This window comes from Hymenobacter lapidiphilus (genome assembly GCF_013377885.1).
Classification (GTDB): Bacteria; Bacteroidota; Bacteroidia; order Cytophagales; family Hymenobacteraceae; genus Hymenobacter; species Hymenobacter lapidiphilus.
In genome coordinates this window covers 1-57671 of record NZ_JABKAU010000021.1, presented here as the reverse complement: position 1 = coordinate 57671, position 57671 = coordinate 1, and the positions used below count along the sequence as shown (strand labels likewise).

Here is a 57671-nt window from a genome sequence, read left to right as displayed (position 1 = left end):
CCATTTCTGGCTTTGGTGATGGTAGCCGCCTTGCCCCCCACGTTGCGGACGGCTGCGGCCATGCCGCTGTGGGCCTGGGTGGGGCTGGTGGTGCTCATTGATGTGGCCCACGTGTACAGCACGCTGTTTCGCACCTACTTCGACAAGGCGCGGCGGCAGCGGTTTGGCACTTTGCTTTGGGCCGTGCCGCTGGGCTGCTACGTGGTGGGGGTGGGACTGCACGCGCTGGGCGGCAGCCTGTGGTTCTGGCGGGTGCTGGCCTACACAGCGGTATTCCACTTCGTCCGGCAGCAATACGGGTTCCTGCGGCTCTACAGCCGTTTCGAGCCCGAAGCCCCCGGCCGCCACCTCGATGCCATCCTGGTTTACGCTGCCACGCTCTACCCCTTACTTTGGTGGCATTTGTCGCCCCCACGCAATTTCAATTGGTTCGTCGAGGGTGATTTTGTGCAGCACGACTGGCCCGCCGGCCGGCTGCTGTTGGGGGTGCTGTACCTTGGATTACTAGCGACTTACCTGCTGAAAGAGGCGCGGCAATGGCACCGCACCAAGCAACTCAACTGGCCCCGCAACCTGTTGCTGCTGGGCACGGCGGCCTCCTGGTACGTGGGCATCGTGGTGTTCAACGCCGATTTGGTGTTCACGCTACTCAACGTAGTGGCCCACGGCATTCCCTATCTGGCTTTGGTCTGGATCAGTAGCCAGACGTCAGCTTCCAAGCCAGCTTCCAAACCAGCCGCCCAACAGCCCAACTGGTGGCAGGGCCGCTACGGCGTGCTGCTGTTTTTGGGCAGCCTGATTGCGTTTGCCCTGCTGGAAGAAGGCCTCTGGGACGGGTTGGTATGGCGGGAGCACGCGGCCGTATTCGGCTGGTTCCAGCAGCTGCCCGCCCTGGCCGACTCTGCTGCCTTGACGCTGCTGGTGCCGCTACTGGCGCTGCCCCAGGCCACCCATTATGTGCTCGACGGCTTTATCTGGCGGCGCAACTCTTAGGAAGCTGACAGATTTAAGCCAATAGCTTTCTACCAGATGAAGCAGTGAACTAAGCAAAAAACGCCCGCTTCCAAAGGAAACGGGCGTTTCTGTTGAGGCACGTGAACCGACCCCTACGCTGCCCGAGCCAGCGGGGCCACCACTTCAATATCCAGAATTTCGACCACGAACCCCTGTTCGGGTGCATAGCTTTTGCGGTACGACACCAGCAGCGTCCGGCCCTTTGCCGACTCGGCGGTGGTAGTGCATATTTCACCGTAGGCCTGCTCTTTTTCGAGGAAAGGACGCAATTGTTCGATGGCAGGCAGAAACTCGGCGGGTAGTAAGCCCTGCCGCTCCTGTAGCTGCACGGCACTTACGGGGTACATAAAACGGGTGGGAAGCAACAACATAAAATCGGGGAAAAGATGGCAGAATAGTAACCCCGAAAAAACACCCCTATCCGCTGGATAATTCCCTGAGCTACACTATTCCTAAGCTCAGTTCAACTATTGATTTTCAATCCAATGGAAGCCCGATTTACAGCCTCCGAATTACAAACCAGCGCTTCTGCTCCCCTCCAGGAAACGACCACAAAACTGCTGATTTAGACAACGAGCTCAGCCAATACGGCCGTCGAGCCGCCAGTGTCGTCGTCGGTTACCAGCAGCAGCTCGAAGTGGCCGCGAGCTACCTGGCGGCGCACGGCTACGCTTTCCACCTTGCCCAAGTAAGGCCGGCCATCGGGCCACATCAGGCGGGCCAGCGCCGCAGCGCCCGCTTTGGGAGGCAGCACGCCCACAAACGAGCCCAGCACAGCCCCGTCGAGCACGGCGTCGGCCGTGTCTTCTACCGATGCCGTTACAAACAGCCGGCCCGCAAACCAGGCAGCACCCGAAAAACCGGCCGGCTTCCCGTCAATGGTTGGAAGCTGAAAACGTTGCACCCGCACCGGGGGCGGCGAAGGCTGCCGGCGGTACAGAAAAGCCAGCGTGGCAGCCAGCGGCAGCCGAAACAACAGGTTACCGCCAACGGCTGCCCCCACTGTGCGCTGCAACAGCAACAGCTCGGTGGTGGTAGCGGCGGCAGCTTCCAGGTTGAGCGTGGCACCGGCCGGCAGATGCGGCCGCAATGCCGCGTACAGACCCGCCATACTTAACGGGTACACGCTGCCGGGCAAGTTTTCGGGGCCAGTCAGCGGCACCCAGTAGCCCTGCTCGCGGGCCGGTGTGGCACCCGAGCCCAGGGCCAGCAGCCCGGTTTCACCGTCGGCAGCACAAATAATGGTCAGGCACTCCAGGTCGGGTTTGAGGTGCTTGGGAATGCGTCCCTGGCTGAAATGGGCCGTTTCGAACAGGGCCGTAGCCTTGTCTGTGGCCAGTGTGGCCGCATCGAGCCGGTAAAGCCAGGGCGAGTCGTCGCCGATAACGTACAGCGCGTTGCCTACCAGCTCGGCCCCCGAAGCGGAGGGCAGGTTGGGCAGAGCAATTTCGCGATGAACGATGGCGTGCATATCAGTAGTGGAACAGCGGAGCCGCCGCGCCGGGCGGCCCAGGATGCCTACTTCACAATGGTGAACTCGACGCGGCGGTTGAGCTTACGGGTGTTCTCCTGGGCGTTGGAGGCCCGCGGACGGCTGCCGCCCAAACCTATCGTGCTGATGCGCCGCTCGGCTACACCCCGGCTCACGAGGTAGCGCTTTACCTCGTTCACGCGGTCTTCCGACAGCTTTACGTTGAGGTCGGCGCTGCCCTGGTTGTCGGTGTGGCCTTCGAGACGGATGTTCACCATGGGGTTGTCTTCGAGGGTGCGGGCCAAGCGGTTGAGCTCGGTGTAGGAGGCCGGCAGCAGCGTAAACTTGCCCTGGGCAAAAATGAGCGTCGGCAGCTCCAGGCTGGAGCCCACGGCAGCCGGTACCAGCGTCAGTTCGATACTGCGCGAACCAGTCATGGTAATAGTGTCGGTGGCGGTGAGGTAGCCTACGCGGGTAGCCTGAATGCGGTAACGACCGGGCGGCAGCGTCATCTGGAAAGCGCCCAGCGCTACATCGGTACGGGCGGTGGCATTGAATAGCAAATCGTTGCCCAGGCGGTTTACCTGCACCTGGGTAGCCAGAGCCTTATTGGTTTTGGCATCGAGCGTGCGGCCCGTGAGCAGCGTGCGGGGCGTGGCGGGGGTGGGCGTAACCACGGCTACCGGCGGGGCCACCACTGTATCGGGAGCGGCCGGCTTGGTACCCGTAGCGGTGCGGAATAGGTCGGCGGGGCCATTTACCGAGGCAGTGGAGGAGAAAAACGCCTGCTTCTCATCCGCCGACAGGCTCAGGTAGGCATTGAAGCCGGGCCCGTTGATGGGAAAGCCCAGGTTGCGCGGCTCAGTCCAGCTGGTCCAGGAATCATCGAGGCGGGTGCTCACAAAAATATCGGAGCCACCGTAGCCGGCATGGCCGTAAGAGCTGAAGTACAGCGTCTTGCCATCACTGGAAAGCCAGGGAGCAAAGTCGAAACCCGGCGAGTTGATGACGGCTCCCAGGTTGAGCGGCTGGGTCCAGAGGCCGCTGGGCGTGGGCCGGCTCACGTACAGGTCGTTGGCACCTTCCGAGTCGCTGCGCTCCAGGCTCAGCAGCAAAATCTGCTGATCGGGGCTCATAAAGAAGCCGGTTGCCGGGCCGGCCGAGTAGTAGTTGGCCACTTCCACTTCCTGCGGCCGGTTTTTCTTGGCCGATACGCTGCGCGGCACCTTGCTCAGGCCTGCATCCTGAAACGAGCCGTCGCGCCCGTAGCTGCCGCGCACTATCAGGGCCTTGCCTTCTTCTACCACGCTCATCACACCGTTGTGCTGGCTGGTATTGAGCACATCGAAGCGGGTAGCCGGGGCCCAGGTACGGCCATTGTTGGCCGAAGTACTCACCCAAATGTCGCCCGATTCGGTAACGCCCTCGGTGTTGCCAGCAAAGCGGGTGCGGCTGAAGTACAGGGTATTGCCATCGGGTGCTACCACGGGCTGCAGCTCGTTGCCGGTGGGCGTGTTCAGGCTCAGCAACGGCTCGGGTACGCCAAAGCCGGGCAGCGAGGGGTCCAGGTTCAGGCGCAGCTTAAACAGCTTCCACTGTTGCGAGGCGCGGTTCTGGGGTTTCTGGCCCACCATGGGCGTGCCATTAAACTTGTCGGCCGCCGCCAGTGCAGCGCACTTGTCGTTGCCCCGGCTGACGAGCATAAAGCTGCCCAGCGGCCCCGAAGGAACCAGTTTCCACTGCTGGTAAAAGCTGCCGTCCCAGGGGCGCTGGCTAAGGGGCGCGTTTTCTTCGGGGCCGGTGAGGGTGAGGCATTGGCCGGTGTGGCGCACAACAATCCGGAAGAACTCGCTGCCCGCCGAAGCCGGCACGAAGCGCCACTGCTGGCTATCGGTGTGCGTGAACTCCCACTGCACCGCGGCGGCCCCAGCTTCGGCCGAGGCATTGGCAATATCGAGCGAGCGGCCGCTGCTACGCGCCACTACCCCGTACCAGGCCGAAGCATCGGGCAGTAACGGGCCGCCCGGCTGGGCCTGGGCGCTGGCTGACAGCAGAAAAAACAAGGAAAGAAACCAGGTGGTCCGGCAAAGCAAAAGCTGAATCATGCACACAAAACGATGAACGAGCCGGCAAGTTACCCCATTTGCCGGGCTGCCTGCCTGTGCCCCCAACACCAGGGCACCGCGCCTCCCAACGGAAGCACGGTGCCGGTTTACCTGGCTCAACCACTCAAGGCGGAGTTAGCGTATGGCTAGTTATTGTGCATATACTTAAAGCGCACGAACCGCTCGTTCTCGTAAATGGCCGCGAAGTGCCCGCTGGGAGTGGAGTTTTCGGTTTTACGCGGAGCAGATTTACGGTTTGTGGCAGCAGCAGCAGCAGCAGCATGAGCCCCGGCACTCATTGCTGGTACGTGGCAAATGAAGGAGAGGATTTTTGATGACATGGCAGCAGGAAGTTTGATATGAGTAGAAGCGTAGCAGAGAGGTGTTCTCGTTAGCCAGGGTGCCGCCGCCTGCAGAAAACGGCTTTGAAGTAGCGCCCAACAACATGACGATATTTTTATTCAATTGAATGATACCAAGGTACATTTTTTATTGATAAAATCTAAAACATCCTGCCATTAGAGTAAAAAATACGTGCTAGCACGTAGGCATCGTTCTACATCATCTACCAAATAACTAACCCTATGACTGTTAGGCCGCAGCCCCGCTGGGGTGGCATGCAGGTACTTGCCGGGCACAATACACCGAAGACACCCGCCCCGCAACCGGACATCTCCTTTGAAAGGTGTCTGGTTGCGGGGCGGGTGTTTGGGCTGGCGGCTCAGTAGCTGCTACGCAAGCAGGTTGTGGCGGATGGCGTATTGAATCAGGCCTACCACCGATTTGGAGTTGGTTTTCGCCAGCAGGTTACGACGGTGGGTTTCCACTGTCCGTTCGCTGATAAACAGGGCTTCGGCTATTTCCAGATTGGAGTGCTCGCGGGCCACAAGCTGCAGAATTTCCCGCTCGCGGGGGGTGATGGCAGGCGGACGGGCGGCCTCCAGGCCGGCAGCAATCTGCTGGCACTGGAGCAGTGTGTCGGCCACATCCTGGCTGAAGTAGGTGCCGCCCGCCGCTACCTGCCGGATGGCAGTGCTCAGTTCGGTGCGGCTGGCCGTTTTAAGCACATAGCCCGCCCCGCCGGCCTCCAGCACTTCGGCTACCGTGGTATGGTCATGAAACATGCTTAGGGCCAGCACCCGCGCATTGGGCCAGCCTGCCCGAATGGCGCGGGCCAGCTCAATACCGCTCATACCGGGCATGCTCAGGTCGAGCAGGACCACGCGTACATGCGGGTGGACTTCGAGCAGCTCCAGCGCCTGCTCCCCCCCATTAGCCTGGGCTACTACCTGCAAATCGGCTTCAGGCAGCAGCATTTGCCGGATGCCCTCTACTATCATCGGGTGATCATCGACCAATAGTAAGCTGATAACGGTTTCAGATACAGAAGAAACAGACATATACAGGACTTGTGTAAAAGCAGACCACAGGTGCATAGCGCGAACTGCAGGACCGCGAAGCAAAGCTCCGGCTTGGCACATCAATATCTACAACCACCTGCGCTCCAGGACACATATATCAAGCTAGCGCTTCGGTTGGTGCGCGCTACACTCCATGTTTACATGCTACAATATAAAGCGGCTAAACTCCAGGCCCGGGGCTGCCATAACTGGCTTGGGTTATAAGAAAGATACATAAATCCGGGCAGGCGCACATTGGGCCCGGCCGCTCCTGGCAACACGACCGGGGCATTGGCAGTAAACCAGGGTACTACTCCTGCTTTATCTTTTCTCACCCGATTCTCACATACTTCCCCATGCGCAAAGGCACTCAAGTAAGCTGGAAATACGGCACCGGTACGGCCACCGGCAAAATCGAGGAGACCTACAAGGAATCCGTTAGCCGTAAAATTAAGGGTTCCGAAATCACCCGAAACGGCACACCCGAAAACCCCGCCTACCTCATTGTGCAGGATAACGGCGACAAAGTGCTCAAGCTGAAAAGCGAAGTGACGGCGGCCCCTTAACGCCGTTGGCAGCACCCAATGCAAAAGCCCCATCAGAAAATTCTGACGGGGCTTTTGCGTTGGGTTGAAACTGCTGAGCAGGCTCCTAGAGGTTGTCTTTGTCGGGCTTGATGAAGGCTTCCTCGTCTATTTCGGTGGGCACTACCACCACGCCCTTCTGGAGCATGGAGTTGCGTTTGCCATAGAGGAAGTATACAATGAAGCCCAGTACCATCCAAATGGCCGCTACTTCCAGCGTGGCTACATCGAGACCAATAATGAGGGCCGAGCATACAAGCGCACCCATAATGGGTACCAGCGGGAAGCTTGCCGACGAGAGTGGAGCCCGGAACGGACGCGGCTGGTCGGGGTCCGACTTGCGCATAATCCATACGCCTAGGCTTACCAGCACAAAGGCCAGCAGCGTACCGAACGAGGTAAGGTCGCCGGCCAGGTTGCCGGGTACGAAGGCCGCAAACAGACCCACGAATACCATCAGGATGAGGTTGGATTTGTAGGGCGTGTTGAAGCGCGGGTGCAGTTCGGAGAAAGCCCTGGGCATCAGCCCGTCTTTGGCCATCGAGAAGAAAACCCGGCTCTGCCCCATCAGCATTACCAGCATTACCGACGTGAAACCCAGCAGGATACCTACCGTTACGGCGGTAGCCAGCCAGCCGTAGCCGGTCATGTGCGCGCTAATGGCGTAGCTTACTGAAGCCTCGCCGCCTACCGCCGGATCGGCGAATTCGCGCCAGTTGGCCACACCCGTCAGCACGTGACCGAACAGGATATAGAGGACGGTGCAAAGGGCCAGCGAACCGAGAATACCGATAGGCATGTCGCGCTTGGGGTTACGGGCTTCCTGCGCAGCCGTGCTTACGGCGTCGAAACCAATGAAGGCAAAGAACACGATGCCCGCGCCACCCAGAATACCGCCCCAGCCGTGCTTGTTCCAGCCTTCGTAGGTGCGTACCACCTCACCGGCAGCATTTTTCACTACGGCATCGGCCGGAATCAGGTAAGGCGTGTGGTTGGCCGGGTCGATGAACTGCCAGCCCACCCCGATGAACACGATAACGATGAGCACTTTCAGCACCACAATAACGGCGTTGAACATGGCCGACTCCTGCGTGCCTTTCACCAGCAACAGGCTCAGGGCCACGATGATGAGCAGTGCCGGCAGGTTGATAACGCCCTGCTGGGCCACACCGTCAATCACAGCGCGCTCCAGGGGAGAATGGCATAGGGCATACGGTATTCCCGTCCCAAACGTCTCCAGCAGCTTGTTCAGATACTCGCTCCAGGCGATGGATACGGTAGCCGCCCCCAGGGCGTACTCCATGATGAGTGCCCAGCCGATAATCCAGGCTACCAGTTCGCCCATAGTGGTGTAGGCGTAGGTGTAGGCCGAACCGGCAATCGGAATCATGGCGGCAAACTCGGCGTAGCACAAACCGGCGAATACGCAACCGAAGGCAGCCAGAATGAAAGCCAGCGTTACGCCCGGACCGGAAGCCTGCGCAGCAGCGGCGGCAGTGCGCACAAACAGGCCCGCTCCGATGATAGCGCCCACGCCCAGGGCTACCAGGTTGCCCGCGCCCAGCGTCCGTTGCAGGGTACCGTGCCCAGTGGAGTTGGCCTCACCCAGGAGCACAGCCAGCGGTTTTTTGGCGAAAACATTTGCCATAGAGGAAAATGAAAATTTAGAGAAGTGAAAAGATGAGTTATCAGGTAAGCGAAGTGAACTGCCGCCTCTTAAAGAGGCCCAATATAGGGCGATAATCCGGTTTTGAAGGCCCTGTTTATCGGCGCGGGCAAAAAACCAACCCCATTAAACCTACCGGCCGCACAGGGGTCTATCAGCCGCAAACCAAGTCCACAGACTCCTCCATCATGAAAAAGTTGCTCATTCTACTGGCCGCTGCGGCTCTGACTGTCGGCACTACTAACGCCCAGACTGCCAACCCCTCCCAACGCTCGGCCAACGGCCGTCCGGAGCCGGCCACGCCCGAACAGCTGGCCGACCGCCTCACCAAACAACTTACTCTTTCGGCCGACCAGCGCACCCAAATTGTAAGCCTGGAACAAGCTCGCCGCGCAGAAATGCAAACGATGCGTGGCCAGATGCAACCTGGCGGCGACCGAACCGCCATGCGCCAGACCATGCAAACCGCCCGCGACAAGTACGACGCCCAGCTCAAGGGCATCCTCACGGCCGACCAGTACACCCAGTACAGCCAGCAGCGTGAGGAGCGCGCCGACAACCGGGGCAGCCGGAAAATGAAGATGAAGACCAAAAGCTAGGATTCCTGCTTGTAGCCTTGCACCACGGAAGCCCCGAACCACCCGGTTCGGGGCTTTTTTGCGGGCCGGAGCCGGCACTATAGTAGCAAGCTTCGGCGCCGGAGCAACCAACTTTTAAAGCGCGGAGCAGTTGGGTTACGTATATTTGGAAGTATGCCCCTTTACAATCGCCTGGTAATGGCCCGGGCACCTTTCACCACATCCAACACCCCATGAGTCCTCTGCCCAGTAGTACCGGCTCGGTACAAATTCAGCAGTTTTACGATAAAGGCCTGGCCCACGCGAGCTACGCCATCCGCAGCGAAGGCCAGATTGCCCTCATTGACCCCGCCCGCGACCCGCAGCCCTACTACGATTTCGCCGATGAGCACGAGGCCCGCATTGTGGCTATCATCGAAACCCACCCCCACGCCGATTTCGTTAGCTCGCACCTCGAAATAGCGCAGGAAACCGGTGCCCCCATTTACATCAGCCGGCTGGCCCAGGCCAGCTACCCGCACCAGACGTTCGACGACGGCCAGCGCATTGCAGTGGGCACCGTCGAGCTGCACGCGCTCAACACGCCCGGCCACTCGCCCGACTCTATTAGCGTGCTGCTGATGGACGAGCTGGCCCAGACCCGGGCCGTTTTCACCGGCGACACGCTGTTTGTGGGCGACGTAGGCCGGCCCGATTTGCGCGAGTCCGACGCCGTAGGTGGGCATAGCCGCGAGTCGTTGGCGGCCCAGCTCTACCACAGCACCCGCCAGAAGCTGATGACGCTGCCCGCCTCTACCAAGGTATACCCAGCCCACGGCCCCGGTTCGCTGTGTGGCAAAACCACCAGCCCCGACCTCGACTCCACCATCGGCAAGGAAACCAAAACCAACTACGCCCTGCAACCCATGAGCGAGGAGGACTTTGTGAAGACCCTGCTCGAAGACCAGCCGTTTATGCCCAAGTATTTCGGGCACAATGTGCTGCTGAATAAACTGGGAGCCCAGCCCTTCGAAGACAGCATCCGGACGGTGCCGCGCCTGCGCGACGAAACCGAGATGCTGCCCGACGTACTGGTAGTAGACACCCGGCCGGCCGATGAATTCCGGGCCGGCCACCTGCCCGGGGCCATCAATTTGATGGATGGGGGCAAGTTTGAAACCTGGCTGGGCTCGATTGTGGGCCCCGATGAGCCGTTCTATCTGCTGGCCGACTCGCAAATTGCCCTCGATACCATCATCCGCAAGGCGGCCAAAATCGGCTACGAAACCAATATTAAAGGCGCCTTGCTCGCCCCCCGCGAACAGCCCGCCACCAACCCCACCACCGACGTGGAACACGTGCGCCAGCACCCCGACAACTACACCATCGTCGACATCCGCAACCGCACCGAGGCAAAAGAACGGCTGTTCGACAACGCCCTGAATATTCCGCTGCCCGAGCTGCGCGAGCGAACCGCCGAAATTCCGACCGACAAGCCCGTACTGGTACACTGTGCCGGCGGCTACCGCTCGGCGGCCGGTGCCAGCATCGTGCAGGCCGCCTTGCCAGGCGTTGCGGTGTTTGATTTGGGTGAATCCGTTACCTCATTTCAAGTATAGCATGTTAGATAGCGCCAGATGCCGGCCATGAATAATATAGATGCTCACGCTGCTTGGAGATTAATAATCACAGCACTTGGGAATAATAGCAAAGAATTTCATACAGAGCCCATCATTAATAAGCCATATAAATGGTTTACGGCTACTGCCTCGTCTGATTTCGTTTACATCAGTGGTGCATTGAAGAACAGCCCTTCGAGTGAAATATCAGTGAACAGAAAACTTAGTTTCAAGGTATTCGAGAGAGTTCTTCCACTATATCTTAGAAGAATGAAGGGTGAGAAAGTGAGTAAAGAGGCTACTAGCATCACTCGCAACCAAGTTTATTACTACTCACTAATTAAGAATCTGGTAGATACACAGTAGTAGTTTCTCGCTGAGAAGCGCGAATGTTCTGCTTAGGCACACGACTAAACACCTTAGTCCACACAAAACTCTCTGCGCGCCTCTACAAAAAGTCCATTAAAAAACCCATGCGCGTATTGCATACCGCCGACTGGCATCTGGGCCAGCGGTTTATTCAGGGTCACGAGCGGACCGAGGAACACCGCCATTTTCTTGATTGGCTCATTGCCACTATTCAGGAGGAAAAGGTGGAGGTGCTCATCGTGGCCGGCGACGTGTTCGATACTGGCTCGCCCTCCAACCAGGCCCTGGAGCTGTACTACGATTTCCTGCTGAAGCTGCGCAACACGGGCTGCCGCGACGTGGTGGTGGTGGGCGGTAACCACGACTCGCCCGCCACCCTGAACGCGCCGGCCCGGCTGCTGCGCCACCTGCGGGTGCATGTGGTGGGCTGCGTACCCGAGTGCTTCGAGGATCAGGTGCTGGTGCTTGATGATGCCGCCGGCAAACCGGGACTGGTGGTGTGCGCCGTGCCCTTTCTGCGCGACCGGGATGTGCGCCTCTCGGTGCCCGGCGAGTCGGCCGAGGAGCGCGAAACCCGCATCAGGCAGGGCCTGGCCGACCATTACGCCCGCGTGGCCGAGGTGGAGCAGGTGTGGCAGCTGAAGGCGCTGGGGCTGCCCGTGCTGGCTACCGGCCACCTCTACGCCGCCGGCGCTGCCCCCTCCGATTCGGAACGCACTATTCATGTGGGCAATCTGGGCCAGGTAACCGCCGACCATTTCCCGGCCGTTTTCGACTACGTGGCGCTGGGCCACCTGCACCGGCCCCAACGGGTGGGCGGGCAGGAGCACATCCGCTACTCGGGGTCTCCTATTGCCTTGTCGTTTTCCGAAGTCGACCACGCCAAAGAAGTATTGCTGGTGGAGTTTGCGGCCGGTAAAGTAGCCAGCCTGAACAGCCGGCCGGTGCCGGGCGCACGGCGGCTGGTGCGCATGCATGGCACGCTGCAGGAAGTTACTGCGGCCCTCACGGCCTACGACAACGCCGGCTACGCGCTGCCGGCCTGGGCCGATGTGCAGGTGCATTCGGAGCTGAGCCAGCTGGAAGTAGCCGAAACGCTGCTGAAGGTAGTTGACGCCCTCGACCGGCAACAGCTCGTGGTGCTGGCCCGGCGGCACCTGCGCCTGATTGCCCTGCGGCCGCTGGGGGCCAACGAGGAAGCCGAAGCCAGCCTCACCCGCAGCCTCCACGATTTTACGGCCCGCGAGGTATTCGAGCAACGTCTGGAAGCCGAGCCGGCAGAGGTCCGCGCCGAACTGCTACGCACTTTCGATGAGCTGCTGGAAAGCCTGTAAAAGGCCGCTTCGTGGCCAACGGCTGTGGTGAGTCTCGTATCTTTGGCCGAGAGAGCCGGGGCACGTTTGCCGTGCCACAGTTCGCTACCCTGGGCCCGCGGCAGCTTTTAGCCTCCGGCCTGTGCACCCCTACCCTGCTGGCTTCTATGGCTGTATCCCAAATCGTTCGTCCGCTGGTGCGGCCCTTTGCCGAGTTTTTCCGTCGCGAGGCAGCGGGCGGCATCATGCTGATGGCCAGCGCTGTACTGGCCCTGGTACTAGCCAATGTCAACTGGGGTCCGGCGCACTTTTTCCCCCAGCTCTGGGACAAGCACCTCAACCTCACCGTTAACGGCCTGGGCCTGAACCTGAGTTTGCTGCACTGGATCAACGACGGGCTGATGAGTATTTTCTTTCTCATCGTGGGCCTGGAAATCAAGCGGGAGTTATTGGAGGGCGAGCTTTCGGACCGGCGGCAGGCCACGCTGCCCATTGCGGCGGCCTTTGGCGGCATGGTGGTGCCGGCGCTGGTGTACTTTTTCATCAACCGGGGCGAGCCCTCTGCCAACGCCTGGGGCATTCCGATGGCCACCGACATTGCCTTTGCGCTGGCCGTGCTGCAGCTGCTGGGGCCGCGCGTACCCTTGGGCCTCAAGGTATTCCTCACCGCGCTGGCTATTGTTGATGACCTGGGGGCCGTGCTGGTAATTGCCGGTTACTACACCACCAACCTGCACCTTAACTCCCTGTACCTGGCCCTGGCCGTGTGGGCGCTGCTGATGAACCTGAACCTGCTGGGCGTGCGCAGCCTGGTGGTGTATATGCCACTGGGGGCGCTGCTGTGGTTTTTCATGCACGAGTCGGGGGTGCACGCCACGCTGGCTGGCGTAATGCTGGCCTTCACTATTCCGTCGCGCATCGGCATGGCCAAGCCCGAGCTGCTGCTCATGCTCAATAGCCGCCTGAGCATGCTCCAGGACGAGGTACACGGCCTGGGAGCCAACCCGCGCATCATCAGCGAAGAGCTGGAGTACCTTTCCGATTCTATCAGCTCGCCGGCCCAAAAGCTGGAGCAGCGCCTACACTCGGTGGTGGCCTTCGTCATCATCCCCCTCTTCGCCTTCGCCAACACCAGCCTCGAAATCGAAGCATCGGTGTTCCGCGACCTGCTTACGCCGCTGGGGATGGGCATCATTCTGGGCCTCACAGTAGGCAAGCCGCTGGGCATCGGGGCTCTCAGCTGGCTGAGTATCCGCTTGGGCTGGGCCTCGCTGCCGGCCGGCGTTACGTGGCGGCACATCTGGGGTGCCGGCCTGTTGGGCGGCATCGGCTTCACTATGTCGTTGTTTATCACGCTTTTGGCCCTGGGCGAGCACTCGGCCGGTGAGCCGGTAGCCAAGCTGGCCATCCTCACCGCCTCGCTCATATCCGGTACCCTGGGCTTCCTGCTGCTGCGCACCATGCCATTGCCGAAGGTGGAGGTTGTCAGTGGGCGGTAGCTGCCCCCTGGGCCCGCAGCACGACGTAGGGGCGGGGCTTGGCCCCGCCCGCCGTTGAACGATTCACCCCGGACCGTTCAGCGGCGGGCGGGGACAAGCCCCGCCCCTACACCATTTCGGCAAACCACTTCGCAACCTGGAGTAAGCAGTTAGTCTACCGTTTCCAGGATGGCGGCATCATCTGCTCCACAGCCGCTGTCGGTTGAGGGCATCAACTCCATAAAGCCGAATTGGCCGATAGTGTCAAAATACACTGCCTCCGGCCCGTAACCGTCCCATCCTTTGCTGACGGCCAGAACTTCCTGCAGTTCCGGCGCCAGTTCACCAGCCGGAAAGAGCAGGCTGGCTTCTGTCATATCTGCAGCCGTTAGGGCTGATTGGAAGTCGAGCCGGTAGGCTTCACCACCGTCATTGTCGATGAAGGTGGCCTCGCGCAGCTACGCCAGTAATTCCCAATTATTGAGCTGCACTTCCAAGCTACCAAGAGCAGGAATGAGTAGCGCATTTCACACAACTCAGTGGTCGTAGCTCACCACCCGCGTTACCTGCCAGCGGCCGTCTTTCAGCCGCCAAACCATCATATTCTTGAAGGTTCCGCAGTCGTCTTTGCCGTTTTCAACGTGGCAGAAACGGTGCTCGTAGGTTTCCACGGCCCCGTAATCCTTGATGGGAAACACTTCCAGGGTGCCGGGCACGAGCTGCCGGTTCAGGCCGGTGGTTTTGTTCTGCTCGAACATGCGGCGGAAGGCATCCATTGTCTGCCGGAAATCGGACACGCCGCCTTTGTCGTGGAAGAACTCCAGGTCGTCGGCAAAGTAGGTTTGTAGCTTATCCGCGTCGTGTTGGTTGAAGGCCACGAACATAGCGCTGTCCAGCCGGGCAATGGTACGGTAGAGTTCTGGCGAAACGGGCGCTTTGGACGCTGGCGACACCGGGACCAGGGGCTTTACCGTGGTGCAGGCGCTGCTCCCGGCCAGGGCCACCAGTGCCAGCAAGGCACAAATGCGGCCGGGGGAGTTGCTTTTGCTTCGTGGGTGAGAGTTGCTTTGCATGAACCAAAGAAAGGGATTCGGCACTATTCGCCCGTGCTCAGGCCTTTTCCTGTTCCGCGAAAATGAGGGCCGCGCATCAGCCACTCTGCAGGTCGCTTGGGCTATGGCGCGGGCCGTGCCCGGCCGAACAGCTTATCTTTGCAGTCCCCGCTCCTGCCCCATTTATTCCGCATGAAAATCCTCCGCGTCCGCTTCCTCAACCTCAACTCTTTGCGCGGCGAACATTTCGTGGATTTCAGCATCGCGCCGCTGGCTGATGCGGGCCTGTTTGCCATTACCGGAGCCACCGGGGCAGGCAAAACTACCATCCTCGACGCCATTACGCTGGCCCTTTACGGCCAGGTACCCCGCCACGAAACCACGGGGCCCGAGCACGTAATGAGCCACGGTACGGGCGAGAGCTGGGCCGAGGTAGAGTTTGAGGTGAACGGGCAGCAGTACCGCAGCAAGTGGGGCCAGTACCGCGCCCGCAAGCGCGCCGGGGCCAACCTGCAGGATCCCAGAATGGAACTCAGTGAGCGGAAGCAGGCCGAAGACGGCACCGAAACCTGGGAGTTCCTGGAAACCTACAAGGCCAAGGTACCGCGCCGGGTGGCCGAGCTGAGCGGGCTCGAATACAAGCAGTTTCTGCGCTCGGTGCTGCTGGCCCAGGGCGACTTTACGCGGTTTCTGAAGGCCCCTGCTGGCGAGCGGGCCCAGCTGCTGGAAAAAATCACCGATACCAAGAAGTACTCCGACATTTCGCGGGCGGCTTTCGAGCGGGCCAAGCACGAAACCCAGCAGGTGGAACAGCTGCGTCAGGGCCTGAACGGGGTGGCGCTGCTCTCGCCCGAGGAAGCCGCTTTTCTGGAAGAAGAAGCCCAAAGCCTGACCCGCCAGCTGACCGAGGCCACTGCCCGCCAGGAGCAGCTGCGCGAAACCCAGCGCTGGCACCAACGCCTGCACGATTTGCAGCAGAAGCAGCTTGGAGTCGAACAGCGCCGTCGGCAGCTGGCCGCGCAGGCCGAAACCCTGGCTCCGCAGTGCCAGCGGCTGGCGCTACACCTGCAGGCGCTCCCCTTTGCCCCCGAGCTGGCGCTGCTGCGCCAGGATGCCGGGCAGCTGGCCCGCCTGCAAACTGAAACCGAACGCCTGCGCCAGCAGCTGCCCCAACTGCAGGAGCGCCGCGCCGCTGCCGAAACTGCCCACATCACTGCCCACGAGGCACTCGAAAGTGCCACCGCCACCCGTGAGGCCCAGGCCCCGGTGCTGCTGGCCGCCGAAAAGCTCGACCTGACTATCGTCCAGCAAGTCCGCGAGCTGGACGGCCGCCGCCAGGAATACGAACAGCGCAACGAAGCCTGCAAACGCCTGAACACCGAGTTAGCCGCCATCAGCGCCCGCAGCCAGCAGGCCCGCGAGCAGCTCGAAACAACCACGGCCTGGCTTCGCGAACATGGCCGCCGGGCTGAGATGCTGGACGCTTTTGCCACTTTTACGGGCTTGGTGCAGGACTGGGACCGGCTGCGCACCGAGGATGGCCAGCTAAACCTGCGCGTAACCACGCTGGCCAGCCGCCTGCACACGGCCGGGCAGCAGGAGCAGCAGGCCACCACTGCCGCCCGCCTCGCCCGCCAGCACCTCGAAGCCGCCGAGCAGCAAATTCAGGTTGCTGCCACCACCCGCGACGAGCGCCTGCGCCTGCTGCACCACCACATACAGACCCTGCGCCGGGAGCTGGCCGAAAAAGAAACCCACCGCGAAACCCAGCGCCAACTCGCCCAGGCCCAGCAGCTTATTCTCAGCCACGAGGAGGCCCGGCGGCAGCTGGAGCCCCACGCGCCCTGCCCGCTGTGCGGCGCTTTGGAGCACCCGTACGCAGCCGGCGTGCTCGGCCTTACCGATGCCGGCCTGGCGCAGGAGCAGGCCAAAGTGGAAAGCCTGACCCAGGAGGCCCACGCCCTCAACACCCGCATCAACCGCCTCAACACCTTCCTCAACCTACTCGAAAATGCCGGCGGCGACGCCAGCCGCGTAGCCCCCGACGCCCCGTTGCAGTTCGTGACGCCGGCCCGCGAGGAAGCCATACCCGCCGAAAGCCGGGCGCTGGTGCAACAGCTTCAGGACCTGAACAAGCAGCGGGCCGAAGCCGAAATGCAATTGGCCAGTGCCTTGGCCGGGCAGCTGGCCGCCCAGAATGCCCAGGTAGGCAGCCAGCAGGATTTGCACGAAACCCAGCAGCAGCTCCGGGACGTGCAGGAGCAGCTGCCCAGCGTGAAAAACCAGTTGGAAAGCCTGCTAACCAACTTTGGCCTGACCTTTACGGGGGAAAACGGAGCCGCCATGATCACGCAGCTCCGGGCCCTGGAGGCCGAGTTCAAGGCCCGCCAGGCCGAATTCAATAAAGCCAGCGAGCAGGTCAAAGCAGATCAGGTGCGCATCGACTACCTGATGGTTGAAAAGCAAAAAGCCCAGGTCTGGCTGCAGGAGAACAAGCAGGGTTTAGTGGATCAGAACCGTGCCATTGAGCAGCAGCGAGCCGAGCGGCTGGCCCTGTTGCCCGAGTCCGACGTGGCTGGAGTGCGGCAGACGCTAGAGCAGGCCGTGAAGTCGACCAGCCAGCGCCGCGAGCAGGCCGATGAGCAGTTCCGCCGGCACGATACGGCCCTTACGGTGGCCGCCGACCAGCTCCGCCAGCGCGAGCAGGACGCCGCGGCCCAGCAACTGGCCCACGACCAGCGCCACACAAGCCTCGCGGCGGCCCTGGCCGCAGCCGGCCTTGCCCCCGACCCCGCCGCGCTGTCGCCCCTGCTGCTACCCCAACCGGAGGCCGCCAGCCTGCAAACGCAGTTGCAGCAGCATGAGCAAGACGCAGCCCTGGCCGAGCGGGTGTTGCTGGATGCCACCACCGAGCTGGAGCAGCAGGTGGCCCGCGCCCGCACCACCGACGCCCCCGAGCATACCGCTCAGCAGCTGGCGGGTGCCAACGAGCAGCTGGCCATGCTTAACCAGCAGCTGGGGCAGCGCCAGGAGCGTCTCAGTGCCCACCGCGCCGGCCAGCAGCGCCACGCCGAGCTGGCCACGGCCCTCGAAAACCAGCAGCAGCAGGCCCTGCGCTGGCGGCACCTGGCCGAACTCATTGGCTCGGCCGACGGCAAGAAGTTCAGCGAATTTGCCCAGGGCCTCACGCTGGCCCGCCTCGTCGATCTGGCCAACCGCCACCTACACCGCTTCACCGACCGTTACCGCATCCTACGCCACGCCGAGCAGCACCTCGACCTGCTCATTCAGGACGAGTATCAGGCCGGGGCCGTACGCTCGATGAACTCGCTTTCGGGCGGTGAGAGCTTTCTGGTGAGCCTAGCGCTGGCCCTGGGCCTGTCGGAACTGGCCGGCCGCCGCACTCAAATCGACACGCTCTTCATCGACGAGGGCTTCGGCACACTCGACCCCGACACGCTCGATGTGGCCCTTTCGGCCCTCGAAATGCTGCAGGGCACCGGCAAAACCATCGGCATTATCTCGCACGTCGAAGCATTAAAGGAGCGCGTCAGCACCCAGATCAACGTGCGCAAAGGTACCGGCGGCATCAGCTCATTGCAGGTACTGGGGTTTGGAGAGTGAGAGGTAAGAAATGAGAGGTGAAGAGTGAGAACTGAGAAAAGGCACGTCATTCTGAGCGAAGCCGAAGAATCTCTATTGCTTCGTTGCAACCAACAGAATTACCATTGCGGTAGAGATTCTTCAACTGCGCTTTCGGCTTCGCTCGGAATGACGTGCCTTTTCTCAGTTCTCCATCTCCTCCTCTACCCCCGCCGCCTTCACTTCCGCCCAGCTCCAGTATTTTTTCGGCTCAATGCCTGCATATGCGGCACCGAAAAACGCTACCACTTCCCGTTCCAGCTCGGCGGGCACGATGGAGGAAGCAAAAATCGGACGCTGGTCGGGGTCGGCGTAGCGTTGCGCTTTGCTGAGGACGCGGCCACTCAGGCGCAGCAGCGGGCCGGTGTCGGTGATGCCGTCGTGGGTCCAGCGGCGGGTGGTGGTTTCCAGGTCGTTCAGGCGGTCGGCCAGGGCACCGAGGGGCAGGCGGGGTAGCGTGGGGCGGCTTTCCAGGTCAATCCAAGTGGTGTATTTGTACTCCAGCTCGTAGCGTTGGCCGTCGTAGAGGCTCAGCACCATATCAGTGCCGATGCTAGGACCGAACAGGGCATAGTAGGGCAATGGCTCGGGCGTCTGTACCACCGTCAGGCCGATGGCGGGGTAGCGGCGCACGGTGGTGACGGGGCCCTGCAACACGGCTACGGCTTGCTTTACGAGCGCAAACGCGGGCTCCCAGGCAGCGCGGCCGGCTTCGGGGTTTTCCAGCAGTTCGGCGAGGCGAGGCAGAAACCAGGCAAATTTTTCGGCCGAAGCTTCATCTTCGCGGCGGCGGCGGGCAGGAGCCCCAAAAGGCTCGTAGAAGCGGGCTTTTTCTTCGGCATTCAACCAGCTTACCAGTTGCAGCGCATGGTCGGCGAGTGGGTGCTGCCAGTCGATTTCGCGGAAGTCGCCGAGCGTGGCCACGAGGCGCAGCAGGGGTTCGTGGCGCAAGGCCAACTCGGGGTTCAGCAGCGCCCACACGCCCACAAATCCGTCAATATCGAAGTGATTAGCTGTTACGGCGCGAGCCTGCAAACCGGGCGTATCGGGGGCATGCAGGGCCCGCAGCGCCGAGCCGGCGCTGGTATCACCGCGCAGGGCAACGGGCGTGGCCGCCCCGCGCCAGTGCGCCAGCGTAAGCGCGGCACCCAGGCCCGTGCTGTCTACCACAATGGTTGGCTGGTGGCGCAATGCCTGAAAGGGAACGAAGTATCTGGACAATGAAAAGGGAAGCGAGAGGGAGGAAGTGAGAAAGCGCGTCATTCTCCATCTGGGGTAAGCGAAGCCGCAGGTGAAGTAAAAGCATCTCTAGCACAATACTAACGATGCGTAGCAGTTGTTCGGCTTCGTTGTGGACGATGAAAAAAGCCGTTCCCCCTTGCGTTTCATCGCCGCCCCGCACGCCGGTTACTGATACGTTCTACCCGGCTGCGGCGAATCCAGTGCAGGTATTTCTGCAGTTCCTCGGCCGTGCGCAGCTGTTCGATGCTGGCGTAGTGGCGGGCCAGGGCTTTGTTGTCGAGTAGCAGATGGATGGTACTGTGGCAGGGCTGGCAGAGGTCGGCGGTGGGGCCGTGGCGCCCTCCCTCCTCGCGGGGCACCAGATGGTGGCGCGACGTGCGCTGCACATCCCGCTCGCACAGCGCGCACCGGTGGCCACCCGACTCTTCGGCAGTTGTAGTGAAATCAATGGACATAAACGGACCTAACAGGTAGAATGGCCTGATGGGAAATAACACGCGACCGGTTGCCGGGTTTCGCAGGCTTTTCGGCGGTGTTTGGCGGTGCAGTCAGCTCCGCAAACAGGCTGACTGGCCAGTGCTTTAGACCCAGAAACCAAGCGGGCTTTCGACAGCTCCGGACTCGTTCCTTGCTTTCACTACTCGTCATTCAGATAATAATACAACCATGATAATTTAAATGCCATAATCTTGTAAAAATGATCTGGAGAGTATTTATATTTGGTTACTTCTTGTCTATATTCCCAAATATTACCCGGCTACCTAAGCACTGCCGGGAAGCAGGAACCACCTTCTCGTTGAATCTCTTTTTCACTTTTTTGCCGCCGTCTATGCGTCTTTCTACTCTTGATTTTATTTTGCGCCGACTGGTGCCCGCTGCTGCGCTGCTGTTGGTGCTGGCGGTTTTCTCCCCTTCGCAGGCGCGGGCCCAAACCTGGCTCGTATCCACCGAAACGTTTGCCAAGCTGGGCGTAGTAGATAAGTTCGGACAGCTGGGTGCCTACTCAGCTAAGTTCGTGGTAACCAGCCAGCGCACCGGCAAGGCGTTCATTCTGGTGAAGGAAATTGAGCGGGGCCAGAACGGGGTTGATGTGCTCTTCCCTTCGCTGGCTACTGAGGCCGACTACTTCAAGGCCTCTTCTGGTGAAGCTGGCACGGCCGCGCCCGGTGCCTACACCTGGGAGTGCCAGGTAAACGGCAAAAAAGTGGTGGGCGGCAGTTTCAGCTTCTCCGAAGTAGCCAACGACGTGAACCTGATAACCAAGCAATAAGCGGCAGACCAGTTTTTGTCTTTCCTCCTACCTAAAGCCCGGTGCTACAGCACCGGGCTTTTTGCATTCTGCCTGTTTGGCTCCGCTACTTTTGCCGGGCGGCTGCGTACCTATACCCACCGCTCGTTTTGGAGCCTGCCACCTTTCTACTACTCTCGTTATGCCTAAAAAGTCGTTTTCCGAACTCCTCAACAGCCCCGGCATGCCTGTCCTGGTTGATTTCTATGCCGATTGGTGCGGCCCCTGCAAAACGATGGCCCCCATTCTGGAGCAGGTAGCCAACCAGCATCAGGGTAAGCTCAAGGTTATTAAAATCGACGTTGACAAAAACCAGGCAGTGGCCCAGCAGTTTCGGGTCCAGAGTATTCCTACCCTGATTTTGTTTCATCAGGGGCAGCCGGTCTGGCGGCAGGCAGGCGTAGTGCCCGCGGCCCAGATAAGCCAAGCCATTCAAGGGGCCATCAAGTAGGCCCGAATGCGCAGCAAGTCAATCAGCACGCTGTAGGGGCGGGGCTTGTCCCCGCCCGCCGTTGAACGATTCCCGATGAAAGAGTACAATTAATGCGGCGCGAACGGCGGGCGGGGGCAAGCCCCGCTCCTACATCGTCCTGTATAGACCCACTTCGCAACTTGGATTATATACGTGCCATATCTGCCCGGAAAGGGCCGGCAACATTCGGCATGCTGCCGGGTTTGCAGAACGCGGGTGTACCTTTGCACGCTTAATGCACGGTTGGTTTCGATGATTTTACGCTTCGCTTTCGGGCTTTTTCTGCTGGCTTTCACACTATTGCCCGCCGCATCTTTTGCCCAGGCCCTCTACACCCTCAGTGGGTTGGTGAAAGCAGCCGGTAACGGCGAAATATTGCCCGGTGCCACTGTAGCAGTGCCCGCGCTGGGCCTCGGTGCCACTGCCGACGAAAAAGGGGCCTACCAGCTCACGCTGCCCGCTGGCCGCTACCAGCTGGTAGTATCGTTTATCGGCTATCAAAGCCTGAGCCGCGACTTAAACCTGACCCGCGACCAGCGCCAGAGCTTCCAGCTGACGGCGGCCGGCAACGAGTTGGGCGAAGTGGTAGTAGAGGGCAGCGGCACGCTGGAGCAGAAGCTGCAAACCACCCAGATGAGCATGGAGCGCCTCACGGCCAAGGAGGCTAAGCTGCTGCCCGCTTTGTTTGGCGAGGTCGATATTCTCAAAACCCTACAGCTCAAGCCCGGTGTGCAGAACGGCGGCGAAGGTACTACCGGTCTGTTTGTGCGCGGCGGCGCGGCCGACCAGAACCTGGTGCTGCTCGACGATGCGCTGGTATACAATCCCAGTCACCTGTTCGGGCTGTTTTCGGTGTTCAATTCGGATGCCGTGCAGTCGGTGGACTTGTACAAGGGCGGGTTTCCGGCCCAGTACGGCGGCCGTCTTTCGTCGGTGGTCGATGTGAAGATGCGCCCCGGCAACGCCGAGAAAATCGGCGTGAGTGGCGGCCTCGGCCTCATCTCGTCGCGCCTGGCGTTGGAAGGGCCGATCAAGAAAGGCAAGGGCGCGTTTCTGGTGGCCGGCCGCCGCACGTATTTCGACGTGTTCACGCGCCAGATCAACCGCCTCAACGCCGACGACCCCGAGTTTGACCCGATTCCGGACTACTACTTCTACGATTTCAACGCCAAGGCCAATTACAAGCTCGGCCCCAAAGATGAGCTGTTCCTGACCGGCTATTACGGCAACGACGTGTTTGGCTTCAACTCCCAGAACGGCTTCAACTTCGACTTCAACTGGGGCAACCGGGTGGCCTCGCTGCGCTGGAACCACGTGTACAACTCGCGGCTGTTTCTGAACACCACCGTTTCGTACACCGGCTATAAATACGAAATCACCAACCGCCTCGACCAGTTCAGCTTCAGCCTGGCCTCCGACATCCAGGATTTCACGCTGCGCTCCGACCTCGACTACCGGCCCAACGACCAGCACGAATTCCGCTTCGGGGCCACGCTCACCAACCACCGCTTTGGCACCGGTCGCCTGCAGGCCAGCTCCGAAGACGGGCGCATCAATTTCGGCTCCGATACCCGCTACAGCGGCCAAGAAGGGGCCGTGTACGCTTCCGACGTGTACAAACCCAACGATAAGTGGCAGTTCGAGTACGGCCTGCGGGCCTCGGGCTTCCAGTCGGAAGGTGCGGGCAACCGCTACGGGGGTCTGGAGCCCCGGGCCGCGGCCCGCTACGCCCTCAAATCCAACGTTTCGGTGAAGGCCAGTTACGCCCTGATGTACCAGTACGTGCATCTGGTAACCAACTCTGGAGCCTCGCTGCCCACCGATATCTGGTACCCCTCGCGCGAATCGGTGCTGCCGCAGCGCAGCCAGCAGGTGGCCGCCGGCGTGAGCTGGCTGCTCGGCGACGGCCGCTACCTGCTCACCAACGAGGTGTACTACAAGTGGGCCCAACGCCAGATTGACTTCAAGGACGGAGCCCAGCTGTTCGTGAATCCCGACCTCGACGGCGAGTTCCTGTTTGGCAAGGGCTGGGCCTACGGCAACGAACTGTACCTGGAGAAAAAGCAAGGTCGCCTCACGGGCTGGATTGGCTATACGCTGGCTTGGACCAACCGGCAGTTTCCGGCCCAGCGGGGCACGGCGGGCATCAACAACGGCAACTCGTTTTTCCCGATTTACGACCGTCGCCACAACCTGTCGGTGGTGGGTATCTACAATTTGTCGGAGCGCCTGAAGCTTACCAGCTCGTTCGTATTCAGCTCGGGCCAGCCTACCACGCTGCCGCAGGCACGTTTCCTGTTCCAAGATGTGTTTGGCGAGAATACCGGGCCGGTGCCGGTTTACCCGCAACGCAACACCACCCGGCTGGCTCCGGTCAACCGCCTCGATATTGGCGTGGTGTGGCAAATGAAGCCCACCCGCTGGATTCCGGCCGCCGACCTGACCTTCAGCATCTACAACGCCTACAACCGTCGCAACCCGTTCTTCGTCTTCTTCGAGCAGCTCGAAGACCCCGAGACCGAGGCAATTACCGGCTTCCGGGCCCGGCAAGTGTCGTTGTTTCCAGTGATTCCGTCGGTTACCTACAACTTTAAATTCTGAGCACGGATGAGGCATACTGATAAGGTTTCGCGCATGTTGTGCTCGGCGCGGGCCGGGCTGCTGGCCACGGGCCTTACGCTGGCCGGGCTGGCGGGCGGGCTGGCCGGCTGCGGGCTGCAGAAGGATATTGACGTAGTGCTGCCGGTGCTGCCGGCCCAGCTGGTAGTGGAGGCCTACCTGGAAAACGGGCAGGTGCCGCGTCTCACCGTCACCGAGTCGGTGCCCTACCTGAGTGCCCCCACCCCCACCGTTCCCACCGAAGTAGCCGTTACACTGACGCTGCCCGACGGCAGCCGCGAAAACCTGCGCTTCGCCCCGGGCCTCGACCGGCGCACGGGCAAAGCCTACACCCACATCGGCACCCGTCCGCTAAGCCCCCAGCCGGGCCAGCGGTTTCAGCTCGAAGTAACCGACAACAAGGGCCGGCGCGTAACGGGTACGGCCACCATGCCCGGCCGCATCCCCATCGATACGGTGGAGTGGCAGTTCAACGACCGGGAGCCCGAATTCCGCGAGGCCCTGATTCTGACCCGTTTCCGCGACCCGGCCACCCCGCTCAACTTCTACCGGCTGATGATCCATAAGGACAGCATCAACGACAACCCCGAGAGCGAGTTTGTCGTGCAGGACCGCCTCAACAATGGCGAAGAATTCACGCTCGGCACCAGCTACCGCTTCCGCCCCAACGATACGGTGGTCGTTACCCTTTTCCACCTAGACCAAGCCTACAACAACTTTCTGGAGTCGGTGGAAGATGCGCGAAACGCTAATGGCAACCCCTTCTCGCAACCGGCCGGCATCCGCAGTACCGTGGAAGGTGGGTTAGGCGTATTCACGGTGCTCAGCTACGACCGACGCACCGTAATTGTGCGCTGATAACGTAAAAACGGCTCCCGACTCTGTAGAGTCGGGAGCCGGTGACAGCGGCGTAGCGGCTGAGTGTAGCGTCTTCGTCCAGCAGTAGCACGCTTCCGCTTTCCTTCCTCATAAAGCGCCCCCGCACGAGTTCAGTGGTACTCCTGTGTGGGTAATGGTGTTGGTTATGGGGTTGATGCAGCAGTGCTATACAGCCGGCTGGCACTCGCGGCATACACCCGCCAGCAAGTAGTCGCGGCTGACGACCTGGAACTGGGCGGGCAGCGTAACGGCCGGAATGGCGACCTGGTTGAGACAGTAGATATGCTGGCAGATGGTGCATTTGAAATGCACATGGTTATCGAAGTGGGCCTTGGCGCTGCACTCAATCGAGCAGGCGGCGTAGCGAACAACGTCGGTGGAATCGATGACCCGATGAATCAGCCCACTTTCTTCGAACGATTTGAGGGTGCGGTAGAGTGTGATGCGGTCGGTACCGGCAGGCAACTGCTGCTCTATCTCACTACCCGACAGTGCGAAGGCGGCATCAGCCAGCACCTGCAATACGCTTCGGCGTACGGGTGTCTGGCGCAAGCCGTGTTGGCTCAGGGTTCGAACAAGTCGGTCGGCGGCGGTAGGCATGGGGATGGAAGGATAAATACCTGGCTGCAGGCCGGAGCGAGCATGCCGGGCGAATAACTACAAAAGTAACAAAGTTGCAGCTGGGCCCAATAGGCCGGCTCGAAACCCGATCAGTGGGCAAAGTCCGATATTCGGTATTATATTTGGCCCAACAAGCTACACTGTTGCACGTGCAAACTCTTCGTTCCCGACTGGCCCTGTTGCTGCTGATCTGCTTTACGCGGGTTCTGCTGCCGGAGGCGTGGGTACTGAACCTGCACGCACACGAGCACACCACCGAGGAGCCCAGCTTGGCTCCCGGGGAGCTACACGGCAAAACTGTGCTCAGTGCCGAGCACAAGCACTGCATCGTCGACAACTTCTGTCACGTGCCATTCCAAGCAAGCGCGCCAGTTGAGTTGCCGCTTGTATTTGCCGCTTACCAAGTGCCGGCTTCCGCGGCCGTACTGCCCGCCTGGCAGGATGCCCGCACCCCGGCCGCCGACTCGCGCGGCCCGCCCCACCGGATATAGTTCAGCGGCCTGTTGGTGGCGCTATGGTACCTGCTCCGGATAATTTTCCGATGAGCAGCGGGCACAGGCAAACAACTGTTTCCCAACTGTAAGCACGCTTGCTTCTATCCGAAGCCCTGCTTCCCCCGACGGCCGGTTTTATATTCCCCGGCTTCCCTTCCCTATTTCATGCGTATCCGAATTCCGGGCAGCCCGGAGTTGCCCCGGCTGTGGCTGAGCCTACTGCTCGTGCTGGGCATGGCGGGCACACGGCCGCCAGCCCAGGCCCAGGTGCCGGCGCTTGCCGAAGCCTGTGCGCTGTCGTTGAGCGGCCGCGTGGCCGACCATGAGTCGCGGGCCGACCTGCCGGGCGCAACAGTGGTGCTGCTCGAAACCCAGCAGGCTACCCAGACCGATAACGCGGGCAACTTTCATTTCCACCTCTGCCCCGGCCTCTACCATGTACGGGTAACGTTTGTGGGCTACGAACCCGAAACGACCGAACTACGCGTGGACCGGGCCGTAGTCCGCGACTTCCGGCTGCACCCCAATGCAGTTATGTTGCGCGGGGCCAATATCCGCGGCGAGCGGGTAACAGCCCCCGTGAGCCAGCCTACGGCCACGCTCAGTGGGCAGGAGTTGCAACAAACCCGCGGGGAAACGCTGGGCGAGGCACTGCAGAATATTGCGGGTGTAACGGCCATCCAGACGGGTCCGAGCATTTTCAAGCCGATGATTCATGGGCTGCACTCCAACCGCCTCACCATCCTCAACAATGGGGTGCGGCAGGAAGGCCAGCAATGGGGCCAGGACCACGGCCCCGAAATCGACCCGTTCAGTGCCTCCCGCCTGACGGTGGTGAAGGGCGCGGCCAGCGTCAGGTATGGGTCCGACGCCATTGGGGGCGTAGTGCTGGTGGAACCCAAGCCCCTGCGCGACTCGGCAGGCACCGGTGCCGAACTACACTTGGTGGGTATAACCAACAACGGCATGGGTGCTGCTTCGGGAATGCTGGAAGGCAACCTGCACCAGCTGCCGGCCCTCAGCTGGCGGGTGCAGGGTACGGCCAGGCGGGCCGGTACCATGCGGGCGCCCGGCTACTACCTGCGCAACTCGGGGTTCTCAGAATACAGCTTTTCGGCCGCCGCCGGCTGGCGCAAAGACAGCTACGGGCTCGACGTATTTTACAGTCAGTTTCACACCCAACTCGGGATTCTGCCGGCCGCCGAGGTGGGCAACCCCTCCGACTTGGTGCGGGCCATTGCCCGGGCCCGACCCCTGGAAACCGGGGGTTTCAGCTATGCCATAAACCGGGCCTACCAACAGGTGCGCCACGATTTGGGCCGGCTCACGGGCTTCATACGCACCGGTTCGGCGGGCCGGCTGTCGGCTACCCTGGGCCAGCAGATTGACTACCGCGACGAGTACGACCGTAACCGCCCCCGCAACAACAACCTGGCTGCCCGCAACCTGCCCGAACTCAGCTACACCAACCGCACCAGCACCGCCGAGTTGCTCTGGGAGCACCGGCCCTGGCGCAATTTTACGGGTAGCGTGGGCCTGGCCGGCACCTACCAGGCCAACCGCTACACGCCCGGCAGCCGGCAGTTCATCCCCTTTTACACCAGCACAAGTGGAGGAGCTTTCTGGATTGAACGCTGGCAGAAAGACAAGTGGCTGCTGGAAGCCGGGGCCCGCCTCGACCGGCGCGACTTACAGGTACGGCGCGGCGACCGGGATGCCAACGGCGTGTTTTTCGTGGACCGCAGCCGGTTTCAGTACACCACCCCGGCCGCCTCGCTGGGAGCCACCTTCGACCCAACCGCTCACCTGACCCTCAACCTGGCTACCGGCCTCACGCGCCGCGCCCCGGCCGCCAACGAGCGGTTCAGCGACGGCGTGCACAATGCCCAGTACGAGTTGGGCTACGACCTGGTGCCCGGCAACGGTGCGCTGGTACCCGAAACGGCTCTGAACGTAGGCCTGACGGCCACCTGGCACAACAATCCGCGCCTGAACGGCGAAATCACACTCTACCAGACGCGCATCACCGACTTCATCTACCAGGTGCCCATTTTACCGCCCGTAGTTACCATTCGGGGCGCGCTCATCAGCCGGCAGTACCAACAAACCGATGCCACGCTGCGCGGCGCTGATATAACGGGCAGCTACCAACTGGCCCCGCGCTGGCTGCTGACGGCCAAGGGCTCGGTGGTGCGCGCCCGCGACACCCGCGCCGATGAATGGCAGATTTTGATGCCTGCCGACCGGGCCGAAATAGCGGTGCGCCATGATTTTGCCGACCAGCCGGGCGGGAGCCTGAGCCAGCGTTACGTGCAGTTGGGCGGCAGCGCGGTAGCCCGCCAGACCCGCGTACCGGACAACTATGCCGCCCGCGACTACAAGGCCCCACCCGCCGGCTACGCGCTGCTGGGCCTGCAGGCCGGTACCACGCTGCACTGGGGCCGCCTGCCGCTCGAAGTAAGCGTGGCCGGCTCCAACTTGCTCAACCACCGCTACCGCGACTACCTCAACCGCTACCGCTACTTCGCCGACGAGATGGGCCGCAACGTGACGCTACGCGTGCGTGTGCCGCTGGCTTTCTGAGTTGTTGGCCGACAGCCCGGTAGCACAAGCTTTCGACCTTGTTTTTTTCTCCAAAAACTCCTTTTCAAAACTTCACCCTTTATTCCTTTTTACCATGAAAAACCTGTTGCACACCCCCGCCCGCCTATTGATGCTCTCGATGCTGGCCACCGCGCCGTTGTTCAGCGCCTGCTCGGATAATGACGACCCCACGCCCGACGAGGATAACGAGCAGATTACCACCGTTACCTACACGCTGACCCCCTTGAGCGGCGGGGCACCGGTAACCGTGAGCTACCGCGACTTGGATGGCGACGGGGGCTCCGCACCTGTTATCGGCAGCCTGAACCTGGCACCCAACACTACTTACACCGGCGTCGTTACGTTGCTCGACGAAACCAAAAACCCAGCCACCGACATCTCGGCCGAAGTGCGGGCCGAAGCCGATGAGCACCTACTGGTGTTTGAGCCGGCCCCGGCCAACTTGGTGACCGTAACGCGCACCGACAAGGACCAGAATAACCTAGAGGTAGGCCTGCAAACCCGCCTTATAACGACGGGTAGCGCCTCGGGCACGCTCAAAGTCACGCTCCGTCATCAGCCCGGTGCCAAAAACGGCACCTTCGCCCCCGGCAGCACCGATGTGGAAGTGGTGTTTCCGACCACAGTGCGCTAAGCTTCGCAGTGATTAGGCGGCCGGCTGCAACCGGCCACCTTACTTTTTTCTCCCGGTTTGGTTGTGGAGATACGCAGGAAGGCACCCGTCATTGGCGGGTGTTTTCTTTTTTGCGCCGGATTGCCGTCAGATTGCCACCTTTGCCCTGCTGCCCGGCTCCTCAACATAACCCACTGCACCTTAGCCATGCGTAACCCTACCGTAGCCGCCATACTTGGTCTGATGACCCTGCCCTTGGTGGCGTCGCAGTGCGAAGAAGACTTACCGCAGCCAGTCATAACGGTGGCCGCCTTCACCCAAGCCGGCACTTGGTATCTAAGTGAGTATAAAACCGCCGGCCAGATAACCAGGGCCGACTCCATCAAAGACCGGTTTGCGTTGCGCTTCGCCCCCGACAGCAGCTACCGCCGCATTCTGCTCAGCAACAGCTCTGAAACGGCCGGCACCTGGAAACTCACCGGCTCCCATAACCGTCGGCTCCACCTTACCGACCCCACAGGCGACCAGCAGGATTTCTACGTGGAAGCCATCAATGCAGAATCTTTGTTCCTCTACCGCGACCGGGGCGGCCCAGCGGGGTCTTTTATGTTTAAAACCGTGCGATAGAGTGACACTCCACCCGCTGGCGCTCCCCGCCACGCTCCACTTAACCTGAAAGCCCCTAACTTCCGTGCCGATATCAGGGGCTTTCAGGGTAAGTAAGCCATGCCCGGAGCCGACAACCGCCCTTACAGCTTCCCCAGCACAGCCTTAATCAGGGCCGTGAGCCGGGGCTCGGCGGTGGCAGCGGTAGCCAGGATGTCGGCGATGTTGACCTTTTTGAGCTTGCCGGGGGCGCACAGATCGGTGATGACCGACACGGCCAGCACCGGCAGGCCCATCTGGACGGCGGCAATTACCTCGGGCACCGTGCTCATGCCCACGGCATCGGCCCCGATGGTGCGCAGGTAACGGTATTCGGCGGGCGTTTCGAGCATGGGGCCGGGCAGGCTGGCGTACACGCCGCGGCGCATATACTGGCTCAGGCCCAGGTCGCGGGCCGCCTCCTCGGCGAGGCTCAACAGGCGCAGGTCGTAGGGCTCCAGCATATCGGGGAAGCGCGGGCCCAGCTCGTCGAGGTTTTGGCCTACGAGCGGGTTGGTAGGCTGCAAGTTGATGTGGTCTTCGAGCAGCATCAGGTCGGCGTAGTCGTAGTCGGGGTTGATGCCGCCGCTGGCGTTGCTAACGAACAGGTTGCGGATGCCCAGCAGCTTCATCACGCGCACCGGAAACACCACCTGCTGCATGCTGTAGCCTTCGTAGAAGTGGAACCGCCCGTGCATGACGAGTACCTTTTTGCCCGCCAGCGTGCCCGCCAGCAGCTCGCCGGCATGGCTTTCCACCGTCGAAACCGGGAAGTGCGGAATATCGGCGTAGCTGAAGCGGTGCGCCACCTCAATTTCGTTGGCCAGCGCGCCCAGCCCGGTGCCGAGGATGATGCCCGCCTCGGGGCGGAAGTCCTGCAGGGTTTTCTGGAGGTAAGCGGTGGCTTCGTGGAGTTGCTGCATGCTGATTTTTGATAAAACGTCATTCAGAGCGAAGCGAAGAATCTCGCTTGCTGACACTGCAAAGTAAGGGCACCCCCTTGTTACTATTGCAATGTCAGCAAGCGAGATTCTTCGCTTCGCTCTGAATGACGTTCATCTACACGCCAAAAACCAACCTTACCGCACGTTCAGCTCGAAGGGCAGGCGGGCCTGGGCGCCACGCATCTCCGAGAGCTGCTTGTACTGCACGTACATGGGGTAGAACGGGCCCATTTCTTCCTTCACGGCCCGCAGACGGGCCTCGGCGCCGAACGAGCTGAACAGCTCCTCGGCGAAGGTTTTCTGGCGGGGCAGCTGCTGAATGCGGTACTCGCCCTCCTTCAGCTTGGCCCGGCGGGCGGCAATGCGCAACGCATCGTCCATCGAGCCCAGCACATCTACCAGGCCACGGGCCTTGGCATCGGTACCCGACCATACCCGGCCCGAAGCGAACCGGCGCAGGCGCTCGACGGGCATGTTGCGGCCGGCCGCGGCTTTGGTGGTGAAGTCGGCGTAGATGCGGTTGATTTCCTGCTGAAACTGCTGCTGCTCGTAGGGCGTGAGGGCGCGCGTTACGGTGGGAAAGTCGGAGAATTCGCCGGTGGTTACGCGGTCAGTCGTGATGCCGATTTTGTCGCTCAGGAAAGGGCCCAGGTTGGGCAGCACGCCAAACACGCCAATCGAGCCGGTGATGGTGGTGGGGTGAGCCACAATGGTGTCGCAGCCCATGGCAATGAAGTAGCCGCCCGAAGCCGCCACATCCGACATGCTGGCAATAACGGGCTTGGCTTTCTTGGTCAGCATCACTTCGCGGTAGATGATGTCGGAAGCCAGCGATGAGCCGCCGGGCGAGTTGATGCGCAGCACCACGGCCTTCACGTTGTCATCGAGGCGGGCCTTGCGAATGGCTTCGGCAAAGCGGGTGCTGCCGATGCTGTTGTTACCGCCTTTGCCGGTTACAATGTCGCCCTCGGCGTACACCACGGCAATGCGGTTGCTACTGCTGTTGGTGTCGTCCTCGTTGTTTTTGGCGTAGTCGCCCAGGGCCAGCAGGCTCAGCTTGGCATCTTTTTTCAGGCCCAGCTTGCCCTTCATGTAGTCGGTGGCCTGGTCGTAGTAGCCCAGGTCGGTTACCAGCTTCAGGCGCTTGGCGTCGTCGGCGTTGTGCACTAGCATCGAGTCCGAAATCACCTTCAGGCGGGCCGGAGCAATGCTGCGGCTGGCGGCCACATCGGCCAGCATGGCGTTGTTGAGCGAGTTGAGGAAGGTCGAAGTCTGCAGCCGCGCCGAGTCGGACATGCTGGTGCGGAAGTAAGGCTCGACGGCGCTCTTGTAGGTACCCACCCGGAAAATCTGCACCTCCACGCCCAGCTTATCGAACAAGCCTTTGAAGTAGGTTGGCTCCGAGCTCAGGCCGTTGAATTCGAGCGTGCCCTGGGGGTTGAGGTAGAGCTTATCGGCCACCGAGGCCAAGTAGTAGCTCTTCTCCGACTGCGCATCGGCGTAGCTCACGATGAATTTGCCGCCTTTCTTGAACTCCAGCAGTTCGTGGCGGATTTCCTCCAGCGAGGCCATGCCGCCCTGCACCAACTCCAGATTCAGGAAAATGCCCTTAATGTCGTCGTCCTTGGTAGCGCGGCGGATGGCGGTTTTCAGTTCGTGCAGCCCCAGCGTGCTGGTCTGCCCGCCCGAGAAACTGGCCAACGGATTATCGAAGCCCCGCTCGCCAATCGGCTTGTCCAGCTTGAGCTCCAGCACCGAGTTTTTGGCCACGGTAATGGTTTTGTCCGACGAGGCCAGCCCGGCAATCAGCGCCAGCAGCAGCAGCGAGCTGACGATGCTCAGAATGACAACGCCGGTGATGGTGGCGAGCACGTATTTAAAGAACTGTCGCATGGAGATAAGCTAGGCAAGTGAGGTCTGATAACAAATGTAAGCGCTTTGCTGCCCCGCCGCCGGCTATTCAACCAACAGCCTGTTTTGCGGCCGGAACGACGTAGGGGCGGGGCTTGCCCCCGCCCGCTGTTGGAACCATTCCAACAGTTTTGTTCAATGGCGTTAACGGCGGGCGGGGGCAAGCCCCGCCCCTACATCGTTCCGGCCTGCTGTTTACCGATAACCGTTCAATGGCGGGCGGGGGCAAGCCCCGCCCCTACATGCCGTACTTCTGGCCCCACAGCTCCCGCAGCCGCTCGCGGGCTTTGGTTTCGGCGGGGTTGTCGGCGGGCTGGTAGAAGGTGGTGCCGCTCAAGGGCTCGGGCAGGAACTCCTGGTAGGCGAAGTGGCCGGGGTAATCGTGCGAGTACTGGTACTGGCTGCCGTAATCGAGTTCCTTCATGAGCTTGGTGGGGGCGTTGCGCAGCGGAAGCGGCACGGGCAGCACGCCCTGCTGGCGCACCAGCGCCCGCGCCGCCCGTATGGCCTTGTAGCTGGCGTTGCTCTTGGGCGAAGTGGCGAGGTACACCACCGTCTGGCCCAGAATAATATCCGACTCGGGCATGCCGATAATCGTAACGGCCTGGAAGCAGCTCTGGGCCAGAATCAGGGCGTTGGGATTGGCCAGGCCCACGTCTTCGGAGGCTAGAATGAGCAGCCGACGGGCAATGAACTTCACGTCCTCACCGCCTTCGAGCATCACGGCCAGATAGTAAAGGGCCGCATTGGGGTCGGAGCCACGGATGCTTTTGATGAAGGCCGAAATGACGTCGTAGTGCATCTCGCCACCCTTGTCGTAGCGGGCCAGGCGCTGCTGGGCCAGCTGCTGCACGCTCTCATCGGTGAGCACGATTTCGCCGGTTTTGGGGTCGGGCCGGGTGGCTTCCACCACAATATCGAGCAGGTTGAGCAGCTTGCGGGCATCGCCACCCGAGATGGTGAGTAGGGCGCCGTAGTCCTGCACGCGCACTTTTTTCAGCCTGAGCACTTCGTCTTCGGCCAGGGCTTTATTTACGAGGCCAGTAAGTACGTCTTTGCCCAGCGGCTCCAGCACGTACACCTGCGAGCGGCTCAGCACGGCCGGAATCACTTCAAACGAGGGGTTTTCGGTGGTGGCCCCGATGAGCGTAACGATGCCCTGCTCCACGGCCCCAAGCAGCGCATCCTGCTGGCTTTTGCTGAAACGGTGAATTTCATCAATGAACAGAATGGTACCTGGCTGCCGGCGGGCCCGCTCAATTACCTCGCGCACGTCTTTCACGCCCGCATTCACGGCGCTCAGCGAAGCGAAGGGCTTGCCCAGCTCGGCGGCCAGCAGGTTGGCCAGCGTGGTTTTGCCCACGCCCGGCGGCCCCCACAAAATCAGCGAAGGCAGCCGTCCGGCGTTCAGGTAGCGCCGCAACACGCCTTCCGGGCCGATGAGGTGCTGCTGGCCAGCGTACTCGGCCAGCGTGCGGGGCCGCATGCGCTCGGCCAGCGGGGCGTTGGCAGCCGGTTGGGCCGGTTGGCTTGATTTAGGCGCGGGGTCGGAATCGAAAAGAGAGCCGGTGGACATTTTTTTGAGATTTAAGCTGCAAGCTACAAGCTTCGGGCGGGAGGCTGTAGAGACGCCATAGTTTGCGTCTCGTCGTTGCACGGCTCGGGTCAGGAAGCTAAGCAAACAACATCAGCAACGACGAGACGCAAACTATTGCGTCTCTACAACCGTCCATTATCCTATGCAAAAGCGTTCATCGGGCCTGCAGCTTGTAGCTTGCGACCTGAAGCTCAAAAGAAATGAAAACCTCCGTTAAGGTCCACGCGGCCCTGTTTGTGGTGTCCCTGATTTACGCGGCCAACTACAGTATTTCCAAAGACGTGATGCCGCGCTACATGGGTCCGTTTGGGCTGGTGCTGCTGCGCATTGTGGGGGCGTTGCTGTTTTTCACCATCGCGCACCGCCTGGCCGCGCCCCACGACCGAATAATCGGCCGCGCCGATAACCTGCGGGCCATTGCCAGCGGGGTGCTGGGTATCGGGCTGAATCAGCTGCTGTTCTTCTCGGGCCTCAACCTGACTTCGCCCATCAACGCCTCGCTTATCCAGACCATTGCGCCGGTCGTGACGGTGCTGGCCTCGGCCTGGCTGCTGAGCGAGAAGCTGACGCTACGGCGGGTGCTGGGCGTGGGCGTGGCGGGGCTGGGCGCGGCCAGCATCATCCTCAGCCGTAGCTCGGGCGAGGTGGCCGGCACCAACGAGCTGCTGGGCGACATCTACATCCTGCTCAATGCCACGGCGTTCGGCATTTATCTGGTGATTGTGATGCCGTTGATGCGCAAGTATCACCCGTTCACGGTGCTTTCGCGCATCTTTTTGGTGGGCGCGGTATTGGCCGTGCCCGTGGGCTGGCAGCAGGCCACCGCCGCCGACTACGCCAGCTTCCCGCCCGGCATCTGGGCGGCGGTGGCCTACATGGTCGTCTGCGTCACGATTCTGGCGTATCTGCTTAATAACTGGGCCCTCAAACACGCCTCGCCCGCGCTGCTGGGCACCTACATCTACCTGCAGCCCGCGCTGGCCGTGCTCATTGCCGTGAGTTTGGGCAAAGACCAGCTCACCTGGGCCCGCGCCGGCCAGGGCCTGCTGATTTTTCTGGGCGTGTTCCTCGTAAGCCGCAAGCCCAAGCCCAGCCAGCTGGCCGCCGTGCCCCCGGTAGCCCCGATACAGGATTAAGGAAGAAGCCAGGAAGCGGTTATGCTTCGCCGCAGGCGTTGCAGTCAATCGGCCAACCCAACCGGCTTCTACCGACCCGACGGCTTATTTTGCCTCATGTTTCGCTGCATTCTTCTACTCTCTCAGGGCCTGCTGGCCGCCTGCACTGCCACTCCCACCCGTTCCGTTGGCAGCAGCGCCCCACCTGGCCTCGTGGCAACGCTCGATTCGTTGCGCCAGGCCGACCAGCAGGACCGCCAGACAATTTTTGCCGTGTTCCGCCAGCACGGTTTCCGCTCGGTGGCGGCCGATACGGCCAACCGCTGGCTGCTGCGGCGCGACTCGGCGCGGCTGCATAAATTTCAGCAATTAGAGCAGCGCCACGGCTGGCCGGTGCTGGCTCAGGCTGAGCCCGAGGCCTCGTTTCTGCTGTTGCAGCACGCCCCCGATTCGGTGCAAGTGCGCTACTTGCCGAAGGTGCAGGCTTTGTATGAAGCCGGCCAGCTGCATCCGGCCAGTTACGCTACTTACCTCGACCGGGCGCTCATGAACCAGGGCCAGCCGCAACGATACGGGACGCAGTATGGCCGCGTGGTGCGGGCTTCGGGCCTTGAAATCGATTCGCTGTTTCCTACGGCCGATTTGCGGAACGTAGACCAGCGGAGGTGCCAAATGAAGCTGGAGCCGCTACTGCCCCGGTTGGAGCCGGGCACTACCTATTTCAAGAAGGCCCCATAGTACCTTTGCAGAGTGGAGCCCGCCGCCGAAAACCGCAAGATTATTCACCTCGACATGGACGCCTTTTATGCTTCCGTGGAGCAGCGCGACCAGCCGGAGCTGCGGGGGCGGCCGGTGGTGGTGGGCGGCTCGCGCGAGCGGGGCGTGGTGGCGGCGGCCAGCTACGAGGCCCGGCAGTTTGGGGTGCGCTCGGCCATGTCGTCGGCGCTGGCGCGGCGGCGCTGCCCCGAGCTGGTGTTCGTAAAGCCGCGCTTCGAGGTATACAAGGAAGTGTCGCGGCAGATCCGGGCCATTTTCGCCGAGTACACGCCGCTTATCGAGCCACTGTCGTTGGATGAGGCCTACCTCGACGTGACCGAAAACCTGAAGGGCGTAGTGCTGGCAAGCCAGGTGGCGCGCGAAATCCGGGCCGAAATCCTGCGCCAGACCCAGTTAACAGCTTCGGCGGGCATCAGCTACAATAAGTTTCTGGCTAAGCTGGCCTCCGACTACCGCAAGCCCAACGGCCAGTTCGTTATCCGGCCCGAGCAGGGGCTGGCGTTTGTGGCGCAGCTGCGGGTCGGCGAGTTTCACGGCATCGGGCCAGCCACGGCGGCGCGGCTCAACCAGCTCGGCGTCTTCTCGGGCCTCGATTTACGGCAGCAGTCGGAGGCGTTTCTGCGGCAGCATTTCGGCAAGGCCGGCGGGCATTACTACCTCATTGCCCGCGCCCAGGACCCGCGCCCCGTGCGCCCTGACCGGGTGCGTAAGTCCATCGGCAACGAAACCACCTTCGAGCACGACCTGACCAGCTACGACGACCTGTGGGCCCGCCTCGTACCCTGCCTGGCCACCACCTGGGGCCACGCCGAGCGCCTGGGCCTGCGCGGCCGCACGCTCACGCTCAAAGTAAAGTACGCCGACTTCCAGCAGATAACCCGCAGCCGCACGCTGTTTGCCCCGCTCCAGCACCGCGAGCAGGCCGAGCGCCTGGCCCACGAGCTACTACTGGCGCTACTACCCGTGCCGCTGGGCGTGCGCCTGCTGGGCATCACCCTCTCCACCCTCGAAAGTCAGGAAGACCAGACAGGCCAGCAGCTGGGCTTGGCTCTTTGAGTGAGCTGTTAGCTATTAGCTGTTAGCTTTGGTTCAACGAAAAAGCTAACAGCTAATAGCTAACAGCTCACTCAAAGAGCCAGTTCTTCGAACGACAAATCCAGCAGGTCGAACTCGGGCCAGCAGGGGTGGTCGAAGTGCCACCACTCGGCGGGGTAGTTACGGAAGCCCTCCAGCCCCATGCCGGCCAGCAGCAGGCTGCGGTTGAACAACATGTGGCCCGGCAGATCATTATAGCCGACATGGGCGGCGGGCGTTAGCTCGTCGAAGGCGGTGGGCAGCGGCAGGGGTTGGCCGGTGCCGAGCTGGACCAGTCCCACATCAACCGAGCAGCCGCGGTTGTGGCGCGAACCACGCCAGGGCGGCGCGGCAAAGTCCTCGTTTCCAATCAGCTCGTAGAATGCGCGCGTAACGTGGTAGGGCCGGTAGGCATCGTACACGCACAGGCCCACGCCATGCGGGGCCAGGCGCTGCTGCACCCGGGCCAGCGCCACGGCCACCGGCCGGCGCGCCACAGCCTGAGCGCGGGTATACAGTGGCCGGCCGGCCAGGTTGTTGGCGGTGGCGTAGCGCAGGTCCGGCACGAGGCCGGGCACCCAGGCCACCAGGTCCACCAGCTCCTGGTCGGGGTCGGCGTCCACCTGCGCCCGGTACTGTTCTACGGAGCAGATTAGCGGAAGATTGTAGGGGTTACGCATTCTTTTAAGCGTTTAGCTGAGCGCTAGTAGTCGTTCGCTTTATGCTCTTTTATTTGCCGGAAAGCTAACGACCAATAGCTTACTTCAGGCGGCTTTTCTCATGCTCGTACACCACCTCGCCCAGGCGGCGCAGGAACGGGAAACCAACGGAATCGTAGTCGTATTTATCGTCGTTGAGCACGCCGTCGGAGTTCACGTAGACAACGGCGCTAAGCAGGAACTCGACGCCGGTTTCGGGGCTAACGATGTAGGCGTTGTCGATGAGAAAACCGTAGGCCAACCCTATTTTATTGTAGATGCGCACGCCTTCCGGCAGCGGCCCGGCGGGGCCGCCGGCCAGCAGAAACTTAACGTGGTTATCAGGGTAATCGGCCGGCGGATAGCACGGATGCTGGCTTTGGCGGGGCAGCTGGTGCAGGCTGTTGAGCACTAGGCGTCGGTCAGCCGAATCGAGGCGCAGGCGCTGGGCGGGCGGCACGGTTTCGGGAAACAGCACCAGCTGTAGGCTGCGCTGCAGATCGGCCAGAGTGGTGGCGTTTTTAGTGCTGAAATCGAGCGGCTGGTTGATGCGCTGCTGGCCCTCCAGATAAGCCGATCCGATGTGGCGGCCGCGGCGCGCGCCCCGCGGCCAGCGGCCCCCAAAATAGGCGGCCGGCTGCAGGTATAGCGGCCGGGCCAGCGTGGTATCGGTGTACAGGGCCAGCGGGTTGGTATGGCGGGCCGTGGAGTCCTGGTCGCCCACCGAAAGGCGGTGGCGCAGCACGGTGCGGTGCAGGCCGTGGGCGCGCAGCCCCTGGTTCAGCCCGGCCGGACCCACAAATTCGTAGAGGCGGTTATAGGCATCGTTATCACTCACCAGCAGCATTTTGTGCACATAGTGCGCCAGGCTGGCACGGCCGTCGGCGCTGGTGCTGTCATACTCTACCGGCGTTTGGCCCCAGCCGGCGGCGGCTATGCGGAGTGGAGCGTTGCTGCGCAACTCGGGCTGAGTCTGGCGCAGTTCGTGGAGCTTTTCGAGGGCCAGCAGGGCGGCGGGCAGCTTAATGGCACTGGCCGGATAGAAATACTCGCCGGGCCGTAGCCGGTAGCTATAGGACTTGAAATGCGGCCGGCCCTGCGCATCGCGCCTGATTTGGGTGTACAGAATTTGTAGGCGGTACTTGCCGGCCTGCCGGGCCACGGCCGCCAGCGTTGGGTCGGTGCGCAGCAGCTGGGGCAACGGGTTCTGGCCGTACGCCGCGCCGGTTGCAGTGAGGAACAGACAAAGAAGCAGGTAGCGCATGGATGGCCGGAATATGGTAGCAAGTAGCTGACACGAACGGGAGGCAAGGCAAAAAACACCCGACCCGCACTCCGAAACATAGGTCCGGGGTGCGGGTCGGGTGTTTTTACGATACAAACCGTTGGCTTACTTGGAAGGTGTCTGGGGGCCACCTTCGAGGCCGTTGGTCTGGTCGCTGTTGCCGTAGCCGCCGCGGATGCCCGCGCCGTCGCCCATGTCTTCCTGGGTGCTTTCGGGAATGGCGGCATCGGGGTTTGCGCCGGTAGTGGCCGGCGAATCGGTTTGCTGGGCGGCTTCGCCCGCACCGTCGGCTACTGTGGCGGCGGCGTTGGGCTGCTGGTCTTTTTTGGGAGAGTCTTGCATCGGTCTAGGAATCAGAGGGTGAAAAAGCGCTGCGCCGAACCCAACTAGGCCGGGTTGTCGGCGTCACCCATTTTGCCGCCGTCGTTGGCCGAGCTGGGGGCCGAGCGGGCGTTAGAATACTCGATATTGTAGGCGGTAGTGTTCTTTGTTTGATCGGCATTTTCGGCATCCGAGCCACCGCCATCGTTTTTCTGATCGGCACCGGGCTGACCGCCGCGGTTGCTGCTGCCTTTGGCGCTTTTGGGGCCGTCATCCTGGCTGCCACCGCGGTTGCCGCCGTGGTCACCTTCCGGCTCAGGCGCGGAAGTAAGCGACTTGCCACCCTGCTGCTGCACGCTCACGCCACCCACATTTTCGGGGCGCGGGACATTGTTGCCGGCGTTGGCTACCTGCTGCTGGGTGCGGTTATGCTCATTCTGCTGCTCGTCATTGGGATTTTTCTGGTCATTTGCCATCATATGGGGGATAAGATGTTGAAAATAAGAACATAGGAGACGTCCGAATAAAAGCGCGCTGGGCCCGAAAGGTCATCGGCCTGTTTTGCCGGTTGCCTGTTAGCAGACCCTGCCGGCAGGACGGCTCCTGCAGTCTATACGGGCCGAATGGCGGTGGTGTTGGCGGCGGGTGCTTGAAAAATCCGGGCTTTTCCCCAACTTAACGGCCGATTTTACCTCCGTTATCCGCTATGCCCGGTTTGAGTTCCTCCCCCGATTCGTTTCAGCAGAAAACCACTGCCGAGCTACAGTACCTCATCGAAAACCCCGACTTCTACGATGCGGGCGTGGTAGCCCGCGCCCGGCAGGAACTCCGGCAGCGCGGGGCGCTGGTACCCGTAGCGCCCTCGTTCTCCGAACCCGCCGCTCTGCCCATTCCGACCGACTACGACGACGACACTGCCTCCGCAGGACGCGGAAACAGGTGGCTGCTGGGCGCGCTGCTGCTGGCCGTGGCGCTGGCCGTGGCCTGGTGGATGCTACGGCCCCAGCCTACCGCCCCCATTGCGGCCGCTCCGGCCGCGCCCATTGTGCTCGAAGCCACGGTTATCCGGCCCTTGCCCTCCTTCGAGCAGGAAGCAGCCGGGCAGGTGGCCATCACGCGCCGGCTGCTGCCCGCCGCCGACCGCGCCGACACGACAGCCGCCGGCCGCTACGCCCGCATGGCCCGCCGCTACTGGCTGGCCGAAAACACGGCCGCCTACCTCACAGCCCAGGCCCTCGGCGACTCAACTACGAGCGTATTCGCGGGCCAGGTAGGCATTGGGCTGGAGCGCGTGAATTGGTTTTTGAGTGCCATGGTATACGACCAGAACCTAACGCCGGAGATGGACAGCCGCCTGGCCCTGATGCGCGGCGGGATGGACCTGCGCCGCACCTCGCTCGAAGCCCTCAAGGCCCACGCCGACATGGATATGCCCTTGATCAGTGAAACCGTGGAGCGTGACCAGCAGGAGGCGGTCAGCATCAGCCGCGAAGTACTGGGCCAGTACCGCAAAGCCGCCCCTATCCGCGGCCGGCTCGAAACGCTGTAGGCCGGGTTTTGTAGGCCGAGCCGGCAACTCTGGCAGGTAGCGCGGGCTGGCAGGGTTTATGAAGCCGGCTGCAGGGCCGCACAGCATCCGATTCGACAGGGTGAAGCGGCGCCTCGCTCTTCCTGTGCCGCCCATGCCCGATTCCGCCAGCCTCCCTCCCGACCCACTTCCTCCCGACCCCGCTACCACCCCGCTGACCGGCTACACCGAAGCCGAACTGCTGTACCTGGCCCGTCATGCCTCCGAGTACCCGCCGGCCGTGGGCCAGGCCGCCGGCCACGAGCTGCAGCGGCGCGGCCTCGTACCCAGCCCGGAAGCTGCCCCGCCCCGCTTGGCCGGGCCCCCAGAGGCTGCCGACCCGGGCGGAGTAGCGGCCACGCTGCGGGGTGTTTTCGGGTTCCGAGCGGGCTACCGGGCCACACCGGCGCTGCTTTGGCTGAACCTGGTGGCCTACCTGCTGCTGGGGCTGGCCGGCACCAACCTGCTGAAGCCCGCCGGCGCCGACCTCATCCGCTGGGGCTCCAACTATTCGCCCCTCACGCTGCCCGGCCAGCCCTGGCGGCTGCTCACGAGCACGTTCCTGCACGGCGGCTTTGGCCATCTGCTGCTCAATCTGCTCACCCTGGTTTTTCTGGGGCTGCTCACGGAGCGGCTGGTGGGGAGCAGGCGGCTGCTGGTCGTGTATCTGCTGAGCGGAGTGTCGGCCAGCCTGACCAGCTTGTGGTGGCACAGCCAGGGCGTTAACTCGGTGGGCGCTTCGGGAGCCATTTTTGGGCTATATGGACTGCTGCTGGCCACGCTGCTGCGCCGGCCGGCCTCGCTCAGCCGCTCCGAGCGGGCGGCACTGGGCCTGTTTGTGCTCTATTTTATGGTAAACAGCCTGGTAGGCGGACTCGAAGCCCACACCACCGACAACGCGGCCCACGTGGGCGGGCTGCTGGCCGGCGCCGTGCTCGGCGCGCTGCTGCCGCCACCACGGCCGGCAGACCCGAAGCCAGCGGCTCCGCGCAATGCCTGAACAGAGCCGCCGCAGGACCGGCACTATTTTTTCAGCTTTTGGCAACCATTTCTGCTCTACCGGCCTCCTCAGAACATGAAAAAACAGCTATACCTATTAGTTGCCGCGGCGGGCTTACCGCTGGTGGCCCATGCCCAAACCACTCCAGCCGTAGCCAACGGCAACCTCGAAACCTGGCAGCCCCGCAACCTGGTAGAAGCCCCAGCGGCCTGGATAACCGCCGACGACCTGCTGGCCAGCCTGGGCCTGCCCCCGATTGTAGCACCACGCACCGTTACGAAGGCAGGCGACGCGCACGGCGGCAGCTTCGCGGCGAAGCTGCAGAATCAGGCGCTGGCCCTGCGCGGCACGGGCACGGCCAGGCAACTAGCGGCCTTGCGGAAGCTGCCCCGGCCGCTGGCCCGGCGCGATGATGAGCTTACGCTGCCCGGCGTCCTGCTGAAAGCATCTTTCAATGAAGATGGCGAGCTGGTCAATGGCGTGCCCTACACCGGTCGGCCTGCCCGCCTGCAGTTCTGGTACAAACTAACGGGCTCTACCGTCGAAGCCGATTCAAGCGTTGCCTTCCTGGCGCTGCTGAACAAATCTACTCCGGTGGCTGCCGCCGCCCAGATATTACTTCCTAAGGCGGCCTATACCCTTATGGATGTACCGATTACCTACCTGTCGGGACTCCAGCCCGATACGCTGGCACTCGGATTTGGAGTGGCAACGGCCGGCGAAAACGACCCCACGGTTCAGATGTTCATCGACGATGTGCAGCTGGTGGGCGCCGTAACCGGCAACCGCACCCCAGTGGCTGCCGCCGCGCTGCAGGTGTATCCCAACCCCAGCGCTACCGGCGAGTTCAGCCTGGCCTCGCTAACCGATGCGGCTCTCTCCACGGCCCCGCTCACCGTAACCGACGCCACCGGCCGGCTGGTGCTGCGCCAGGCGGCGGCCGCGGCCAGCGAATCGCGCGGCCGTCTGGTCGATTTGCGCGCGCAGCGACCGGGCGTGTACCTGTTGCGCCTCGAAGCGCCAACTGGCCCGGTGGTCCGCAAGCTGGTGGTGCAGTAGAAAATCAGGGTTCCATTTTCAGCGGGCGGGCTCCGGCGTACAGCGTCGGGGCCCGCTTTTGCTTGTGGCCGCCAGCGTATTCGGCGCCGAGCTGGTATCTTGGGCTTGTAGCCAGCGCGGCGTATGCGGCGGCTTCCTTTGCTACTTTTACTCCCGTGACTGAACCGCTCGACCAGGAAGACGCTACTCCTTCGCCCCAGCGCCCGCGCTGGAAGCGGGTAGCCGCCGCCGTGGGCCGGGCCGCCCGCGCCCCCTTTGATGGGGCCGGCGCCCTCTACCGCATCGGCCAGGACAACCTGCACTTCACGCTGCCCGTGCTCAACGGAGCCTTCGGCGACCAGTTGGCCGCCCGCCACGACCGGCGCACCATCCAGTTCAGCTTCCGCCGCTATGCTGCCGATATAGCCGTAGCCGACCTCGGCCTGCAACCGGCCACCGGCGGCCGGCCGCGCACCACGGTGGTATTCCTGCACGGGCTGATGGGCGACGAAGTTATCTGGCAGACCGGCCACGGCCCCGACGACCTGCGGTTTGGCCCGCTGTTGCAGCAGGACCTGCCCGAAGTATGCTGCCTGTATGTGCGCTTCAACTCGGGCCTGCACATTTCCGAGAACGGCCGCCGCCTCCACGAACTGCTAACCGAGCTGGTGGCCACCTACCCCGAAGCCGTGGGCGAGCTGGTACTGGTGGGCCACAGCATGGGCGGGCTGCTCATCCGCTCGGCCGGGTATTATGCAGAGGAGGCAGCCAACGCGAGTGAAAAATTAAAAGGGGAAAATGGTTTGGCGAGCAGCTCGGAGGCTCCGGTTAGCGAGCATCTCGATACCGTGGAGCTTGCGCTTGAAGAGCCGAAGCCAACCGGCAAAAAGTCAAACCCGAAAACCAAACAACAAGCACCGAAAACCAACTCCTGGCTGGATCGGCTGCGCGACGTGTTTCTGCTGGGCGTGCCCAACGACGGCTCATTTCTGGAACAGAACAGCCACTTCACCAGCCTGATACTGCGCAAAATCAACCTCTGGCCCACCCGCGCCATCAGTGGCCTGCTCGACCAGCGCAGCAACGGCATCAAGGATTTGCGCCACGCCCTGCTGGTAGATGAGGACTGGCAGAGCCCCCACGCCGACGACCTGTTTCCGCCCCGCACGGTGGTACCCCTGCTGCCCCATGTGCATTACCATGTGCTGGTGGGCTCGTTGCTGAAATCGGCCAGCTCGGCACTGCACGACTACTTTGGCGACGGGCTGGTAGGCGCCGGCAGCGCCGCCGGCCGTATTTTTCAGGACCCGGCCGCCCCACCCGGCCGGCTCATCAGCACCCGCGTGTACCCGCAGCTGCACCACGGCACGCTCCTCAGCAACCCCGAGGTGTACCAGTACCTACGCGAGCGAATTGGCTGATATCAGCACCGGCGCACAACGGCAGCCAGCGGCCGGATGCCCGAATTTTGTATGTAACTTCAGCCGCATCAAGTAGCAGGCAGGCAAGAAGTTATCCTTATTTTTTAATGATTCCGATACAGAATTACACCTAACCGGGGACGGGGCGTAACAGAAGCAAATTGGCGGGCATTATTCCAGGAAATCAGGCGTTTGAGCGCCACGACCTGTCCGGGCTGCTTAACCCGGCAGGACTGATTTGTTCCCCTTTCCGCCTCTATGCAACCAACCATTTCTTCGCTTCGGCTGCTACTTGGCAGCTTCGTTTTTTCCGCTCTGACCGGCCAGCCAACCATTGTTGCGGCCCAGTCAAATCCTTCCAACCCGACAAAACCGGCCATTACGGCAGGGCATGGCGCATCGCTCTGGGAGCCGGTGGCCGCGCCGGCAGCGGCCCGCGGCCCGGTAGCCGGCCCGCCGGCCCGCTGGTTCCGGCTCGATACCACCCAGCTGGCTGCCCGGCTGGCGCTGGCCCCGGCCGAAAACCAGCCCGCGGCCCCGGTAGTACTGGAACTTCCCCACCCCGATGGCCAAATGCGCCGCTACGCTTTCACGCGGGTACCCGTAATGGCCCCGGCGCTGGCCGCCCGCTACCCGCGCCTGCGCACGTTTGCCGGCCGCTCGCTCGATGAGCCCGCCGCTACCGTGCGCCTGGAATGGACGCCAACCGGGCTGCACGCCCAGCTACTGGCCGCCGATGGGGCCGTCAGCAGCATTCTGGCCGACGAATCGGCTGCCGCTTCCACCTTTTACCAGAGCCGCCCGCAGGCCCCGGTTGCGTTCGATTGCCAAAGCCTGCTGCCGCCCGATGCGCCGTTGCAGCGCCCCGGCGATACGCCCCCGGCCCCACCCGCGCCGTATGGCGGGCAGCTACGCACGCTGCGCTTGGCCGTGGCCACCACTCCCGAGTTTGTGAGCCGACTGGGCGGCGGCACGGTAGCTGGTACGATGAGCGAGCTGGTGAAGCTGGTGAACTCGCTCAACGGTGTGTACGAGCGGGAGCTGGCCCTGCGCCTGGAGTTGGTAGCCGGCAACGACAAGCTCATCTTCGCCAACGCCGCTACCAGTCCTTATTCAGATACCTCGCCCGTAGGCCTGCTGAACGCTAACGCGGGTGTACTCAACACCCAGATTGGACCCGCCAACTACGACCTGGGCCATGTGCTGGGCTACAACAGCGGCGGCTACTCGGGGGTGGCTTACGTGGGCGTGGTGTGTTCGACTGCTTCGGGAGTATCGGGCAAGGGCGGCGGTTCATCGACGGCCAGCAACGCTAATTTTCTTGCAGAAGTAACCTTGCACGAAATCGGGCACCAGCTGGGCTCCGGCCACACGTTCAACGGCGACAAAGGCACTTGCAGCGGCAACCGCAGCAACACCCTGGCCTACGAGCCGGGCGCGGGCAACACCATCATGTCGTATGATGGCCGCTGCAGTCCGGACAACGTAGGAACCGGCATTGTGTACTTTCATGCAGCCAGCCTGAGCGCCATTATACCCAAGCTTACCTGCGGCACGCTAACGGCCAACAACGGCAACCGCGCGCCAACTGCGCAGGTGCCGGCCGGCGCGTTCGTACTTCCTAAGGGCACCCCCTTTGCCCTCACCGGCACCGCCACCGACCCCGACAACGATGCCCTGGCTTACAGCTGGGAGCAGCTCGATTTGGGCGACCCCACCGGCCTGGCCGGCGCAGCCACCGACGCCAGCGCACCGCCGCTGTTTCGCAGCTTTGTGCCTAATACCAGCCCTACGCGCACGTTTCCACAGCTAAACGCCGTCCTGAATAACACCAGCTCGGTGGGCGAAATTCTACCGCTGGTAGCACGGCCGCTCAACTTCCGCCTGACCGTGCGCGACAACCGCGGCGGCGTGGCCGGCGCCAACCTGCGCATGAGCGTGGCCGATGCCGGCCCGTTTCGGGTAACGGCCCCGGCAGCGGCCCTCACGGCTTCCCCAAACAGCCTCTACGCCGTAACCTGGGATGTGCTCGGCACCGACCAGGCCCCCGTGAGCTGCGCCAACGTGCGGATTTTGTTTTCCAACGACGGCGGCCTGACCTTTCCTACTGTGCTGGCGGCCAGCGTACCCAACAATGGCACGGCCTCGGTGCGCCTGCCCGTAACCCCAACCACCAAAGGCCGGCTTAAGGTAGAAGCCGTCGGCAACGTGTTTTTTGCCCTCAGCCCGGCCACCATTACCCTGAGTGGCCCGGCGGTTCCGTTGCCCGTTACGCTGGTTAGCTTCACGGCCGAGGCGCGCGGAGCCGTGGCCCAGCTCCGTTGGCGCACGGCCACCGAGCTCAACAACGCGGGCTTTGCGGTAGAGGTATCCACCGATGGCACGGTGTTCCGACGCCGGGCGTGGATACCCGGCCGCGGCGAAGCCGCCACTTACGAGTTCACCGACAGCCAGTTGCCCACCTACGGCTCGCAGCTGGTGTACTACCGCCTGCAACAGCTCGATCTTGATAGCACGGCCAGCCTGTCGGAGGTGCGGCCGGTGGCGGTACCGGCTGGTAGCGCCACCTGGCAGCTGTGGCCCAACCCCGCCCGCGAGGGCCGGGTATCGGTGGGCGGCCTACCCGCCGGCCAGCCGGTACAGCTACTCGACCTGACGGGCCGCGTGCTGCTGACGACTACCATGCCGCCCGCCGGCCCCCTGACCCTGGAGCTACCCGCCGGCCTGCGCGCAGGGCTGTATCTGGTGCGCAGCGGCAGCCAAAGCCGGCGACTAGTGGTGGAATAACCCTGTGGGGCTGAAACCAGGAGCGAAATGAGGGGTGGGGCCGGGAGCCCCATTACCTTTTTTTCTACCTTGCCGTACTCCTGGTATCTCCTTCTACAGTCTGCTAGCCTATGTCCACTGCTTCTTCCCGCGTATTACTACTTGGCTGGAATGAAGTATTTCCTCCTCAGCCAGCGGCTAGTGCGCCGCTCCGGGACCTGGTGCAGCAGTTGGCTCCATTAGCCAACCTGGCGGTGCTGCTGCCCCACGAGCCGCAGCCGGCCTTTGTCGCAGTCGGGACCAACCTGCGCATTACCGGACTGGCCGAACTGGATCTGGCTGCTCTTCAAACCGCCGCCCGCCCCAGCCCGAACCCGGCCGCATGGCAAGCTCCGGCAGCGCCCTACATCGGCAGCAGCAGCCCGGCTGCACCTTATCTGGGCGCTACTCCCGGGGTTTCGGCCGTGCCCGTTTCTACTGTTGCACCAACAGCCTGGCCGGCAGCGCCCGAGCAGCCGGCGGCACTGCCAGCCGGGTCCGCGGTGCACCCACCAGTTGCTTTGGTAGCACCAGCGGCCACCATTCCGGCCGACAGGAATTCGCCGGCTCCCGGCACCGGGCCCGACCGGCCCACGTCAGTCGAGCCGAGTACGGCACCCACTGCCCGCGCCACCGGGCAGCCGCGGAATGAACCGGCGGCTTCAGCTGCCTCCACCAACCTGCATCCGGCGCCGGATACACCCCCGCCGCCTATGCGGGTGCACGCCACGCTTACGCAGGAGCTGGCCGCCTTAGGGCGCAATCCGCCCAGCGCCACAGCCGCCGACCTCAACTTTCAGGTGATTCAGTATGCGCGTTTTGCGACCAGCTGGGCCAGTGGCAGGCAGTTTGCCGTAATTTATGCCGTAGATTGGCCCACCTGGCTGGCGGCCATGGAAATCCGGCAGCTAACAGGCTGGCCCTTGGTACTGCACGTGCACAGCCTGGCCCAGGAGCGGGCCACCGCCGCCGAAACCGGCTGGGCCGTAGCCCTGGAACGCCTGGCTCTGCGCCGCGCCGACCTCGTGCTGGCTTCTACGGCCGAGGTGGCTGGCCTGCTAACCGAGCGGTACCAGTTGCCGCCCGAGCGGCTCCAGACTATTGCCGTCAGTAATACGGCCGCCATAAACGAGCTGCTGCTTCACATCGAACAACACCGGTCGGGCCGTTTGGCCGGGCCCCTTACTACCTCTTCTTTCCAATGAGTTCCTCTACCCCCGCTACGCCCCGCCGCCACGAATTTGACGCTCTGCTCGAAATGGATGGGGCCGATAACGGCGTGTTCGTGGTTGTACCCTTCGACGTGACAGCCGAATACGGCGTTAAAGGCACGCTGCCCGTGCAGGTCACCATCGACGGTTTCCCCATTCGCCTGAACCTGACGCCCATGGGCGGCGAGAGCCATGGCTTCAGCGTGCGCAAGGAAGTGCGCAACGCCATTGGTAAAACCTGGGCCGATACCGTGCAGGTGGTACTGTGGCACGATACCGACCCCAGCGGCCTCGAGCTACCCGCCGAACTGGCGCAGGCCCTCGACCGCACTGGTCTGCAGGCCAGGTTCGATGCGCTGCCCTTTACCCAGCGCAAGCAGCTAGCCCAGCACATTAGTCGCGCCAAAAGGCCCGATGCCCGCGACCTGCGCATCAATGAGGCGCTCGAACAAGCCGAATCGGGCCGTAGAACAAAGAACACCTGATTTTTTGAGCTGTTAGCTGAAAAACGAAGAAGCCCCCGTACTCGGTTGAGTGCGGGGGCTTCTTGTTTGGGCAAAATCAAGACGGTAGTTTAGAAGACAGCCTATGTTGCAAAGGTCGATGTAGGGGAGGGGCTTGCCCCCGCCCGCCGTTGAACGATTACCGTTGAAACGATGCGAACGGCGGGCGGGGACAAGCCCCGCCCCTACATCGACCTCCGGGATTTTATAGGCTACCGGTTCAGATACGTTCCAGCACCAGGGCTGTGCGGCTTGTGAGGTAGAGGCTGAGCTTGTGGACGCCGTTTTCCTCGAGGGTTTCGTAGCGGTAGTCATCGTCGATGCGGGCGAAGCCGCCGAAGTCGGGGGCATCGGAATCGAGCACAATGCGGTAGCGGCCGGCAGTGGGCACCACGAAGCGGTAGTCGGGGATGCTGTGCTCGGTGTGCAGGTTGAAGGCCAGCAGTAACGGGCCGCGCTGAAACACGAGCACCTGGTTTTCGGGGTCGAGGTGGAGCTGGCGGGCCGGACCGGCGGCCAGCAAGTGGCTGCTCCGGACCAGCTCAATCATGGCCCTGTCGAAGTTGAGCAGGTACTGAAACTTGAGGTCGGGGTTGTCGGCCAGGCTCCACTGGCGGCGGGCAAAATGGTGGCTCCAGTTGTTGCCTTCGCGCGGGAAATCAACCCACTCGGGGTGGCCGAACTCGTTGCCGATAAAGTTGAGGTAAGCCTCACCGCCCAGGCTAACGGTGAGCAGGCGGATGAGCTTGTGCAGGGCCACGCCCCGCGCGGCCACCGGGTCGGTGTCGGAGCGGCCCATGTGCTGGTAGATGGCATCGTCGAGTAGCCATTGGGCCAGGGTTTTGTCGCCTACCAGGGCTTGGTCGTGGCTTTCGGCATAGGCCACTGTTTTTTCGCCGTCGCGGCGGTTGTTCAGCACATACCACAGGTCGTAGAGGTTCCAGTCTTCGTCGCGGGTGTGCTTGAGCAGCTTGATCCAGTAATCGGGGATACCCATGCCCAGCCGGTAGCCAAAGCCCACGCCGCCCTCGGCAATGGGCCGGCACAGGCCCGGCATGCCGCTCATGTCTTCGGCAATCAGCAGGGCGCTGCGCTTGATTTCGTGCACCAGCGTGGTGGCCAGCTGCAGGTACAGCACCGCGTCCTCATCCACCTCGGGCCCGAAATACGACTCGTAGCCGCCGAAGCTGACGCCTTCCCCGTGGTGATGGTAGAGCATGCTGGTAATTCCGTCGAAGCGGAAGCCGTCGATATGGAACTCTTCGAGCCAGTAGCGCAGGTTGCTGAGCAGGAACTGCTGCACTTCGGGCTTGCCGTAATCGAAGAGGCGCGAATCCCAGCCCGGGTGCTCACCCCGGCTTCCGGCATGAAAATACTGGTGGCCCGAGCCGTCGAAGTTGGCCAGGCCCTCGGCCTCGTTTTTTACGGCGTGCGAATGCACCACATCGAGCAGCACGGCCACGCCCAGCCGGTGGGCTTCGTTGATGAGGTGTTTTAGCTCCTCGGGCGTACCGAAGCGCGACGAAACGGCGAAAAAATTGGCCACATGGTAGCCGAACGAGCCATAGTACGGGTGCTCCATCACGGCCATCAGCTGCACACAGTTGTAGCCGCCGGCCGCAATGCGGGGCAGCACCTGTTCGGCAAACTCCAGGTAGGAGCCCACCCGGCCCTCTTCCAACGCCATACCCACGTGGGCCTCGTAAATCAACGGCTCGCGCACGGCGTTGGCCACCCGAAATTTCTGGTCGGTCCAGGCAAACGGGGTTTCGGGCCGCCAAACCTGGCCGGCGAAGTCGTGCGTTTCCGGATTCTGCACGGCCCGGCGCAGGGTGGCCGGCAGCCGGTCCTGGGCACCATGCGCCGACACTACATGCACTTTATAAAGGGAGTGGTGCGTGAGGCGGTCTTTGTACTCTTTGTCGGGCAGAAAGACTTCCCAAACGCCGTCGGCGCCCTTGATTAGCGGGGTGGCCTGCCTGTTCCAGTCGTTGAAGTCGCCAATCAGACTCAGGGCCTGTGCGGCGGGTGCCCACTCGCGGTACCAGTGGCCCCGGCGGCGGCCGTCGTAGTGCAGGCCCAGGCGCTGGTGGGCGGTGGCAAACTTGCTAAGCGAACCGTATTGCTGCCCGATTTCAGCCAGCCGGGCTTCCAGCCGCTGCTGGCGGCGGCGCAGCACCGGCTCGTAGGGAGCCAGCCAGGGGTCGTGCTGCACGAGGGGCAGCGCAGTGGCAGGAGCAGCGGCAAGCGAGGCAGTTGGCGTGGTGGTGGTCATGGCAGAAGCGGCGAAGGTGCAGGGTTGCGCTCAAAACTACGTGGAATCGGATGAGGTGGCCCAATTTTCCGAAAAGTTGGTGGCCGGGTTGATTGCCGGCAGATAAACGCACTCCCATTCAGGGCTCGGCGAAGAATGACGTTCTTTCGGCCAAAATCGAGCTCCTCTACTCTATATGAAGCACTTTAGCCATTTTTTACTGCTGGCGGCCGGGCTGGCGGCCTGCACCACGGCCCCGCCCGCTACCTCGCCTGTGGCACTGGCCGCTCCGACACTGGCCGCTCCGGTACCAATGGCCACGCCCGTTGTTGCCAGCAAGGCCATGGTTACGTCGGCCCACCCCGAGGCCACCCGTATTGGGGTGGAGGTGCTGCAGCGCGGCGGCAACGCCTACGATGCGGCCGTGGCCGTGCAGTTTGCGCTGGCCGTAGCCTTGCCGGTGGCCGGTAACATCGGGGGTGGCGGCTTCGTGCTCTACCGCGGGGCCGATGGCCGGGAAGGAGCCCTCGACTTCCGCGAAACCGCTCCCGCCGCCGCCACCCGCGACATGTACCTCGATGCGGCCGGTAACGTGATACCCAACCTCAGCACCCGGGGCCACCGGGCAGCCGGCGTGCCGGGCACCGTGGCCGGCATGTGGGCGCTGCACCAGAAGCTGGGCAAGCTGCCGTGGCGCGACGTAGTAGAGCCGGCCGCACAGCTGGCACTGGGTGGCGTAACGCTTACCAAGAAAGAGGCTACCGGATTGAATGATAATCGGACGGCCTTCGCACGTTTCACCCCGCAAGGCAACGCATATATGCGACCCGACGCCAGTACGTACGACTTGGGCACCTACAGTAATCCGCAGCCTGATTTCCGTCCTTGGCAAGCAGGGGATGTAATTAAGTACGTGCAGCTGGCCCGCACGCTGGGCCGCATCCGCGACCAGGGCGCGGCCGGCTTTTACGCGGGCGAAACGGCCGATTTACTCGTGGCCGAAATGAAGCGCGGCGGCGGCCTCATCACCAAAACCGACTTGGCCGCCTACCAACCCAAGTGGCGCACCCCGCTTAAAGGCAGCTACCGGGGCTACGAGGTGCTCACGTTTCCGCCGCCCAGCTCGGGGGGTGTGGCCCTGCTGCAAATGCTACAGATGCTGGAGCCCTACAACCTGCAGGCCGCCGGCTGGCACGCGCCCGAGGCCGTGCATTGGCTCACCGAGGCCCAGCGCCGCGTGTACGCCGACCGCGCCACCTACCTCGGCGACCCCGATTTTGGCCGCGTACCGGTAGTACAGCTGCTCGACCCAACCTACAACCGCCGCCGCATGGCCTCGGTGCAGCCACGCCGGGCCACACCCAGCGCCCAGGTAGCGGCCGGCACGGGCCTGCCAGCCTACGAGTCGGACCAGACCACGCACTACAATATCGTGGACGCCCAGGGCAACGCGGTGAGCTGCACGACCACCCTCAACGGGGCATATGGCAGCAAAGTGGTAGTAGCCGGGGCGGGCTTTCTGCTGAACAATGAGATGGACGATTTCAGCAGCAAGCCCGGCACGCCCAACGCCTACGGGCTGGTGGGCGGCGCGGCCAACGCCATTGCGCCCGGCAAGCGCATGCTTTCCTCCATGACGCCCACCATCCTGCTCAAGGATAACAAGCTGGCCCTGCTCATCGGTACGCCCGGCGGCAGCACCATCATCACGAGCGTGCTGCAGGGCATTATCAACGTAATCGACTACGGCCAGAACGCCCAGCAGGCCGTGGCCGCGCCGCGCCTGCACCACCAGTGGCTGCCCGACCAGCTCGATGTGGAGGCCGGCGCTTTGCTGCCCGCGGCTCAGGACACGCTCCGCGCCCGTGGCTACCAGCTCAACGCCCGCAGCCCCTGGGGCCGCCTAGAAATCATCCGGGTGCTGCCCGACGGCCGCCTCGAAGGCGGCGCCGACCCTCGTGGCGACGACAACGCAGCGGGATATTAGGGATTAGCAGCGAACAGAAACGCCTGCCATCCTCACGCAAGAAGGACCTTATCTCATCGGAACGGCCGTAACAACGACTCGTTTCTGTGAGGTAAGGTCCTTGCTTTGTCAGGATGGCAGGCGCTTGAATATTCTCGCTTCTGACTCCTGCCTTCTAGCTACCGGGAGTTACGCCTTCAGCGACTTACCGGCGTCACTCAGCGTTTGGCCGAGTTGCTTGAGCTTGTCTTTGGCGTCGTCGGTGGCGCTGGCAGCGGCCTTGGTGGTGTGCTCGCCCAGGGTGCTCAGCGACTGGCTGATTTTCGAGGCATCACCGCCACCAATGGCGGTTTTCAGGTTGTTCAGCTCGTCGGCAATAGCGCTTAGGGCGGGGCTGCCGGCGCCGTTGAGGGTTGAAACCCAGCTGTCGATGTTGCCGCCGGCCGCCGGAGCGGCTTGGCTCAGGCCGCCTTGCAGGGCCTGGAGGGTGGCGTCGAGTTGGCTGGTGGAAGTGGAAGCACTCATGGTAGTGTGGTTATGGTGGATGAATTTAACACCACTAGTACCGCACACCGTCTTTAAAAGTTGATAGTCAAATAATTAAACATCTACCAGCAAAACATATCTGGCGGTGAATGGTGTGGGACTAAAGGCCTGTACAGACGAAAAAATTCGGGTTCCAAGGGCTGCTTACACAACTTTTGGAACCCGAATTTTACACGGCCTTACTTTATCTTGTTACAGAATTTTGTGCAAAACCGGACTACGACATTTTCAGGTTGCCGGCGGCAATTACCAGCGTCTGGCCCAAATGGCGTAGCTGGTCGCCAGTATTGTCGGTGAGGCTGTGCATATTGGAGGCGATGCGCGAGGTCTCGGTGCCCAGCATCTGAAGGGTGGCGGCAATGGCGGGCCGGTCGTCGCGCTCGACGTAGGAGCGCAGGTTGCGCAACTCCTTTTGCAGACCGTTCAGGGCCGAGCCACCCAATCCGTCGAGGGACTCAATCCAGCTGTCGATGTCGCCCAGACCAGCTTCCAGCGGGTTGGCTCCCGGGTTATCGAAGGTGTCATAGATGTTGCGGACAGTCTTGTCGATGCGGCTAGCGTGGTTCATAGGGCAAGGGTAAAGAGGAGGTTGATGAGTGGAATGTACGCCGGCCAGCCAACTGGTGTTGCCTGGCCGACATTGACTAAACGGGGCAGAGCCAGCGCAATTTAAGCGTTACAAAGCTACCAGCCCTGATACTAATGCCCTGCTGACTCCTCAGATACTTCGAATTCTGACTTCATACTGCGTGACCAGGTGGAGCCTCGGGCGGCCTTACCAAATAGCACTACCACTCATTCACCCACCGCCGTTAGGTCGAAAGCCAGTCGAAAATCGTTGCGGATGGCGTAGGAGCCCAGATGTTGGAAGAAGCTGCTGGAATTATAGTGGATACCAAATTGGGTGCGGTCGAGGGTGGCGCTGCCGCTGATGTGCAGCCGACCATCGGGCCGTGCCTTCACGACGAGTGGAAAACGGATGGGACGGGTAACGCCGCGCATGGTGAGTTGGCCAACGGCCATACCAGCCCGCACTTCCCGCAGCTCAAAAACGGCCGTTGGGTACTTCGCCACCGCAAAGAAATCTTCTCCGCGCAAGTGCTCGGCCAACTGGGCCTGCTCCTGGTCCAGGGTGGTCATATCGAACTCGAAACGGCCGTTGCGCAGCGTGCGGCCGTCGTAGCGGAAGCGGCCGCGGCGTAGCTGCACGGTGCCGCTGGGCGCGTAGCCCCCTACTTCGGCATAGCCAGTCCAGGTAACGACGGCTGGCCCGATCCGGTAGGTAGTGGCCGCCGCCGCCCGGATTGACGGTTGTGGCGAATTGGCGAACCCGTTTTGGGGTGCGGCCGAGGCCAGAAAGAGCAAAAGGACGAGGAGTTTCATAGGTTGAGTATAAGATGGGGGCGAATGTGAATGCGCGGCCCGGGTGCGGGAAGTTGAGTTGGGCAACGGCCGGCGGCTCGTTGCTATTTCTGCGGAGTGGCTTCGGTTTCAACCAGTCCGAAGCCCTTGTAGAGCTTACCGGCCGAGTCGCGGGCCAGCACGTACCAAAGCGCGTCGCCGCCGTACAGGCCCCGGGCGCTGTCGGTGTAGCGGTAGTTTTGGGCAAAAGTGTAGGTGCGGCCGGGGCTCAGGCGGCCGTTGGGGCACTGGAAAAGCGTGGCAAATTCGGTGGCATTCTGCTGCAGATTGACTTGCCAGCCAGCTTCGCTGTACCAGATGAAGCTGCCGCACTCCACCACCGTCAGCTCCTCCCCCACCTCGGAGCGCACCATGGTGCTATGCTGCCACACGAAACCGCCGGGCTGCTCGGGGTTGGGTTTAGGGTACACTGGGTTGGGCGTATGCCAGAGCGAGAGGCCCACGGGCACCTGCCGAAGCTTATCGGGCAGAAGGCGGCGGTGGTCGGTCCAGGCCGGGGCCGGAATTGCCTGGGCCAGCAGAGGAGCCGGCGCGGCGGTAAGCGCGGCCAATAGCAACAGTAGTTTCATGGGGCTTGGGGGTTGAGGAACGACCCAAAGGTGCCCGCCCAAACTGCCCCAAGCGCCCCGAATCCGGCATCGGGACGGCCCAAATCGTGATATGGGCGCTAGTTTGGTAAATCGGTGGACTGTTTATGCGCCTGCGGGATGCAAGCTCCTTTCCCTACCAGAAGCACCAGCCCTGCTTCATGCATTTCCTACTTATTCGCCGCTGCCCCATTCGCGGGGGGCCTGGCCGGTGAACTGCTTGAAGATCCGGTTGAAGGTGGTTTTGGAGTTGAAGCCGCACTCCAACGCCAGCCCTAGCAACGTGAGGCGCTGGGCATCGGGGGTGGCCAGCCGGCGCTTCACCTCGGCCACCCGGTAACCGTTTATCAGGTCGTTGAAGCTCTGGCCGAATCCCTGGTTGACAGTGAACGAAATCAGGCGCGGTGCCAAGCCGGTGTGCGCCGATAGCTCGGCCAGTGTGAGTGTGGGGTTGAGGTAGAGCCGCTCCTCTTCCAGCGCCCGCCGGATGCGCGCCAGCACTGCCGCGTCAGCTACCGGCGCAGCGGCCCTTAAAGTACCGGGCGCAGAGGTCGGCACGGGAGACGCGTTGCCAGGGCGCCCGAGCGGTACGGCGGAAACCGCAAGGGTACCTGCACCAATAAAGGCCGCCGTTTCGGGCGCGGCCGGGGCAGCCTCGGGCACGAAGCTGACGGCCCGCATATCGGCCTGACGCAGGCCGACTACGCCAATCAGAAACACCACGCCACCCAACAACTCGGTAGAATAGTTGTACTCGTAGTAAAGACCGAAAAACTCGCGCAGCACTACTTCCAGCAGCCATTGCAGGCTCACGAGGCCCACCAGCACCAACAGCACCCGCAACCAGCGCAGGCGTAGCTCCGAAGTTTCAGAGAAGTTGTCGGGCAACCAGCGCCCGTACTGCCGCAGCAGGTGCAGGCTCAGCCCCAAATACACGGTAAGCGACACCCAGGTACCAATAAACTCCAGCCGGTACGTGTAGGGCCGGTGCACATGCTCCCAGAACCAGGCGCGGGCGGCGTACGATTGGGTACGCAGGCCCCAGTACAACGCGGCCTGCAACAGCACCGGCCCAAAATGCCCGAGGTGCCCCACCCGAAACCGGAATTCGTGGTTTACAAGGCTGCGCACGTAGAAATACAGCAGCGGCCCGAAAGCGAAGGAGTAGTAAATGGGCGCGAAATACCAGTTGGCATTTTGGTCGTAGATGCCGGCCACCCGAAAAAAGCTGTCGAGCAGCCACAGGGCAATGGCCAGCATAAGCAGCGCCAGAAACCCATTGGGCAGGCGGTTACGACGGGCCAGCGCCAGCAGCCCCGCCGCAAAAACGGCCTGCGCCACCACGGCTAACAGGGCCACTACAAGCGGGGTAAACGGTATCTGCATGGCTTTTTATGGAAGTTGGCAACTGGCTTGGGGTTGACGACCAACGTAGCGGGTTACGGCGCAGATTATCCCTGCCTGTTCGGGCTAAAAGGTAGCAAATCGGAAACTGGTGCGGCGAAGGACTCAATCAAAGAAGCTCCAGTTTGCCACTTGTCTGGCCACTTCCACCTTGCAGTGGTAGCGCCTGCCCACAACTCTGGTATTACCGGGGCTACACGATTCGCAAGCCACCATTTCAGGTTCGCGGCCAAAGACTTGGTAATCATTGCACAAAAACCAGGACCATTTTCACCCAATATCCTAAGTAAGAGACGGTTGATTACCATGCTCCAATATGCTACTTGGCTGTAGTTTTATGCCCAGCCTATTACACTAATATCGGACTGGGTATCCCCGCTTATTTATGCTAGTCTCCGATGAATCTCCTGCTCTCAATCCGGGGGCCGCTTCAACATACTTGCCAGCCTTAACCGGGGTCCGGGCCGTAGCAGCCTAC

The 57671-nt window shown here is 62.2% G+C and carries 50 protein-coding genes (1 of these 50 running past the window's edge); 26 read left to right on the top strand and 24 right to left on the bottom strand.

Annotated features, from left to right (window positions below; translation table 11 throughout):
- Positions 1 to 993, top strand: the 3' portion of a protein-coding gene (locus tag HW554_RS12295) for a hypothetical protein (protein WP_176908891.1). 108 nt of this gene lie to the left of the window's left edge; the window shows 993 of its 1101 coding nt (coding positions 109-1101); its start codon lies beyond the left edge, outside the window; the stop codon is at positions 991 to 993.
- 113 nt (positions 994 to 1106) lie between these two features.
- Here HW554_RS12295 and HW554_RS12290 read toward each other — a convergent pair whose 3' ends face one another.
- From HW554_RS12290 to HW554_RS12270, 5 genes are all read right to left on the bottom strand, one after another.
- Complete coding sequence (locus tag HW554_RS12290; RefSeq protein WP_176908890.1) at positions 1107 to 1385, bottom strand: hypothetical protein; 279 nt, start codon at positions 1383 to 1385, stop codon at positions 1107 to 1109.
- Positions 1386 to 1579: 194 nt separating this feature from the next.
- Positions 1580 to 2485, bottom strand: coding sequence for a DUF6929 family protein (locus tag HW554_RS12285; protein WP_176908889.1), 906 nt, complete (start codon positions 2483 to 2485; stop codon positions 1580 to 1582).
- Positions 2486 to 2532: 47 nt separating this feature from the next.
- On the bottom strand, positions 2533 to 4548 hold the full coding sequence (locus tag HW554_RS12280) for an RICIN domain-containing protein (RefSeq protein ID WP_176908888.1): 2016 nt from the start codon (positions 4546 to 4548) through the stop codon (positions 2533 to 2535).
- 188 nt (positions 4549 to 4736) lie between these two features.
- Positions 4737 to 4931, bottom strand: coding sequence for a hypothetical protein (locus HW554_RS12275; protein WP_176908887.1), 195 nt, complete (start codon positions 4929 to 4931; stop codon positions 4737 to 4739).
- Between the two features lie 390 nt (positions 4932 to 5321).
- Positions 5322 to 5990 (bottom strand): response regulator, encoded by a 669-nt coding sequence (locus HW554_RS12270; RefSeq protein WP_176908886.1) that lies wholly within the window; start codon positions 5988 to 5990, stop codon positions 5322 to 5324.
- A 356-nt stretch (positions 5991 to 6346) separates the two neighbouring features.
- Between HW554_RS12270 and HW554_RS12265 the strand changes: the two genes are divergently transcribed.
- Positions 6347 to 6556 (top strand): hypervirulence associated TUDOR domain-containing protein, encoded by a 210-nt coding sequence (locus HW554_RS12265; RefSeq protein ID WP_176908885.1) that lies wholly within the window; start codon positions 6347 to 6349, stop codon positions 6554 to 6556.
- Between the two features lie 85 nt (positions 6557 to 6641).
- On the opposite strand, the gene HW554_RS12260 is transcribed toward HW554_RS12265, so the two are convergent.
- Positions 6642 to 8222: an amino acid permease gene (locus HW554_RS12260; RefSeq protein ID WP_176908884.1), complete on the bottom strand. Its 1581-nt coding sequence runs from the start codon at positions 8220 to 8222 to the stop codon at positions 6642 to 6644.
- Positions 8223 to 8428: 206 nt separating this feature from the next.
- On the opposite strand from HW554_RS12260, the gene HW554_RS12255 reads away from it, so the two are divergent.
- From HW554_RS12255 to nhaA, 4 genes are all read left to right on the top strand, one after another.
- Entirely contained in the window at positions 8429 to 8839 is a 411-nt protein-coding gene (locus HW554_RS12255; RefSeq protein ID WP_176908883.1) for a hypothetical protein, read from the top strand.
- Positions 8840 to 9051: 212 nt separating this feature from the next.
- Positions 9052 to 10416: a rhodanese-like domain-containing protein gene (locus HW554_RS12250; RefSeq protein WP_176908882.1), complete on the top strand. Its 1365-nt coding sequence runs from the start codon at positions 9052 to 9054 to the stop codon at positions 10414 to 10416.
- 473 nt (positions 10417 to 10889) lie between these two features.
- Complete coding sequence (gene sbcD / locus HW554_RS12245; protein ID WP_176908881.1) at positions 10890 to 12119, top strand: exonuclease subunit SbcD; 1230 nt, start codon at positions 10890 to 10892, stop codon at positions 12117 to 12119.
- Positions 12120 to 12265: 146 nt separating this feature from the next.
- Positions 12266 to 13597 (top strand): Na+/H+ antiporter NhaA, encoded by a 1332-nt coding sequence (gene nhaA, locus HW554_RS12240; RefSeq protein ID WP_176908880.1) that lies wholly within the window; start codon positions 12266 to 12268, stop codon positions 13595 to 13597.
- A 149-nt stretch (positions 13598 to 13746) separates the two neighbouring features.
- Here nhaA and HW554_RS12235 read toward each other — a convergent pair whose 3' ends face one another.
- On the bottom strand, positions 13747 to 13953 hold the full coding sequence (locus tag HW554_RS12235) for a hypothetical protein (RefSeq protein WP_176908879.1): 207 nt from the start codon (positions 13951 to 13953) through the stop codon (positions 13747 to 13749).
- Between the two features lie 159 nt (positions 13954 to 14112).
- Positions 14113 to 14649: a nuclear transport factor 2 family protein gene (locus tag HW554_RS12230; RefSeq protein ID WP_176908878.1), complete on the bottom strand. Its 537-nt coding sequence runs from the start codon at positions 14647 to 14649 to the stop codon at positions 14113 to 14115.
- A gap of 171 nt (positions 14650 to 14820) precedes the next feature.
- Here HW554_RS12230 and HW554_RS12225 point away from each other — a divergent pair, with 171 nt between their 5' ends.
- Positions 14821 to 18252: an AAA family ATPase gene (locus tag HW554_RS12225; RefSeq protein ID WP_176908877.1), complete on the top strand. Its 3432-nt coding sequence runs from the start codon at positions 14821 to 14823 to the stop codon at positions 18250 to 18252.
- A gap of 162 nt (positions 18253 to 18414) precedes the next feature.
- Here the strand turns inward: HW554_RS12225 and HW554_RS12220 are convergent, their stop codons facing one another.
- Positions 18415 to 19533, bottom strand: a complete 1119-nt coding sequence (locus tag HW554_RS12220; protein ID WP_246285208.1) for a DUF6687 family protein — start codon at positions 19531 to 19533, stop codon at positions 18415 to 18417.
- Between the two features lie 122 nt (positions 19534 to 19655).
- Positions 19656 to 19967 carry an HNH endonuclease gene (locus HW554_RS12215; protein ID WP_176908876.1) on the bottom strand — a complete coding sequence of 104 codons (312 nt, stop codon included), beginning with the start codon at positions 19965 to 19967 and terminating at the stop codon, positions 19656 to 19658.
- 374 nt (positions 19968 to 20341) lie between these two features.
- Here HW554_RS12215 and HW554_RS12210 point away from each other — a divergent pair, with 374 nt between their 5' ends.
- From HW554_RS12210 to HW554_RS12195, 4 genes are all read left to right on the top strand, one after another.
- Positions 20342 to 20782 (top strand): hypothetical protein, encoded by a 441-nt coding sequence (locus tag HW554_RS12210; protein WP_176908875.1) that lies wholly within the window; start codon positions 20342 to 20344, stop codon positions 20780 to 20782.
- 160 nt (positions 20783 to 20942) lie between these two features.
- Positions 20943 to 21251 carry a thioredoxin gene (trxA, locus tag HW554_RS12205; protein WP_176908874.1) on the top strand — a complete coding sequence of 103 codons (309 nt, stop codon included), beginning with the start codon at positions 20943 to 20945 and terminating at the stop codon, positions 21249 to 21251.
- 273 nt (positions 21252 to 21524) lie between these two features.
- Entirely contained in the window at positions 21525 to 23873 is a 2349-nt protein-coding gene (locus tag HW554_RS12200; RefSeq protein ID WP_176908873.1) for a TonB-dependent receptor, read from the top strand.
- A 6-nt stretch (positions 23874 to 23879) separates the two neighbouring features.
- Positions 23880 to 24749, top strand: coding sequence for a DUF4249 domain-containing protein (locus HW554_RS12195; RefSeq protein ID WP_176908872.1), 870 nt, complete (start codon positions 23880 to 23882; stop codon positions 24747 to 24749).
- A gap of 186 nt (positions 24750 to 24935) precedes the next feature.
- On the opposite strand, the gene HW554_RS12190 is transcribed toward HW554_RS12195, so the two are convergent.
- A complete protein-coding gene (locus tag HW554_RS12190; RefSeq protein ID WP_176908871.1) occupies positions 24936 to 25370 on the bottom strand; it encodes a Fur family transcriptional regulator in 435 nt (144 codons plus the stop codon).
- 170 nt (positions 25371 to 25540) lie between these two features.
- Between HW554_RS12190 and HW554_RS12185 the strand changes: the two genes are divergently transcribed.
- The 4 genes from HW554_RS12185 (at position 25541) to HW554_RS12170 (ending at position 29729) form a co-directional block, all read left to right on the top strand.
- Positions 25541 to 25882, top strand: a complete 342-nt coding sequence (locus HW554_RS12185) for a hypothetical protein (RefSeq protein WP_176908870.1) — start codon at positions 25541 to 25543, stop codon at positions 25880 to 25882.
- A 168-nt stretch (positions 25883 to 26050) separates the two neighbouring features.
- Complete coding sequence (locus tag HW554_RS12180) at positions 26051 to 28468, top strand: TonB-dependent receptor (protein ID WP_176908869.1); 2418 nt, start codon at positions 26051 to 26053, stop codon at positions 28466 to 28468.
- Between the two features lie 94 nt (positions 28469 to 28562).
- Positions 28563 to 29123 carry a hypothetical protein gene (locus HW554_RS12175; RefSeq protein ID WP_176908868.1) on the top strand — a complete coding sequence of 187 codons (561 nt, stop codon included), beginning with the start codon at positions 28563 to 28565 and terminating at the stop codon, positions 29121 to 29123.
- Positions 29124 to 29309: 186 nt separating this feature from the next.
- On the top strand, positions 29310 to 29729 hold the full coding sequence (locus tag HW554_RS12170) for a lipocalin-like domain-containing protein (protein ID WP_176908867.1): 420 nt from the start codon (positions 29310 to 29312) through the stop codon (positions 29727 to 29729).
- A gap of 122 nt (positions 29730 to 29851) precedes the next feature.
- On the opposite strand, the gene HW554_RS12165 is transcribed toward HW554_RS12170, so the two are convergent.
- From HW554_RS12165 to HW554_RS12155, 3 genes are all read right to left on the bottom strand, one after another.
- Complete coding sequence (locus HW554_RS12165; RefSeq protein WP_176908866.1) at positions 29852 to 30670, bottom strand: purine-nucleoside phosphorylase; 819 nt, start codon at positions 30668 to 30670, stop codon at positions 29852 to 29854.
- A gap of 156 nt (positions 30671 to 30826) precedes the next feature.
- Entirely contained in the window at positions 30827 to 32584 is a 1758-nt protein-coding gene (sppA, locus tag HW554_RS12160; RefSeq protein ID WP_176908865.1) for a signal peptide peptidase SppA, read from the bottom strand.
- Between the two features lie 256 nt (positions 32585 to 32840).
- Complete coding sequence (locus tag HW554_RS12155; RefSeq protein ID WP_176908906.1) at positions 32841 to 34088, bottom strand: replication-associated recombination protein A; 1248 nt, start codon at positions 34086 to 34088, stop codon at positions 32841 to 32843.
- A gap of 311 nt (positions 34089 to 34399) precedes the next feature.
- Between HW554_RS12155 and HW554_RS12150 the strand changes: the two genes are divergently transcribed.
- The 3 genes from HW554_RS12150 to dinB all read left to right on the top strand — a co-directional run bounded on the left by HW554_RS12150 (position 34400) and on the right by dinB (position 37147).
- Positions 34400 to 35335 carry a DMT family transporter gene (locus HW554_RS12150; RefSeq protein WP_176908864.1) on the top strand — a complete coding sequence of 312 codons (936 nt, stop codon included), beginning with the start codon at positions 34400 to 34402 and terminating at the stop codon, positions 35333 to 35335.
- A 96-nt stretch (positions 35336 to 35431) separates the two neighbouring features.
- The gene (locus HW554_RS12145) at positions 35432 to 36052 is read left to right on the top strand and encodes a DUF6624 domain-containing protein (RefSeq protein ID WP_176908863.1); all 621 of its coding nucleotides are present in this window, start codon (positions 35432 to 35434) and stop codon (positions 36050 to 36052) included.
- Between the two features lie 12 nt (positions 36053 to 36064).
- Entirely contained in the window at positions 36065 to 37147 is a 1083-nt protein-coding gene (dinB, locus tag HW554_RS12140) for a DNA polymerase IV (protein ID WP_176908862.1), read from the top strand.
- Positions 37148 to 37218: 71 nt separating this feature from the next.
- On the opposite strand, the gene HW554_RS12135 is transcribed toward dinB, so the two are convergent.
- From HW554_RS12135 to HW554_RS12120, 4 genes are all read right to left on the bottom strand, one after another.
- Positions 37219 to 37845, bottom strand: coding sequence for a M15 family metallopeptidase (locus tag HW554_RS12135; protein WP_176908861.1), 627 nt, complete (start codon positions 37843 to 37845; stop codon positions 37219 to 37221).
- A 79-nt stretch (positions 37846 to 37924) separates the two neighbouring features.
- Positions 37925 to 39127 carry a serine hydrolase gene (locus HW554_RS12130; protein WP_176908860.1) on the bottom strand — a complete coding sequence of 401 codons (1203 nt, stop codon included), beginning with the start codon at positions 39125 to 39127 and terminating at the stop codon, positions 37925 to 37927.
- 126 nt (positions 39128 to 39253) lie between these two features.
- Positions 39254 to 39490 (bottom strand): hypothetical protein, encoded by a 237-nt coding sequence (locus HW554_RS12125; protein ID WP_176908859.1) that lies wholly within the window; start codon positions 39488 to 39490, stop codon positions 39254 to 39256.
- A 44-nt stretch (positions 39491 to 39534) separates the two neighbouring features.
- The gene (locus HW554_RS12120) at positions 39535 to 39948 is read right to left on the bottom strand and encodes a hypothetical protein (protein ID WP_176908858.1); all 414 of its coding nucleotides are present in this window, start codon (positions 39946 to 39948) and stop codon (positions 39535 to 39537) included.
- A gap of 227 nt (positions 39949 to 40175) precedes the next feature.
- On the opposite strand from HW554_RS12120, the gene HW554_RS12115 reads away from it, so the two are divergent.
- The 7 genes from HW554_RS12115 (at position 40176) to HW554_RS12085 (ending at position 48996) form a co-directional block, all read left to right on the top strand.
- Complete coding sequence (locus tag HW554_RS12115; protein ID WP_176908857.1) at positions 40176 to 41018, top strand: hypothetical protein; 843 nt, start codon at positions 40176 to 40178, stop codon at positions 41016 to 41018.
- Positions 41019 to 41151: 133 nt separating this feature from the next.
- Positions 41152 to 42036 carry a rhomboid family intramembrane serine protease gene (locus HW554_RS12110; RefSeq protein WP_176908856.1) on the top strand — a complete coding sequence of 295 codons (885 nt, stop codon included), beginning with the start codon at positions 41152 to 41154 and terminating at the stop codon, positions 42034 to 42036.
- 75 nt (positions 42037 to 42111) lie between these two features.
- On the top strand, positions 42112 to 43095 hold the full coding sequence (locus tag HW554_RS12105) for a T9SS type A sorting domain-containing protein (RefSeq protein WP_176908855.1): 984 nt from the start codon (positions 42112 to 42114) through the stop codon (positions 43093 to 43095).
- 155 nt (positions 43096 to 43250) lie between these two features.
- On the top strand, positions 43251 to 44495 hold the full coding sequence (locus HW554_RS12100) for an esterase/lipase family protein (RefSeq protein ID WP_176908854.1): 1245 nt from the start codon (positions 43251 to 43253) through the stop codon (positions 44493 to 44495).
- Between the two features lie 258 nt (positions 44496 to 44753).
- Entirely contained in the window at positions 44754 to 47282 is a 2529-nt protein-coding gene (locus tag HW554_RS12095) for a reprolysin-like metallopeptidase (RefSeq protein WP_176908853.1), read from the top strand.
- Positions 47283 to 47392: 110 nt separating this feature from the next.
- Entirely contained in the window at positions 47393 to 48505 is a 1113-nt protein-coding gene (locus HW554_RS12090) for a glycosyltransferase (RefSeq protein WP_176908852.1), read from the top strand.
- The gene (locus HW554_RS12085; RefSeq protein ID WP_176908851.1) at positions 48502 to 48996 is read left to right on the top strand and encodes a DUF1905 domain-containing protein; all 495 of its coding nucleotides are present in this window, start codon (positions 48502 to 48504) and stop codon (positions 48994 to 48996) included. Before HW554_RS12090 ends, HW554_RS12085 begins: the two co-directional genes overlap by 4 nt.
- Positions 48997 to 49234: 238 nt before the next feature.
- Here HW554_RS12085 and HW554_RS12080 read toward each other — a convergent pair whose 3' ends face one another.
- Positions 49235 to 51289 (bottom strand): alpha-amylase family glycosyl hydrolase, encoded by a 2055-nt coding sequence (locus HW554_RS12080; protein WP_176908850.1) that lies wholly within the window; start codon positions 51287 to 51289, stop codon positions 49235 to 49237.
- A gap of 175 nt (positions 51290 to 51464) precedes the next feature.
- Here HW554_RS12080 and ggt point away from each other — a divergent pair, with 175 nt between their 5' ends.
- Complete coding sequence (gene ggt, locus HW554_RS12075) at positions 51465 to 53255, top strand: gamma-glutamyltransferase (RefSeq protein ID WP_176908849.1); 1791 nt, start codon at positions 51465 to 51467, stop codon at positions 53253 to 53255.
- A gap of 168 nt (positions 53256 to 53423) precedes the next feature.
- Here ggt and HW554_RS12070 read toward each other — a convergent pair whose 3' ends face one another.
- From HW554_RS12070 to HW554_RS12050, 5 genes are all read right to left on the bottom strand, one after another.
- Positions 53424 to 53759, bottom strand: coding sequence for a hypothetical protein (locus HW554_RS12070; RefSeq protein ID WP_176908848.1), 336 nt, complete (start codon positions 53757 to 53759; stop codon positions 53424 to 53426).
- Positions 53760 to 53997: 238 nt separating this feature from the next.
- On the bottom strand, positions 53998 to 54348 hold the full coding sequence (locus tag HW554_RS12065) for a hypothetical protein (RefSeq protein WP_176908847.1): 351 nt from the start codon (positions 54346 to 54348) through the stop codon (positions 53998 to 54000).
- A gap of 227 nt (positions 54349 to 54575) precedes the next feature.
- Positions 54576 to 55163, bottom strand: coding sequence for a YceI family protein (locus tag HW554_RS12060; protein ID WP_176908846.1), 588 nt, complete (start codon positions 55161 to 55163; stop codon positions 54576 to 54578).
- 83 nt (positions 55164 to 55246) lie between these two features.
- Positions 55247 to 55771 (bottom strand): hypothetical protein, encoded by a 525-nt coding sequence (locus tag HW554_RS12055; RefSeq protein ID WP_176908845.1) that lies wholly within the window; start codon positions 55769 to 55771, stop codon positions 55247 to 55249.
- Positions 55772 to 55963: 192 nt separating this feature from the next.
- Positions 55964 to 57175 (bottom strand): helix-turn-helix domain-containing protein, encoded by a 1212-nt coding sequence (locus tag HW554_RS12050; RefSeq protein WP_176908844.1) that lies wholly within the window; start codon positions 57173 to 57175, stop codon positions 55964 to 55966.
- Positions 57176 to 57671 lie beyond the last annotated feature (496 nt).

Coding starts and splice junctions, on each gene's coding strand:
- HW554_RS12290 (WP_176908890.1), bottom strand. CDS start 1,385: ATGTTGTTGCTTCCCACCCGTTTTATGTACCCCGTAAGTGCCGTGCAG.
- HW554_RS12285 (WP_176908889.1), bottom strand. CDS start 2,485: ATGCACGCCATCGTTCATCGCGAAATTGCTCTGCCCAACCTGCCCTCC.
- HW554_RS12275 (WP_176908887.1), bottom strand. CDS start 4,931: ATGTCATCAAAAATCCTCTCCTTCATTTGCCACGTACCAGCAATGAGT.
- HW554_RS12270 (WP_176908886.1), bottom strand. CDS start 5,990: ATGTCTGTTTCTTCTGTATCTGAAACCGTTATCAGCTTACTATTGGTC.
- HW554_RS12265 (WP_176908885.1), top strand. CDS start 6,347: ATGCGCAAAGGCACTCAAGTAAGCTGGAAATACGGCACCGGTACGGCC.
- HW554_RS12260 (WP_176908884.1), bottom strand. CDS start 8,222: ATGGCAAATGTTTTCGCCAAAAAACCGCTGGCTGTGCTCCTGGGTGAG.
- HW554_RS12255 (WP_176908883.1), top strand. CDS start 8,429: ATGAAAAAGTTGCTCATTCTACTGGCCGCTGCGGCTCTGACTGTCGGC.
- HW554_RS12250 (WP_176908882.1), top strand. CDS start 9,052: ATGAGTCCTCTGCCCAGTAGTACCGGCTCGGTACAAATTCAGCAGTTT.
- sbcD (WP_176908881.1), top strand. CDS start 10,890: ATGCGCGTATTGCATACCGCCGACTGGCATCTGGGCCAGCGGTTTATT.
- nhaA (WP_176908880.1), top strand. CDS start 12,266: ATGGCTGTATCCCAAATCGTTCGTCCGCTGGTGCGGCCCTTTGCCGAG.
- HW554_RS12235 (WP_176908879.1), bottom strand. CDS start 13,953: ATGACAGAAGCCAGCCTGCTCTTTCCGGCTGGTGAACTGGCGCCGGAA.
- HW554_RS12230 (WP_176908878.1), bottom strand. CDS start 14,649: ATGCAAAGCAACTCTCACCCACGAAGCAAAAGCAACTCCCCCGGCCGC.
- HW554_RS12225 (WP_176908877.1), top strand. CDS start 14,821: ATGAAAATCCTCCGCGTCCGCTTCCTCAACCTCAACTCTTTGCGCGGC.
- HW554_RS12220 (WP_246285208.1), bottom strand. CDS start 19,533: ATGACGCGCTTTCTCACTTCCTCCCTCTCGCTTCCCTTTTCATTGTCC.
- HW554_RS12215 (WP_176908876.1), bottom strand. CDS start 19,967: ATGTCCATTGATTTCACTACAACTGCCGAAGAGTCGGGTGGCCACCGG.
- HW554_RS12210 (WP_176908875.1), top strand. CDS start 20,342: ATGCGTCTTTCTACTCTTGATTTTATTTTGCGCCGACTGGTGCCCGCT.
- trxA (WP_176908874.1), top strand. CDS start 20,943: ATGCCTAAAAAGTCGTTTTCCGAACTCCTCAACAGCCCCGGCATGCCT.
- HW554_RS12200 (WP_176908873.1), top strand. CDS start 21,525: ATGATTTTACGCTTCGCTTTCGGGCTTTTTCTGCTGGCTTTCACACTA.
- HW554_RS12195 (WP_176908872.1), top strand. CDS start 23,880: ATGAGGCATACTGATAAGGTTTCGCGCATGTTGTGCTCGGCGCGGGCC.
- HW554_RS12190 (WP_176908871.1), bottom strand. CDS start 25,370: ATGCCTACCGCCGCCGACCGACTTGTTCGAACCCTGAGCCAACACGGC.
- HW554_RS12180 (WP_176908869.1), top strand. CDS start 26,051: ATGCGTATCCGAATTCCGGGCAGCCCGGAGTTGCCCCGGCTGTGGCTG.
- HW554_RS12175 (WP_176908868.1), top strand. CDS start 28,563: ATGAAAAACCTGTTGCACACCCCCGCCCGCCTATTGATGCTCTCGATG.
- HW554_RS12170 (WP_176908867.1), top strand. CDS start 29,310: ATGCGTAACCCTACCGTAGCCGCCATACTTGGTCTGATGACCCTGCCC.
- HW554_RS12165 (WP_176908866.1), bottom strand. CDS start 30,670: ATGCAGCAACTCCACGAAGCCACCGCTTACCTCCAGAAAACCCTGCAG.
- sppA (WP_176908865.1), bottom strand. CDS start 32,584: ATGCGACAGTTCTTTAAATACGTGCTCGCCACCATCACCGGCGTTGTC.
- HW554_RS12155 (WP_176908906.1), bottom strand. CDS start 34,088: ATGCGGCCCCGCACGCTGGCCGAGTACGCTGGCCAGCAGCACCTCATC.
- HW554_RS12150 (WP_176908864.1), top strand. CDS start 34,400: ATGAAAACCTCCGTTAAGGTCCACGCGGCCCTGTTTGTGGTGTCCCTG.
- HW554_RS12145 (WP_176908863.1), top strand. CDS start 35,432: ATGTTTCGCTGCATTCTTCTACTCTCTCAGGGCCTGCTGGCCGCCTGC.
- HW554_RS12135 (WP_176908861.1), bottom strand. CDS start 37,845: ATGCGTAACCCCTACAATCTTCCGCTAATCTGCTCCGTAGAACAGTAC.
- HW554_RS12130 (WP_176908860.1), bottom strand. CDS start 39,127: ATGCGCTACCTGCTTCTTTGTCTGTTCCTCACTGCAACCGGCGCGGCG.
- HW554_RS12125 (WP_176908859.1), bottom strand. CDS start 39,490: ATGCAAGACTCTCCCAAAAAAGACCAGCAGCCCAACGCCGCCGCCACA.
- HW554_RS12120 (WP_176908858.1), bottom strand. CDS start 39,948: ATGATGGCAAATGACCAGAAAAATCCCAATGACGAGCAGCAGAATGAG.
- HW554_RS12115 (WP_176908857.1), top strand. CDS start 40,176: ATGCCCGGTTTGAGTTCCTCCCCCGATTCGTTTCAGCAGAAAACCACT.
- HW554_RS12110 (WP_176908856.1), top strand. CDS start 41,152: ATGCCCGATTCCGCCAGCCTCCCTCCCGACCCACTTCCTCCCGACCCC.
- HW554_RS12105 (WP_176908855.1), top strand. CDS start 42,112: ATGAAAAAACAGCTATACCTATTAGTTGCCGCGGCGGGCTTACCGCTG.
- HW554_RS12095 (WP_176908853.1), top strand. CDS start 44,754: ATGCAACCAACCATTTCTTCGCTTCGGCTGCTACTTGGCAGCTTCGTT.
- HW554_RS12090 (WP_176908852.1), top strand. CDS start 47,393: ATGTCCACTGCTTCTTCCCGCGTATTACTACTTGGCTGGAATGAAGTA.
- HW554_RS12085 (WP_176908851.1), top strand. CDS start 48,502: ATGAGTTCCTCTACCCCCGCTACGCCCCGCCGCCACGAATTTGACGCT.
- HW554_RS12080 (WP_176908850.1), bottom strand. CDS start 51,289: ATGACCACCACCACGCCAACTGCCTCGCTTGCCGCTGCTCCTGCCACT.
- ggt (WP_176908849.1), top strand. CDS start 51,465: ATGAAGCACTTTAGCCATTTTTTACTGCTGGCGGCCGGGCTGGCGGCC.
- HW554_RS12070 (WP_176908848.1), bottom strand. CDS start 53,759: ATGAGTGCTTCCACTTCCACCAGCCAACTCGACGCCACCCTCCAGGCC.
- HW554_RS12065 (WP_176908847.1), bottom strand. CDS start 54,348: ATGAACCACGCTAGCCGCATCGACAAGACTGTCCGCAACATCTATGAC.
- HW554_RS12060 (WP_176908846.1), bottom strand. CDS start 55,163: ATGAAACTCCTCGTCCTTTTGCTCTTTCTGGCCTCGGCCGCACCCCAA.
- HW554_RS12055 (WP_176908845.1), bottom strand. CDS start 55,771: ATGAAACTACTGTTGCTATTGGCCGCGCTTACCGCCGCGCCGGCTCCT.
- HW554_RS12050 (WP_176908844.1), bottom strand. CDS start 57,175: ATGCAGATACCGTTTACCCCGCTTGTAGTGGCCCTGTTAGCCGTGGTG.